At 73.8% G+C, this 56,210-nt stretch carries 49 protein-coding genes and 1 riboswitch (1 of these 50 running past the window's edge); of the genes, 26 read left to right on the forward strand and 23 right to left on the reverse strand.

Translation table 11 applies throughout. The features are described 5' to 3' along the window. Positions 1–82 precede the first annotated feature (82 nt). Both ACFV4P_RS07140 and ACFV4P_RS07145 read right to left on the reverse strand, forming a co-directional pair. Positions 83–1,261, reverse strand: coding sequence for a globin domain-containing protein (locus ACFV4P_RS07140; protein ID WP_380468190.1), 1,179 nt, complete (start codon positions 1,259–1,261; stop codon positions 83–85). Positions 1,262–1,442: 181 nt separating this feature from the next. Next, positions 1,443–1,880 (reverse strand): Rrf2 family transcriptional regulator, encoded by a 438-nt coding sequence (locus ACFV4P_RS07145; protein WP_073808751.1) that lies wholly within the window; start codon positions 1,878–1,880, stop codon positions 1,443–1,445. A gap of 287 nt (positions 1,881–2,167) precedes the next feature. On the opposite strand from ACFV4P_RS07145, the gene ACFV4P_RS07150 reads away from it, so the two are divergent. Beyond that, positions 2,168–3,634 carry a carboxyl transferase domain-containing protein gene (locus ACFV4P_RS07150; RefSeq protein WP_380468192.1) on the forward strand — a complete coding sequence of 489 codons (1,467 nt, stop codon included), beginning with the start codon at positions 2,168–2,170 and terminating at the stop codon, positions 3,632–3,634. On the opposite strand, the gene ACFV4P_RS07155 is transcribed toward ACFV4P_RS07150, so the two are convergent. Further along, positions 3,624–3,746 (reverse strand): hypothetical protein, encoded by a 123-nt coding sequence (locus ACFV4P_RS07155; protein WP_380468194.1) that lies wholly within the window; start codon positions 3,744–3,746, stop codon positions 3,624–3,626. The genes ACFV4P_RS07150 and ACFV4P_RS07155 overlap by 11 nt on opposite strands. 337 nt (positions 3,747–4,083) lie before the next feature. Here ACFV4P_RS07155 and ACFV4P_RS07160 point away from each other — a divergent pair, with 337 nt between their 5' ends. The 3 genes from ACFV4P_RS07160 to ACFV4P_RS07170 all read left to right on the forward strand — a co-directional run bounded on the left by ACFV4P_RS07160 (position 4,084) and on the right by ACFV4P_RS07170 (position 5,403). Next, positions 4,084–4,260, forward strand: a complete 177-nt coding sequence (locus ACFV4P_RS07160; RefSeq protein WP_380468196.1) for a hypothetical protein — start codon at positions 4,084–4,086, stop codon at positions 4,258–4,260. Positions 4,261–4,408: 148 nt separating this feature from the next. Next, complete coding sequence (locus ACFV4P_RS07165) at positions 4,409–4,846, forward strand: GNAT family N-acetyltransferase (RefSeq protein WP_380468198.1); 438 nt, start codon at positions 4,409–4,411, stop codon at positions 4,844–4,846. A 275-nt stretch (positions 4,847–5,121) separates the two neighbouring features. Then, positions 5,122–5,403, forward strand: a complete 282-nt coding sequence (locus ACFV4P_RS07170) for a hypothetical protein (RefSeq protein ID WP_380468200.1) — start codon at positions 5,122–5,124, stop codon at positions 5,401–5,403. Between the two features lie 69 nt (positions 5,404–5,472). On the opposite strand, the gene ACFV4P_RS07175 is transcribed toward ACFV4P_RS07170, so the two are convergent. The 3 genes from ACFV4P_RS07175 to ACFV4P_RS07185 all read right to left on the reverse strand — a co-directional run bounded on the left by ACFV4P_RS07175 (position 5,473) and on the right by ACFV4P_RS07185 (position 7,518). Next, a complete protein-coding gene (locus ACFV4P_RS07175; protein ID WP_380468202.1) occupies positions 5,473–6,519 on the reverse strand; it encodes a questin oxidase family protein in 1,047 nt (348 codons plus the stop codon). A gap of 94 nt (positions 6,520–6,613) precedes the next feature. Continuing rightward, positions 6,614–7,132, reverse strand: a complete 519-nt coding sequence (locus ACFV4P_RS07180) for a hypothetical protein (RefSeq protein WP_380468204.1) — start codon at positions 7,130–7,132, stop codon at positions 6,614–6,616. Between the two features lie 194 nt (positions 7,133–7,326). Beyond that, positions 7,327–7,518, reverse strand: a complete 192-nt coding sequence (locus ACFV4P_RS07185) for an e9imm peptide (protein ID WP_380469118.1) — start codon at positions 7,516–7,518, stop codon at positions 7,327–7,329. A gap of 262 nt (positions 7,519–7,780) precedes the next feature. Here ACFV4P_RS07185 and ACFV4P_RS07190 point away from each other — a divergent pair, with 262 nt between their 5' ends. Continuing rightward, complete coding sequence (locus ACFV4P_RS07190) at positions 7,781–8,284, forward strand: N-acetyltransferase (protein ID WP_380468206.1); 504 nt, start codon at positions 7,781–7,783, stop codon at positions 8,282–8,284. A 165-nt stretch (positions 8,285–8,449) separates the two neighbouring features. Here the strand turns inward: ACFV4P_RS07190 and ACFV4P_RS07195 are convergent, their stop codons facing one another. After that, positions 8,450–9,541 (reverse strand): alpha/beta hydrolase family protein, encoded by a 1,092-nt coding sequence (locus ACFV4P_RS07195; protein ID WP_380468208.1) that lies wholly within the window; start codon positions 9,539–9,541, stop codon positions 8,450–8,452. A gap of 202 nt (positions 9,542–9,743) precedes the next feature. Between ACFV4P_RS07195 and ACFV4P_RS07200 the strand changes: the two genes are divergently transcribed. The 4 genes from ACFV4P_RS07200 to cobM all read left to right on the forward strand — a co-directional run bounded on the left by ACFV4P_RS07200 (position 9,744) and on the right by cobM (position 13,826). After that, the gene (locus tag ACFV4P_RS07200; RefSeq protein WP_380468210.1) at positions 9,744–10,190 is read left to right on the forward strand and encodes a MarR family winged helix-turn-helix transcriptional regulator; all 447 of its coding nucleotides are present in this window, start codon (positions 9,744–9,746) and stop codon (positions 10,188–10,190) included. Between the two features lie 183 nt (positions 10,191–10,373). Further along, positions 10,374–11,636 carry an IS4 family transposase gene (locus tag ACFV4P_RS07205; protein ID WP_380468212.1) on the forward strand — a complete coding sequence of 421 codons (1,263 nt, stop codon included), beginning with the start codon at positions 10,374–10,376 and terminating at the stop codon, positions 11,634–11,636. A 175-nt stretch (positions 11,637–11,811) separates the two neighbouring features. Further along, a complete protein-coding gene (gene cbiE / locus ACFV4P_RS07210; RefSeq protein ID WP_380468214.1) occupies positions 11,812–13,089 on the forward strand; it encodes a precorrin-6y C5,15-methyltransferase (decarboxylating) subunit CbiE in 1,278 nt (425 codons plus the stop codon). Beyond that, the gene (gene cobM, locus ACFV4P_RS07215) at positions 13,086–13,826 is read left to right on the forward strand and encodes a precorrin-4 C(11)-methyltransferase (protein ID WP_073808768.1); all 741 of its coding nucleotides are present in this window, start codon (positions 13,086–13,088) and stop codon (positions 13,824–13,826) included. The genes cbiE and cobM overlap by 4 nt, the downstream gene beginning before the upstream one ends. Before the next feature lie 199 nt (positions 13,827–14,025). On the opposite strand, the gene ACFV4P_RS07220 is transcribed toward cobM, so the two are convergent. The 3 genes from ACFV4P_RS07220 to ACFV4P_RS07230 all read right to left on the reverse strand — a co-directional run bounded on the left by ACFV4P_RS07220 (position 14,026) and on the right by ACFV4P_RS07230 (position 17,803). After that, positions 14,026–14,655, reverse strand: a complete 630-nt coding sequence (locus tag ACFV4P_RS07220) for a bifunctional 4-hydroxy-2-oxoglutarate aldolase/2-dehydro-3-deoxy-phosphogluconate aldolase (protein ID WP_380468216.1) — start codon at positions 14,653–14,655, stop codon at positions 14,026–14,028. Between the two features lie 68 nt (positions 14,656–14,723). Next, complete coding sequence (locus tag ACFV4P_RS07225) at positions 14,724–16,337, reverse strand: amidohydrolase family protein (protein WP_380468218.1); 1,614 nt, start codon at positions 16,335–16,337, stop codon at positions 14,724–14,726. Further along, positions 16,337–17,803 carry an amino acid deaminase gene (locus ACFV4P_RS07230; RefSeq protein ID WP_380468220.1) on the reverse strand — a complete coding sequence of 489 codons (1,467 nt, stop codon included), beginning with the start codon at positions 17,801–17,803 and terminating at the stop codon, positions 16,337–16,339. Before ACFV4P_RS07230 ends, ACFV4P_RS07225 begins: the two co-directional genes overlap by 1 nt. Before the next feature lie 251 nt (positions 17,804–18,054). Between ACFV4P_RS07230 and ACFV4P_RS07235 the strand changes: the two genes are divergently transcribed. The 4 genes from ACFV4P_RS07235 to ACFV4P_RS07250 all read left to right on the forward strand — a co-directional run bounded on the left by ACFV4P_RS07235 (position 18,055) and on the right by ACFV4P_RS07250 (position 21,297). Next, the gene (locus ACFV4P_RS07235; RefSeq protein WP_380468222.1) at positions 18,055–19,167 is read left to right on the forward strand and encodes a sugar kinase; all 1,113 of its coding nucleotides are present in this window, start codon (positions 18,055–18,057) and stop codon (positions 19,165–19,167) included. Beyond that, on the forward strand, positions 19,164–19,922 hold the full coding sequence (locus ACFV4P_RS07240; RefSeq protein WP_380468224.1) for an IclR family transcriptional regulator: 759 nt from the start codon (positions 19,164–19,166) through the stop codon (positions 19,920–19,922). The genes ACFV4P_RS07235 and ACFV4P_RS07240 overlap by 4 nt, the downstream gene beginning before the upstream one ends. A gap of 32 nt (positions 19,923–19,954) precedes the next feature. Next, positions 19,955–20,365 (forward strand): RidA family protein, encoded by a 411-nt coding sequence (locus ACFV4P_RS07245; RefSeq protein WP_073808776.1) that lies wholly within the window; start codon positions 19,955–19,957, stop codon positions 20,363–20,365. A 179-nt stretch (positions 20,366–20,544) separates the two neighbouring features. Continuing rightward, complete coding sequence (locus tag ACFV4P_RS07250) at positions 20,545–21,297, forward strand: cobalt-precorrin-6A reductase (RefSeq protein ID WP_380468226.1); 753 nt, start codon at positions 20,545–20,547, stop codon at positions 21,295–21,297. Here ACFV4P_RS07250 and ACFV4P_RS07255 read toward each other — a convergent pair. The 3 genes from ACFV4P_RS07255 to ACFV4P_RS07265 are packed head-to-tail and all read right to left on the reverse strand — an operon-like array spanning position 21,282 to position 24,894. Continuing rightward, on the reverse strand, positions 21,282–22,841 hold the full coding sequence (locus ACFV4P_RS07255) for a precorrin-2 C(20)-methyltransferase (RefSeq protein WP_380468228.1): 1,560 nt from the start codon (positions 22,839–22,841) through the stop codon (positions 21,282–21,284). The genes ACFV4P_RS07250 and ACFV4P_RS07255 overlap by 16 nt on opposite strands. Then, a complete protein-coding gene (locus ACFV4P_RS07260) occupies positions 22,838–23,464 on the reverse strand; it encodes a precorrin-8X methylmutase (protein WP_380468230.1) in 627 nt (208 codons plus the stop codon). The genes ACFV4P_RS07255 and ACFV4P_RS07260 overlap by 4 nt, the downstream gene beginning before the upstream one ends. Continuing rightward, entirely contained in the window at positions 23,464–24,894 is a 1,431-nt protein-coding gene (locus ACFV4P_RS07265; RefSeq protein WP_380468232.1) for a hypothetical protein, read from the reverse strand. The genes ACFV4P_RS07260 and ACFV4P_RS07265 overlap by 1 nt, the downstream gene beginning before the upstream one ends. A gap of 194 nt (positions 24,895–25,088) precedes the next feature. Then, positions 25,089–25,227: riboswitch (cobalamin riboswitch) on the forward strand. Between the two features lie 169 nt (positions 25,228–25,396). On the opposite strand from ACFV4P_RS07265, the gene cobN reads away from it, so the two are divergent. Together cobN and lnt are read left to right on the forward strand one after the other, a co-directional pair. Beyond that, positions 25,397–29,008 carry a cobaltochelatase subunit CobN gene (gene cobN, locus ACFV4P_RS07270; RefSeq protein WP_380468234.1) on the forward strand — a complete coding sequence of 1,204 codons (3,612 nt, stop codon included), beginning with the start codon at positions 25,397–25,399 and terminating at the stop codon, positions 29,006–29,008. Positions 29,009–29,096: 88 nt separating this feature from the next. Continuing rightward, complete coding sequence (gene lnt / locus ACFV4P_RS07275) at positions 29,097–30,653, forward strand: apolipoprotein N-acyltransferase (RefSeq protein WP_380468236.1); 1,557 nt, start codon at positions 29,097–29,099, stop codon at positions 30,651–30,653. Positions 30,654–30,726: 73 nt separating this feature from the next. Here the strand turns inward: lnt and ACFV4P_RS07280 are convergent, their stop codons facing one another. The 5 genes from ACFV4P_RS07280 to ACFV4P_RS07300 form a co-directional block, all read right to left on the reverse strand. Continuing rightward, positions 30,727–31,491: a VOC family protein gene (locus ACFV4P_RS07280; protein ID WP_380468238.1), complete on the reverse strand. Its 765-nt coding sequence runs from the start codon at positions 31,489–31,491 to the stop codon at positions 30,727–30,729. Next, positions 31,488–32,402: an NADP-dependent oxidoreductase gene (locus ACFV4P_RS07285; RefSeq protein ID WP_380468240.1), complete on the reverse strand. Its 915-nt coding sequence runs from the start codon at positions 32,400–32,402 to the stop codon at positions 31,488–31,490. The genes ACFV4P_RS07280 and ACFV4P_RS07285 overlap by 4 nt, the downstream gene beginning before the upstream one ends. A 170-nt stretch (positions 32,403–32,572) precedes the next feature. Continuing rightward, complete coding sequence (locus ACFV4P_RS07290; protein ID WP_380468242.1) at positions 32,573–34,891, reverse strand: putative bifunctional diguanylate cyclase/phosphodiesterase; 2,319 nt, start codon at positions 34,889–34,891, stop codon at positions 32,573–32,575. Next, a complete protein-coding gene (locus ACFV4P_RS07295) occupies positions 34,888–35,694 on the reverse strand; it encodes an SAM-dependent methyltransferase (RefSeq protein ID WP_380468244.1) in 807 nt (268 codons plus the stop codon). Before ACFV4P_RS07295 ends, ACFV4P_RS07290 begins: the two co-directional genes overlap by 4 nt. 271 nt (positions 35,695–35,965) lie before the next feature. Beyond that, entirely contained in the window at positions 35,966–37,936 is a 1,971-nt protein-coding gene (locus tag ACFV4P_RS07300; RefSeq protein ID WP_380468246.1) for a glycoside hydrolase family 6 protein, read from the reverse strand. 363 nt (positions 37,937–38,299) lie between these two features. On the opposite strand from ACFV4P_RS07300, the gene ACFV4P_RS07305 reads away from it, so the two are divergent. The 8 genes from ACFV4P_RS07305 to ACFV4P_RS07340 all read left to right on the forward strand — a co-directional run bounded on the left by ACFV4P_RS07305 (position 38,300) and on the right by ACFV4P_RS07340 (position 47,315). Then, positions 38,300–39,481, forward strand: a complete 1,182-nt coding sequence (locus ACFV4P_RS07305) for a winged helix DNA-binding domain-containing protein (RefSeq protein WP_380468248.1) — start codon at positions 38,300–38,302, stop codon at positions 39,479–39,481. 129 nt (positions 39,482–39,610) lie between these two features. After that, positions 39,611–40,675 carry an S-adenosylmethionine:tRNA ribosyltransferase-isomerase gene (locus tag ACFV4P_RS07310; RefSeq protein ID WP_380468250.1) on the forward strand — a complete coding sequence of 355 codons (1,065 nt, stop codon included), beginning with the start codon at positions 39,611–39,613 and terminating at the stop codon, positions 40,673–40,675. A 158-nt stretch (positions 40,676–40,833) separates the two neighbouring features. Continuing rightward, positions 40,834–41,409, forward strand: coding sequence for a HEAT repeat domain-containing protein (locus tag ACFV4P_RS07315; RefSeq protein ID WP_380468252.1), 576 nt, complete (start codon positions 40,834–40,836; stop codon positions 41,407–41,409). 260 nt (positions 41,410–41,669) lie between these two features. Beyond that, positions 41,670–42,944, forward strand: coding sequence for an ergothioneine biosynthesis glutamate--cysteine ligase EgtA (egtA, locus tag ACFV4P_RS07320; RefSeq protein ID WP_380468254.1), 1,275 nt, complete (start codon positions 41,670–41,672; stop codon positions 42,942–42,944). Further along, a complete protein-coding gene (egtB, locus tag ACFV4P_RS07325; RefSeq protein ID WP_380468256.1) occupies positions 42,938–44,266 on the forward strand; it encodes an ergothioneine biosynthesis protein EgtB in 1,329 nt (442 codons plus the stop codon). Before egtA ends, egtB begins: the two co-directional genes overlap by 7 nt. Continuing rightward, positions 44,266–45,042: an ergothioneine biosynthesis protein EgtC gene (gene egtC / locus ACFV4P_RS07330; protein WP_380468258.1), complete on the forward strand. Its 777-nt coding sequence runs from the start codon at positions 44,266–44,268 to the stop codon at positions 45,040–45,042. Before egtB ends, egtC begins: the two co-directional genes overlap by 1 nt. Continuing rightward, entirely contained in the window at positions 45,039–46,028 is a 990-nt protein-coding gene (gene egtD / locus ACFV4P_RS07335) for an L-histidine N(alpha)-methyltransferase (protein ID WP_380468260.1), read from the forward strand. The genes egtC and egtD overlap by 4 nt, the downstream gene beginning before the upstream one ends. Positions 46,029–46,100: 72 nt before the next feature. Continuing rightward, positions 46,101–47,315, forward strand: coding sequence for a phosphotransferase (locus ACFV4P_RS07340; RefSeq protein ID WP_380468262.1), 1,215 nt, complete (start codon positions 46,101–46,103; stop codon positions 47,313–47,315). 120 nt (positions 47,316–47,435) lie between these two features. Here the strand turns inward: ACFV4P_RS07340 and ACFV4P_RS07345 are convergent, their stop codons facing one another. From ACFV4P_RS07345 to ACFV4P_RS07355, 3 genes are all read right to left on the reverse strand, one after another. Next, positions 47,436–47,942: a DUF3592 domain-containing protein gene (locus ACFV4P_RS07345; RefSeq protein ID WP_380468264.1), complete on the reverse strand. Its 507-nt coding sequence runs from the start codon at positions 47,940–47,942 to the stop codon at positions 47,436–47,438. Between the two features lie 278 nt (positions 47,943–48,220). After that, positions 48,221–48,964 carry a hypothetical protein gene (locus ACFV4P_RS07350; protein WP_380468266.1) on the reverse strand — a complete coding sequence of 248 codons (744 nt, stop codon included), beginning with the start codon at positions 48,962–48,964 and terminating at the stop codon, positions 48,221–48,223. A gap of 54 nt (positions 48,965–49,018) precedes the next feature. Further along, on the reverse strand, positions 49,019–49,657 hold the full coding sequence (locus ACFV4P_RS07355; protein ID WP_073808799.1) for a TetR/AcrR family transcriptional regulator: 639 nt from the start codon (positions 49,655–49,657) through the stop codon (positions 49,019–49,021). Positions 49,658–49,809: 152 nt separating this feature from the next. Between ACFV4P_RS07355 and ACFV4P_RS07360 the strand changes: the two genes are divergently transcribed. The 3 genes from ACFV4P_RS07360 to fabG all read left to right on the forward strand — a co-directional run bounded on the left by ACFV4P_RS07360 (position 49,810) and on the right by fabG (position 53,046). Next, positions 49,810–50,958 (forward strand): acyl-CoA dehydrogenase family protein, encoded by a 1,149-nt coding sequence (locus ACFV4P_RS07360; protein WP_380468268.1) that lies wholly within the window; start codon positions 49,810–49,812, stop codon positions 50,956–50,958. Between the two features lie 80 nt (positions 50,959–51,038). Next, on the forward strand, positions 51,039–52,226 hold the full coding sequence (locus tag ACFV4P_RS07365) for a thiolase family protein (protein WP_380468270.1): 1,188 nt from the start codon (positions 51,039–51,041) through the stop codon (positions 52,224–52,226). Positions 52,227–52,287: 61 nt separating this feature from the next. Next, a complete protein-coding gene (gene fabG, locus ACFV4P_RS07370) occupies positions 52,288–53,046 on the forward strand; it encodes a 3-oxoacyl-ACP reductase FabG (RefSeq protein ID WP_380468272.1) in 759 nt (252 codons plus the stop codon). Positions 53,047–53,119: 73 nt separating this feature from the next. Here the strand turns inward: fabG and ACFV4P_RS07375 are convergent, their stop codons facing one another. Together ACFV4P_RS07375 and ACFV4P_RS07380 are read right to left on the reverse strand one after the other, a co-directional pair. After that, the gene (locus tag ACFV4P_RS07375) at positions 53,120–54,820 is read right to left on the reverse strand and encodes an ABC-F family ATP-binding cassette domain-containing protein (protein WP_380468274.1); all 1,701 of its coding nucleotides are present in this window, start codon (positions 54,818–54,820) and stop codon (positions 53,120–53,122) included. A gap of 355 nt (positions 54,821–55,175) precedes the next feature. Continuing rightward, positions 55,176–56,210: the 3' portion of an ABC-F family ATP-binding cassette domain-containing protein gene (locus ACFV4P_RS07380; RefSeq protein WP_380468276.1), read on the reverse strand. Its footprint extends 603 nt past the window's final position; 1,035 of the gene's 1,638 nt are visible here — the last part of the coding sequence; its start codon lies beyond the right edge, outside the window; its stop codon occupies positions 55,176–55,178.

The raw sequence follows: 56,210 nt of genomic DNA on the forward strand, positions 1-56,210 counted from the left end.
CGCCCGCACCCGGGGCGGGTGCGGGCGTCGGCGAGGCCGCCTCTCAACTGCCCTGCACAGCAGTACTGTTGATGTCGCTTCCTTACTTGCCGAGCCACATGTCGGGGCCGAACACCTCGTAGTGGATGTCGGCGGCGGGGATGCCGGCCTCCAGCAGCTGGGTGCGGACGGCGCGCATGAACGGCAGCGGGCCGCAGAGGTAGGCGACGGCGTCGGCGGGCACGTCCAGGCCGGTCAGGTCGACGCGGCCGGTGCGGTCGGCGGGGCACTCGCCCTCGGGGCGCTCGTACCAGACGTGCGCCTCGGCGTTCGGGAGCTTCTCGACCAGGCCGACGAAGTCCTCGCGGAAGGCGTGGGTGGACTCCTGCTGGTCGCCGTGGACGGCGATCACCCGGCGGGCGGCGCCGGTCTCGGCGAGGTGGTGAAGCATCCCGATGATCGGGGTGCAGCCGATTCCGGCGGAGGCCAGCACGACCGGGCGGTCCTCGTCGGCCAGCTGCACGTCGCCGAACGGGTGGCTGACCAGCAGGGTGGCGCCCTCGTCGACGTGCTGGTGCAGGTGGTTGGAGACCTCGCCGGCCGGGTCGCCGGCGACGCGCTTGACGGTGATCTGCAGGCCGCCCTCGGGCTGCCCGGACAGGCTGTACTGGCGGATCTGCTTGGCGCCGTCCGCGAGTTCGACCTGCACGGAGACGTACTGGCCGGGCTTGTGGGCCGGTACGGGGCCGCCGTCGGCCGGGCGCAGCAGGAAGGTCGCGACGTCGGCGGTCTCGGCGGTGCGGGACACCACCGTGTAGGGGCGGCGCTCGCCGCGGGTGCCGCTCTGCTCGTACAGGCGCTGCTCGATGGCGATCAGCGCGTTGGCCATCAGCCAGTAGACCTCTTCCCAGGCCTCGGCGACCTCGGGGGTGACGGCCTCGCCGAGCACCTCGACGATGGCGGCGAACAGGTGGTCGTGGACCACCTGGTACTGCGGGCCGGTGACGCCGAGGGAGACGTGCTTGTGGGCGATCCGGGCGAGCATGGCGTCGGGGCGCTCGTCGGGGTTGTTCACCAGGACGGTCGCGAAGGCGGCTATCGAGCCGGCCAGCGCCGACTTCTGGCTGCCGTCGGCCTGGTTGCCCCGGTTGAACAGGTCGCGCAGCAGCTCGGGGTGGGCGGCGAAGAGCCGGTGGTAGAACGAGCCGGTGATCTGCTCGATGGCCGCCCCCACCACGGGGAGGGTGGCACGCACGGTCTGCGCGGACTTCTCGGAGAGCATCCGGAGCTCCAAACTCGCATCTGAGATGCGTATTTTAAGGTGTGGGAATACCTACTGGTGACCGCTGATGACTGCCAGTGAGCACTGGCGACTGCTGTTGAGCTGCTACTGACCGCTTTCGGCAACCGGAAAGCGCTTTCCGAACATGTTCGGTCGACCTCCCCGAACAACCCCGCCGCCGCTACCCGCGCACGGGCAGTCCGAGCAGGACCGGGCCGGTCGGCGGACCGACCAGGTCGTCCACGGTCAGCGGATCGAGCGTCGCGAAGAACGCTTCCTGCGCCTGGCGCAGCACGCCGCGCAATCGGCAGGAGTGCCGCAGCGGACACGGCGGCTGGTCCTCGCAGCCGACCACGTCCCCGGCGCCCTCCAGCTCCCGAACGATCCGGCCGAGCGATCCGGTGCGGCCGGCGGCCGTGAGGGCAAGCCCTCCGCCGCGCCCGCGCCGGGCCTCGACCACGCCCAGGTGCTGGAGACGACTGACCACCTTCGCCGCGTGGTTGTAGGGGACGTCGACCGCCTCGGCCACCTCGCGGGTGGTCGGGGTCTGGTCCTCGTCCAGCACCGCCAGGCGCATGGCGATGCGCAGTGCGATGTCGGTGCTCTTGGTCAGCCTCACGGCGATGACTCTAGTGAATTCCGTATCTGAGATACCAATTCACCGCGTGTCTGGTGCGTCACGTTCCCCGCCCCCGCCGCGCCCCCGCCCGCCGCCGCCGCCACCGACCTCCCCGTTCGCGGCGCCCGGCCCGCCGCCGGTGATCCCCGTCACCCCTGTGCGCCGCACCCGCCGACGGCCCGCGCCCGCCCGTAGGCTCGGCACTTCCTGCTCGGTCCTGCTCGGTCCTGCTCGGTCCCGCTCGAAACGCTCCCCCTGTTCCCACTCCCCCGCGACGGAGGCCCACGGTGACGGCACGTCAGCTCCTCGATCTGCTGGTCGATCCCGGCAGCTTCACCTCCTGGGACGAGCCGATCACCGCAGAGCCGGCCGACCCCGACTACCGGGACGCGCTGGCCCGGGCCCGGGCCCACACCGGGCTGGACGAGGCGGTACTGACCGGCCGGGCCCTGCTGGACGGCCGGCCGCTGGCGCTGATCGCCTGCGAGTTCGGCTTCCTGGGCGGCTCGATCGGCGTCGCCACGGCGGAACGGATCACCCGTGCCGTGGAGCGCGCCACCGCCGAGCGCCTCCCGCTGCTCGCGCTGCCGGTCTCCGGCGGCACCCGCATGCAGGAGGGCTCCGCCGCGTTCCTATGCATGGTCCGGGTCACCGCCGCGATCCACGCCCACCGCGCCGCCGGCCTGCCGTACCTGTCCTACCTGCGCAACCCCACCATGGGCGGTGTGTTCGCGTCCTGGGGCACCCTCGGCCACCTGGTCCTCGCCGAACCGGGCGCCCGCCTGGGCTTCCTCGGCCCGCGCGTCTACGAGGAACTGCGCGGCGAACCCCTGCCGCCCACCGTCCAGCGCGCCGAGACCCTCGCCGCCAACGGCCGCCTGGACGCCATCGTCCCGCCGGACCGCCTGCACGCGTTCCTGTCCCGCACCCTCGCCGTCCTCACCGCCCGTCCGCCCCAGCCGGGTTCGCCGTCGCCCGCCGCCCGCGAAGCACCTCTGCCCGCCGGGGACGCCTGGGAATCGGTGCTCCGCAGCCGCCGCCCCGACCGCCTCTCCGCGCTCCAACTCCTCGACCACACCGCCGAGTTGTTCCTCCCCCTGGACGGCGACAGTGCGCTCGTCCGGGCCCTCGCCCTGATCGGCGGTCGCCCGGTGATGGTGGTCGCCCAGCAGCGCTCCGGCCCCGACCTCCCCGAACTTCCGTTCACAGCGGCGGACTTGCGGGCGGTGCGCCGACAGGCCGAACTGGCCGAGGAGTTGGGCATGCCGCTGCTCACCATGGTCGACACGTTCGGCGCCGAACTCTCCGTGGAGGCCGAACTCGACGGCGTGGCACTGGAGATCGCCCACTGCCTGACCACCCTGGTGGGTCTGCGCACGCCCGTCCTCGCCGTCCTGCTCGGCCAGGGCAGCGGCGGCGGAGCGCTCGCCCTGCTGCCCGCCGACCGGGTCATCGCCGCCCAGCACGCCTGGCTCGCCCCGTTGCCGCCCGAGGGCGCCTCCGCCATCGTCCACCGCGACGGCGAGCACGCTCCTCAACTCGCCCGCGCCCAGGGCATCACCGCCGCCGCCCTCGCCGCCACCGGCCTGGTCGACCAGGTCGTCCCCGAGACCGAAGACCCCGCCCACCTGCGCGACCACCTCGCCACCGCCATCACCCGCACCCTCGCCGAACTCGCCCAACTCCCCACCGCCGACCGCCTCGCCGCCCGCCGCACCCGCAACCGCCGCCTCGGCGGCCCGCTCACGGATTGAACGGCTTGAACGGCTTGAACAGCCGGTACCGGTCGGGCCGGACCACCCGCACGGTCCGGCCCTGCCCGAGGAGGTCCACCGCTTCCCGGACCCGGCCGAGTTCGACCAGCACGGCAACGACGCGTCCGCCGGGGTCGCCGTCCCGTGCGGCACCGCGAACGTGAACAAGACGCAGACTGTGACCGCCGTCCAGGTGGGCATGGGCGGCACCCAGGAGATCACCGTGGTCGCCGGCCTGACCGACGGTCCCGTGACGGCCGTCGAAACCGCCGACACCGTCACCGGCGGCGTCTACGTGCACCTCGCCCCGTCCGCGACCTTCCCGGGCAACGGCACCGTCACCCGGACCGGGCTACGACGACTGCGCCACCGGCACCCCGACCCCGGCCTCGGCGATCACCGCCCTCGACCAGGTCGACCCCGGCAACATCGCGGCCTCCGGAGAGGGCGTGGTCACCGTCCTCACTTGCAACGGCGCCAACCAGACCTTCAGCATCAACATCACCAGCTGCACCGGCAACGGCTTTATGAGCGGCGGCCCCCTTGCGAGCCAGGCCACGATTCCTACGCTCGGCGGGGGCTTCACCGGCCGCAGCACCGTCGACTACTCGCTCCTCCTCGGCTGACCGAGGACGTCCGGGCACGCCGACCGGACACCGACCCCCGGGGCCCGGGCCGCCGCACGACCCGTGCCCCGGGCATCGACGCGCGCAGGGCACCGGCCTCATCACGGCTCAGCGAGCTCACCGGACCGGCTTGGTATGGTCCATGCGCATGAGCGTTGATGTCGAGGTTGTTCGCGAGACAACTGACGAGTTGGTCGATGCCTTTGCCGGCCTGCTTCCGCAGCTGTCGGCAACCGCCCAGCCAATTGATCACGATGCGGGCGCCCGGATGGTGGGCAGCAACTCGAACAGTCTGCTGGTCGCCCGACTTGACGGAACGATCGTCGGGATGCTGACGCTGGTGATGTTCCCCCTTCCGTCCGGCCTACGGGCCCGCATCGAGGACGTCGTTGTCGATGGCGGAGCACGCGGACACGGCATCGGCAGGGCCCTGACCGATGAGGCAGTCCGCCTGGCCAAGGCCGCCGGCGCTCGGACCGTCGACCTGACCTCCCGTTCGTCCCGCGAGGCCGCGAACCGGCTCTACGAGCGGGTCGGCTTCGAAGCCAGGGACTCGAAGGTCTACCGGCTCACAATTTCCGAATGACACCTCAGGCCCTCGCACGCCGAGCCTGCGGAAAGCAGGCCGGCGAAGCGGTCTTCGGTCCGGATGGTGTCGTCCGGGGCTCCCGCCTCGGGGCTGCCGGCGCGCCATCCGTTGCCTCGGGGAGTCCGGGCCGCCGGTCACCACCTCCGTCTGTCTGCGCGCTCGCCGGTTCGAGGGATTGATCGCGGTGTCCCGTGGCGGGCGGGCCGCAACGGGAATCCCCCGTCCGAAGAGGTGCCCGTTCCCAGCCGGGCACCCTCGGAAGGGAGAACGTCATGCGTCGTCGTCTCATCGGGGTCGGCCTGCTGGCCGTCGCCGGCGTCCTCGCCATCTCCGTCCCCGCCCAGGCGGCAACCGGCCTCCTGGTGGTGAACGGGGTGCCCCACCAGGACCCCGCGCGCGGCTGCTACAGCGCCACGTCGCCGATCACCGTCCAGAACTTCACCAACTCGGTGGTGTTGCTGCACGCCGCAGCCAACTGCCAGGGCCCGGTGACGGCGGAGGTGAACCCCGGGAGGACCGCCACGGCCGTCGGTTCGAGCTACTTCGTCTTCTGAGCCCGCACACCACGGCGCACCGACGCGGGAGGCCGACAGACTCCGGCCTCCCGCGCCGCGTCACGCCGCTCAGCCGGCCGGCGGGGTCAGCTCCATCGCCCGTACGGCTGCTGCCAGCGCCGGTTCGTCGCCCACGTCCAGCGCCGTGTCCGCCAGCTTGATGACGTGCTCGTCACCGTGCGCCAGGGCCCGGTCGAAGACCTCCTCGGCGCTGAGGCCGCCGAGCGGGACGGGCGGCACGGCCGTGACCGGCGCGTACATCGCGGTGACCGCCGCAGCGGCCGTCCAGGCGGCGTGCAGGCTCGACGCCCACAGGGCCTGCGGGAGTGCGGGCAGGGTGCGCAGCACGGCGTTGGGCGCGGTGGCCGCGTGCACGAGCATCGTCTCCTCACCGTGGCCGTGGGTGGCGTACCGGTGGGTTGCCGCCCTTACCAGCTCGACGAGTTGACGGTGCGCCTCGGCGGGCTCGCACGTACCGGCGGCCCATCGCGGCAGCGCCTCGACATGGCCGATCCGGACCGGGAAGCCGCCGTCCTGGACGGTGATGCGCGGCACCAGTGCGAGCGTGGCGGACGCGCTCTCGGCGCCGGACAGCGAGACCGGCACCGTGACGGGACGGTGGCGGGCGGCCCAGTAGCCCAGGCCGTGGGCGAGTTCGGCGAGCCGGGGTTCGGTGACCGCACCCGTGCCCGTGCCCGTGCCCGTGCCCGTGCCCGTGCCCGACACGAGGGTGCGTACCGCGTGCCCCACCCGAATCACCGGGTGGGTCGAGCCGCCACAGATCCCCGGCAGCAGCCGCGGCCACCACTCGGCGAGCACCTCCCGCCAGGGACGTTCCGCGACCTCGCGCTCGAAGAACCCGATCCAGTCCGCCGCCCGTCCCGAATCCCCCAGCGCCGCACGCCAGTTGGCGGCCGTAATCCGTTCGACGCCGGCCGGGAAGTCCTCCAGCTTGTCGGCGTACAGGTCGAGCCACCGGTGCACCGACTGGGCCCGCCCGCGGGCGGCCAGCGCCTCGACGGCCATCGGCGCGTGGTTGGTGAGCCGCCCGAGCCGCTCGGGCCCGCAGCGGTGCAGTCGTTCGAGCGCCTCGTCCAGCGTTCCTGTCGCATCCATGCCGCCGACGGTAGGCGCAGCCGCAGGGCGGACGGAACGGGCTGGAGGCGTAGGCCGGACTCCCCACATCGGCCCAGGCCCTCCGGTCCGTGCGCTATCGGTCGGGGTTGCCCAGCCAGGCGGCGAGGGTGGCAAAGTCGCCTGCGCCCAGGCCGACTTCGGGATCGACCCGGTGGAGCAGCGCGGGGCCGGGGTGGTGATGGGCGACCCACTCGCGGTCGTCCTCGCCGATCTCGTCGTCGACCCAGACGAACGACGCCCCGGCCGCGTGGGCGACGAGGGCGGGCGCCTTCCAGTGCACACCGGCCGGCGCAGCGTCGATCGACAGGTCGGGCTCATCGGGCAGGACCGGCAGCGGCGGCAGACCGAGCAGCGGCGCGAGGCAGGCGTTCGCGTCGTCGAACCAGGTGGTGGCCCAGATCAACCGGCAGGGCAGCGCGGCGAGTTGAGGACCGAGCGCGGGGTCGACCCGCGACAGCAGGGGGTTGGACTCGCCGGTCAGCTCGCGGATGCGCCGCGCCGTCAGGTGGGAACGGTGGCGGGCCGGGTCACCGCCGAACGGGATCAACGGGCCGTCGACGTCGAGGTAGAGCAGGGGCAGCGGGGACTCCATGGGGCCGATGATGCCCGAGCGGGACGCCGCCCCGCACCTCTCACTGCCCCCGCAGCGGGTGCCTCACCATCGCGGCGAAGACGGGCGAGTCCGGGAACGGCTGCTGGGAACCGATCTGCCGGTAACCCCACGACGCGCAGCGGGCCTCCACCTTCCCGTCCCCGGCCCGCGGATCGACCAACCACGATGCGCACTCACAGCGCGAACGGCCGGTACTCCAAGGCCTGTTCGACCACCTCGACGGCTGTCGGCGACGGCCCCTTCGGCCAGAAGATCAAGTTGCTGACGTAACCGCTCGGGCAGCCGAGGCCGGCGCCCAACGCCGCCAACAGCCGGTCGATCTCAGCATCGTTGACATGGTCCGCGTCCATGATCCTCTGCACCATCGACACGGCAACCTCCCGAGCCATCACCACCACAGCCACCCCCTACCAAGCGAACGGGAACCTACAGATTCTGTCTCTTGATGCACTCAGGGACGCCAATCCTCGCGGTAGTCAGAGTGTTCGGCATAGATGGGGTCTGTCGATCGACCGGGAGTCTCGATCGGGTGGTCGCGGGCCCTGCCCGGCATGAGAGCAGGGCTTGGCGGTATGCGGGGGAAAATCCAGGGGAGCGGACGGCCGCGCGCTGCTACGGTCGGGCGCCATGAGCTGGCTTCCCGATGACTTCGTCCACCCCGTCCTGGTACCGCTGCCGGGCGGCGGCCATCACCTGCGGCCGATCCGGGAGGCGGACACCCCGCTCGACTATCCGGCTGTGATGGGTTCGCGCGAGCGGCTGTGGACCATCTTCGGCCCGGCCTGGGGCTGGCCAGCGGCCACCATGACCTACGAGGCCGACCAGGCCGACCTGTTGCGGCACGAGAAGGAGATCGCCGCACATCAGTCCTTCAACTACGCGCTGTTCGACGCGGCGGAGACAGCTCTGCTCGGCTGTGTCTACATCGACCCGCCGGAGAGGGCCGGCGCGGACGGCGAGATCTCCTGGTGGGTGGTGGACGAGCTGGTGGGCAGCCAGGTCGAGCAGGCCCTCGACGCGCTGGTGCCGAAGTGGATCGCCGCCGACTGGCCGTTCGAGCAGCCGCGCTTCCTCGGCCGCGAGATCTCCTGGTCGGACTGGCTCGCCCTGCCGGAGCATCCCGGCACGTAAGCGGCTGTTGCCCGTACCCGGACCGGTCTCGAAGGCTGCCGATCGAACGGGAGTCCCGATCGAATGACTGCGGCGGTTTCCGCGCACAGGCCGTCGGGCCGTCACGCCGTCAGGCCGTCAGGCCGTCAGGCCGTCAGGCCGTCAGGCCGTCAGGCCGTCAGGCCGTCAGGCCGTCAGGAGGGCGTCGGCCAGCCAGTCGGCGGTGTCCGGGAGCCAGTCCGACGGGGCGTTGCCGAGCAGGTGGTTGCCGTGGGGGACGTGCAGGACCTCGGCGTGCGGGAGGTCGGCGGCGAGGGCTTCCGCGTTGGTGACGCCGGGGATCCGGTCTTCGCCGCCCTCGACCAGCAGCAGCGGGCAGTGGAGTCGTGGGGCGAGCGCGGCCAGGTCCACGCTGTCGGCGAACGCGCGGGCGGCGGCCGGGCTGCCGCAGCGCTGGGTGAGGGTGGCGGTGACGAACGGGACGAACGCCTCCCACTCCAGGTGGTACGGGCCGCTGATCAGAGCGGCTGCCCGGATGCGCGGGTCGTGGGCGGCCGCTGCCGCGGCGAGGTAGCCGCCCATGCTGAGGCCGACCACGGCGATCTGTCCGAGGTCGAGGTCGAGCTCCCACGTGCCGGCGGTCTCCGCGAGCACGTCGAGGGCTCGGGAGACGGCCCGCCGGTGGTCCGCCGCGATCAGTGCCGACGTGGTGGCCAGCACGCCCTGGCCGGGCCCGTCGATCGCCAGGACGGCAAGGTCGCGAGCGAGCAGCGCGTCCGCGAGGGCGTGGAACTCCTCCTTGGCAGAGTCCATGCCGGGGATCACCACCGCAACGGGAAAGCGCTTACCCTCCGCATTCACGCCCGTCGGGGTGCGCAGCCAGCCGGTGAAGCCGTCGCCGGACAGACGGCGGGCGCGTGGTTCGAGCAGGGCCAGCGCCTGCTCCATCGAACGGTCCGACTCCCGCTCGTTGCCCTCGGCCCGCGCCCGGTCGGGGTCGGGGATCAGGGCGGCCAGGTGGAACCAGCGGGCGGCCACGCGGTGGCGTTCGCCGGCGGTCCGGGTACGGCCGCGCGCGGCGGCCTGTTCGGCGGCGGCGCGGTGTCGGAGCGCGGCCGCCCGGCACGCGTCGGGCCACTGGAGCAGGGACTCCAGCGAGGCGGTGACGCGGTCGTACTCGTAGAGGTCGATGCCGGCGCCGTGGGCCCTCGGGCGGGTCTCCGCGGTGAAGCCGGCGGCCATGCCGGGGGCGGAGAGGAAGGAGAGGTGGTCGGTCATCAGTGTGCGGTCCTCCGGAACGGGTGCCGACCAGCCAGGCCGACAGATCGACAAATCAACACCACGGCACGGGATCGCTTCAGGACGACGGCAGCACAGCGCCCCACTCCCCACTCCCCCGCGCTCTCAATACAGCGATCATCATCAATCAATTGATGTCTGTCAATGTCTGAACAATGAGCAGCCCTTGTAGCATCGGCGCATGGGAATGCCTGCCAGCGACCGCCTCGGTTTCGATCTGCACCTCGCCGACCAGGAACTGCTGGCCGCCAAGCGCACCGCCGTCGAGCCCGCCGGGCTGACGGTGCCTCAGTACGCGGCCCTGTTCGTGCTGGCCGAGAACGCGGGCATCAGCGGCGCCGCACTCGCCCGGGCCTGCCACGTCACCCCGCAGGCGATGGCCGTCCAACTCCGCCACCTGACCGACCGCGGCCTGGTGGAACGCGCCCCGCACCGCTGGCACCGCAACGTCCTGGAGACCCGCCTCACCGACAGCGGCCGCGCCGCGCTGGAACTCGCCGACGACCGGGCCGGCTTCATCGAAGAGGCCTTGCAGGCCGAGTTCACCCCCGCCGAGCGCGACCAGCTCCGCCACCTCCTGGCCCGCGCCACCGCCGCACTCCGCGCGGCCGCCGACGACCTCGGCTGACAGCCGCCGCCGTACCGCCGGCACCCGCTCCAACACCCGCTCCGACACCCGCTCCCGGACACCCTCGCCCGGTCGCCGAACCCGGCGCCTCGCACCGCCGGCACCCGAACCCGGTGCCCACGTCAACACAGACCGCTCTCGGCCACACGGTGACTTCACCGGGCGCGGCTCGTTGAACGGGTCGTGCCAGCGCCAGGGCAGATCAACGCAGCGACGGACGTCCGGCCCGCAGAGCGAGCCACGCTCGGGATACTGACGCGCGCCTTCCCGCCCGAACTCGTCGACCAGGTGCTGATCGACTGCGGACGGGTCGAGCAGCGCAACCGCCTGCTGCCGGCCCGGGTGGTGGTCTACTTCGTCCTCGCGATGGCGCTGTTCGGCGGCCACGGATACCCGGACGTCGGCCGGCTGCTGGTCCGCGACCTGGAGCGGGAACCCTGGTGGCCGCAGGGTCGTCAACTGCCCACCGCCGCCGCGATCGGACGGGCCCGGCTGCGGCTCGGGGCGGAGCCGCTGCGCCGCCTGTTCGAACAGACCTGCCCACCGCCGGCCGCCCGCGCCACCGCCGATGCGTGGTACCGCGGCCGCCGGCTGGTCGCCCTGGACGGCGCGATCCTCGACATCCCGGACACCCAGCCGAACGCCGATCACTTCGGCCACTCCGTCCGCACCACCGCCCGAGCAGACCGAGCCGCCCGCACCACCGCCCGAGCCGCCACGAGGCCGCCGGCCCGGCCCGCCGACGAGGAGTCCGTCAGCTACCCGCAGGCCCGCGTCAGCGCCCTGGTCGAGTGCGGCACCGGCACCGCGCTCACCGCCGACGTCGGGCCGCTGTCGACCCACGAGCGCGCCCTCGCCGAGGCCATCTACCCGACGCTGACCCGCGACATGATCGTCCTCGCCGATCGCGGCACCACCGACCCCGCGACCTGGCAGGCAGCCCTCGCAGGCGGCGCGGACCTGCTCTGGCAGGTGCCGTCCCGCCTCCAACTCCCCTTCACCACGCGGCTGGACGACGGCTCCCACCTGACCGCCCCGTCCGGCGAACCTGTCGGCACCGGCGGCCCCGCCCACCGCGCACAGGTCCGCGTCATCGACTTCACCCTCGACACCGACCGCCGCAACGACCCGCCCCACCGGCTGCTCACCTCCCTGCTCGACCCCGCCGACGCCCCGGCCGCCGACCTCGCCGCCCGCTACGCCCACCAGTCCCGCAGCGGGACGGCGCTCGACCGCCTGACGCCGCCTCAACCGGCCCGCACGCTACGCTCCCGCCACCCCGACGGCATCGAGCAGGAGATCTTCGCCCTGCTGCTCCTCGACCGCGCCTTCCCCACCGCCGGACCCTCCGCCGGACCCTCCGCCGGGCCCGCCACCGCGCCCACCGCCGCCGTCCCTGCCCAGGCAGCGCCGCCCACCGTGCAGGTAGTGTCCGCGCCCCACTGACGCACCCGCTGACGACCCCACCGACGCACCCACCGACGCACCCGGGGTCGCACCCAGGGGACGGCGCGGTGTGGCCAATGTCGCACAGCGGATCTCCGCAGCTCGTGGGGGGTATGACGGTCGGCTGCAGGTAGGCTGCGGGCTGCCCGTCCCCCGAGCTGTGAGGAGTTTGCGCGTGTCTGCGATCACCGTGGTGGGGATCGGTGCGGACGGCTGGCCGGGGCTGTCCCCGGCCGCCCGGGAGGCGCTGTGCGCGGCGGACGCGGTGCTGGGCGGGGCCCGGCAGTTGGCGCTGCTGCCGGACGAGGTGACGGCGGAACGGGTGTCGTGGCCGTCGCCGTTGCGCCCGGCGGTGCCGGGGTTGCCGGACCGGTTCGCGGGACGGCGGCTGGTGGTGCTGGCGAGCGGCGATCCGATGTTCTACGGGATCGGGCGGACGCTGGTCGAGTGCGGCATACCGGCGTCCACGCTGCGGGTGCTGCCGCATCCGTCCTCGGTGTCGCTGGCGTGCGCCCGGCTGGGCTGGGCGGTGGAGGAGACCGAGGTGGTGACGCTGGTCGGCCGCGCCCCGGAGACCCTGCACGCGGCGCTCTACCCGGGCCGCCGCATCCTGGTGCTGAGCGCGAACGCCTCGACTCCGGCGCTGGTGGCGAAGCTGCTGACGGAACGCGGCTTCGGCCCGAGCCGGATCCGGGTGCTGGAGCAACTCGGCGGCTCCGCCGAGGCATTGCACGAAGGCGTGGCGGACGGCTGGTCGCTGCCGCCGAGCGATCCGCTGAACGTGCTGGCGATCGACTGCGCGGCCGCCGACCCGAACGCGCCACGCCAGCAGCTGACTTCCGGCCTGCGTGACGAACTCTTCGAATCCGACGGACAGTTGACGAAGCGTCACATTCGCGCGGCGACGCTCGCGGCGCTCGGTCCGGCCCCGGGCGAGCTGCTCTGGGACATCGGCGGCGGCTCCGGCTCGATCGGCATCGAGTGGCTGCGGGCGCACCGCAGTTGCCGGGCGGTCAGTGTGGAGCGCGACCCGGTGCGGGTGGAGCGGATCATCCGCAACGCGGCCGCCCTGGGGGTGCCGCGGCTGCGGGTGGTGCACGGAGCGGCGCCGGCGGCGCTGGCCGAACTGGACGTCCCCGACGCGGTGTTCGTCGGCGGCGGGCTGACCGTGCCGGGCGTGCTGGAGGCCTGCTGGGCCGCGCTGCGGCCGGGTGGGCGGCTGGTGGCGAACACGGTGACGCTGGAGTCGGAGGCACTGCTGACGCAGTGGTACCGGCGCTGCGGCGGCGAGTTGGTGAAGCTGAGCGTCGCGCACGCGGTGCCGGTGGGCGGGTTCACGGGGTGGCGGCAGGCGATGCCGGTGACGCAGTGGAGCGTCGTCAAGGACGGCGGCAAGGGCGACGGTGCCGGGACAGCCGGTGCGGTCGAGGAAGTCGGAGGAGCAGCGAAGTGACGGTCTTTTTCATCGGTGCCGGTCCGGGTGCGGCCGATCTGATCACGGTGCGCGGTCAGCGCACGCTGGCGAGCTGCGGGGTGTGCCTGTACGCGGGGAGTCTGGTGCCGCAGGAGTTGCTGGCGGACTGCCCGCCGGGGGCGCGTCTGGTGGACACCGCGAACCTCGACCTCGACCAGATCATGGCGGAGATCGTCCGGGCGCACGGCGAGGGCCAGGACGTGGCGCGGCTGCACTCGGGCGATCCGTCGGTGTTCTCGGCGATGGCGGAGCAGATGCGTCGCCTGGACGCGGCGGACATCCCGTACGAGGTGGTGCCGGGCGTTCCGGCGTTCGCGGCGGCCGCGGCGGCGCTGAAGCGGGAGTTGACGGTCCCGACGGTCGGGCAGACGGTGATCCTGACCCGGGTGGCCCGGCAGGCGACGCCGATGCCGCCCGGCGAGGATCTGTCCGTCCTCGGCAAGAGTGGCGCCCTCCTCGTTCTGCACCTGGCGGCCCGTTACGTGGACAGCATCGTCGAGGAACTCCTCCCCCACTACGGCCCGGACTGCCCGGCCGCGGTGGTGGCGATGGCCAGCCGCCCCGACGAGCTGGTCCTGCGCGGCACCCTCGGCGACATCGCCGTCCAGGTGAAGGCCGCGGGCGTGCTCCGCACCGCGGTCATCATCGTCGGCCGCACCCTGGCGGCGACGGAGTTCCGCGACAGCCACCTGTACTCCACCACCCGCAGCCGGTAGGCCGGCCGCAGCGGGTAAGCGCTTTCCCGTTCCGCCCCGCCAGCAGGCCCGCGCAACGGGAAACCGCTTACCCGCTCCACCCCGCCAGCAGGCCCAGGCAACGGGAAACCGCTTACCCGCTCCACCCCGCCAAGCAGGCCCGGGCAAGGGGTAAGCGCTTTCCCGCTCCCGGCGGGCGGCCCAGCACTCAGCCCGGCGCTCAGCCCAGTGAGGCGACGAAGGCCTTGGCCCGGCGGGTGATTTCGGCCCAGTCGCCGGCGGCGACGGTCTGCGGGGGGACGACGTCGGTGCCGGCGCAGACGGCGAGGGCGCCGTTGTCGAGGAAGGCCTTGGCGTTGGTGGCGTTGACGCCGCCGGAGGCGACCAGGGGGACGTCGGGGTAGGGGCCGCGGAGGTCCTTGAAGTAGCCGGGGCCGAAGGTCTTGGCGGGGAAGATCTTGACGGCGGCGGCGCCGAGGTCGAGGGCTTCGGCGACCTCGCTGGGGGTCAGGGCGCCCATGACGACGGGGATCTCGGCGGCGCGGGCAGTGGCGGCGACGGCGGGCCGCAGGCCGGGGGTGACGAGGAACTGGGCGCCGGCGTCGATGCCTTCGCGGGCCTGTTCGGCGGTGAGGACGGTGCCGACGCCGATCCGGCAGCCGGCCTTCGCGGCGGCGGCGACGTGGCGGGTCACGTCCGGTGTGGTGAAGGTGAGCTCGGTCCACTCGATGCCGCCTGCGGCGAGTGCTTCACAGAGGGCGACCGAGTCGGGGATCTCCGGTGCGCGTACCACGGCTATCACGGGCTGTGCGGCCAACGCGGCACGCAGATCGGTCACTTCGGTTCCCATGTCTCCAACTCCTGGTGTTTCACAAACCTGTGGCACCCACTCGGGGCACCGATTGCGCAAAGGCGCGCTCATTCCCCGGCGGCCCGCACCAGCCCGTCGGCGTCGCGTCGCAGGGCGCGGCCGGCCAGGTCGCCGGTGGGTTTGCCGTCGGTGAGGGCGGCGATGCCGCCGAGCAGGACGTGGGCGATGCCTTCGGCGGGGCGGCGGGGGTGGTCGAAGGTGGCGGTGTCGCGGACGGTCTCCGGGTCGAAGAGGACCAGGTCGGCGTGGTGGCCGGGGCGGATCAGTCCGCGTCGGTCGAGGCGCAGCCGGCGGGCGGGTCGGCCGGTCATCCGGGCGATGGCCTGTTCGAGGGTGAGGACGCCCAAGTCCCGGCTGTAGTGGGCGAGGTAGCGCGGGAAGGTTCCCCAGGCGCGGGGGTGGGGTCGGGCGCCGACGAGCAGGCCGTCGCTGCCGACGGTGTGCGCGGGGTGCCGCATGATGGCGCGGACGTTCCCCTCGTGGCCGACGTGCTGGAGGATGGTGGTGCCCAACTGGTCGGCGAGCAGCAGGCCGAAGAACACTTCGGTGCCGGTGCGGCCCTGTTCGGCCGCGAGTTCGGAGATCTTCCGGCCGACGACGGCGGTGAGGGCGGTGTTGCGGACGCCGGAGATCTGGATGGTGCCCCAGTCGGTGACGACGCCGTGGCAGCCGTCGCTGCCGTGTTCTTCGACGTCGGTGCGGATGCGGTCCCGCGCGGCGGGGTCGGCGAGCCGGCCGAGGGTGGCTTCGGGTCCGCCTTCGGTGGCCCAACTGGGCAGCAGGGCGGCCAGGGTGGTGGAGCCGGGCAGGTAGGGGTAGCTGTCGAGGGTGACGTCGATGCCGTCGGCGAGGGCGCTGTCGACCAGGGCGAGGAATTCGCCGGCGCGGCCTTCGTTGACTCCGAAGTTCATGGTGGCGTGGGTGAGGTGCAGCGGGCAGCCGGATCGCCGGGAGATCTCCACCATCTCCGCGTAGCCTTCCAACGCGCCTGCCCCGTAGGAGCGTTGGTGGGGTGCGTGGTAGCCGCCGCGGGCGGCGACGAGGCGGCAGAGTTCGACGAGTTCGGCGGTGTCGGCGTACATGCCGGGGGTGTAGGTGAGGCCGGTGGACATGCCGACCGCGCCGTCGGCGAGCGCCTGGTCCAACAGGGCCCGCATCCGGTCGAGTTCGTCCTCGGTCGGCGGTCGGTTGTCCCACCCCATGGCGAGGGTCCGGATGGTGCCGTGCGGGGCGAGGTAGCAGGCGTGGGCGCCGATGCCGCCGTCGAGGCGGTCGAGGTACTGGGCGACGGTGCGCCAGTTCCAGTCGAAGTCGTCGGGGTCGCCGTTCCAGCCTGCGAGTTGGCGGCGCAGTGCGACGAGGGCGATGTCGTCGACGGGGGCGTAGGACAGGCCGTCCTGGCCGAGGACGTCGAGGGTGACGCCCTGGGTGATGCGGGAGGGGTGGTCGGGTTCGACGAGCAGGTTGAGGTCGGAGTGGGCGTGCAGGTCGATGAAGCCGGGGGCGAGGACGAGGCCGTCGGCGTCGATGGTGCGGCGGGCGGTGAGGCCGTGGCCGATCTCGTCGATGCGGCCGTCGGCGTCGATGGTGACGTCGGCGCGGTAGCGGTCGGCGCCGGTGCCGTCGATGACGGTGGCGGCGCGCAGCAGCAGGTCGGGCATCAGAAGTACGTCCTCACCAGGTCGACCACGCGCGGGTGTTGGGCGTCGGCGTGGTCGAGGACGGGGATGAGGTTCCACTTGTCGAAGGCGGTGCAGGGGTGGGAGAGGCCGAGTCGGACGACGGCGCCGATCGGGGCGTGTTCGCCAGCGCCGCGCAGGAAGGTGTGCTGGTCGTTCAGTGCGGTGACTTCGGCGTCCTTCAATGCGCCCGTGCCGCGGACGAGTTGGGGTTCGGGGAGGCCTTCGTCGAACGGCAGGTCGCGCTTTCCGGCGTCCAGCAGGGCGAGTTGGGGTTCGGGGTGGGAGACCACGCGGGCCCAGCCGTGCATGGCGGAGTGCAGGGGGGTGGCGCCGGTGGTGCGGGCGAGGGGGGAGATGCCGCGGTAGAAGCCGTCGTCGTGGGCGAGGTAGGCGCCGGCCCGGACGATGACCGTGGTGCCGGGGAACTCGCTTGCGAGGGGGGTGAGTTCTTCGGCGACGGTGTCGAAGTAGGCGCTGCCGCCGGCGGTGACGACGGGGGTGGCGGTGGGGTAGTCGGGGGCGAGGCGGCGGTGCAGTTCGGCGAGGTCGCGCAGGTAGTCGCGGACGGCGGCGAGTGCGGTGTCGGAGGCGTCGTGGGCGAGGGCGCCTTCGTAGCCGCCGACGCCGGCCAGGCGGAGGGTGGGGGCGGCGTGCACGGCGGCGGCGACGTCGAGGGCGGCGGGGATGCCGCGGGCGCCGGTGCGGCCGCCGGGGCCGCCGAGTTCGACCAGGACCTCGACGGGTCGGCGGGCGCCGGCGGCGCGCAGGGCGGCGTCCATCTGCCGGACGCTGTCGGCGGAGTCGACCCAGGAGACGAAGGCGAAGTCGGGGTCGTGGTCGAGTTCGGCGGCGAGCCAGGCGAGGCCGGCGGGGTCGAGCAGGGTGTTGGCGAGCAGCAGGCGCTGGACGCCGAAGGCGCGGGCGACGCGCAGCTGGGGCAGGTTGGCGAGGGTGATGGCGTGGGCGCCGGCGGCGAGTTGGGCCTGCCAGAGGGCGGGGGCCATGGTGGTCTTGCCGTGCGGGGCGAGCAGCACGCCGGTCTCGCGGCACCAGGCGGCCATGGTGTGCAGGTTGTGGTCGAGGGCGGCGGCGTCGAGGGTGAGCAGCGGGGTGCCGAGGCCGTCGAGGGTGGGGCCGGTGGCGAGCCAGTCGCGGACGGTGCGGCCCGAGGCGTCGGCGGGGGCGGCCTTGAAGCGCCAGTCGAGCACTTCGTCGGCGAGGGCGGCGACGGCGGCGGTGTCGATGCCGGGCCCGTGGGCGGGGTCGGCGAAGAAGACGGGTTCCGCGGAGGGAACGGTTTCCGCGGCGGAGGCGGGCCCGGCAGGAACGGGCCCGGCGGAGGAGGCGGGCTCCCCGGTGGAGGAGGCGGGCCCGGCGGAGGAGGCGGGCTCCCCGGCGGAGCGGTGTCCGGTGTGCTGGTGCTGGTGTGCTGCCGTGTCACCCATGGCTGTCCCTGCCTCCGTTCCGGTCCCGGCTCGCCCGACGAGCTGGGATGTTGCAACATGCGCAACCTCTATTGCGCATGTTGGTGTTACGGTTCTAGCATTCACGCCGGATGGCGGTCAACGGACCGCGACGCGGCCCGTCCACCCTCCCACCTGGTACGCAGCGCCCGGACTCACCGCCGAGCACCGGCCGCGCGGGCCGTCGTGGCGGGAGCGGGGGGCGCGGGCCCGAGGGTGAGGGAGCGGGATTGATGGCGGATCAGGACGGCGGGGCGGCGACCGCCCGGGCGGTGTGCCTGGGCGAGTCGATGGCGGTGCTGCTGCCCGACCGGCCGGGACCGTTCGAGGCCGTCGGCGCGTTCCGGCCCTCGGTGGGCGGCGCGGAGTCCAATGTCGCTTCGGCGCTCGCGGCGCTGGGGGTGCCGACCGCGTGGATCAGCCGGGTCGGCGCGGACGGCTTCGGGCGCCGGCTGACCGGCGACCTGGCGGCGGCGGGCGTGGACGTCTCCGCGGTCGCGGTGGACCCGCACCGGCCGACCGGCGTCTACCTGAAGGAGACCGGCGGCTCCGGCCTTCCGCACGACCTCGGCGCGGGCCGCTCCCGCCTGCACTACTACCGCACCGGTTCGGCGGCCTCCGCGCTCTCCCCCGCCCTGCTGGACGACCCGGCGGCGGCCGCGCTGCTCGACCGGGCCCCGCTGCTGCACCTGACGGGCATCACGCCCGCCCTGTCGGACGACTGCCTGGCCCTGGTGCGCGCGCTGCTGGCCCGCCGTCGGCCGGGCCGGCTGGTCTCCTTCGACCTCAACTGGCGTCCGGCGCTGTGGCGCCGGCGCGACCCGTCGGTGCTGCCGGCCCTGCTGGACGCCGCCGACGTGCTGCTGCTCGGCGCGGACGAGGCCGAGGACGCGTTCGGCACCGGCGATCCGACCGCACTGAGAAAGCGCTTTCCCTCTCCCTCCGTGCTGGTCGTCAAGGACGCCGGACACCTCGTCACCGCGCTCGACCGGGACGGCGGTGCGGTCACCGAGGCCGCGCTCGCCGTGGAGGTGGTCGAGCCGACCGGCGCGGGCGACGCCTTCGCGGCCGGCTACCTGGCCGGCACTCTGCGCGGACTCGACCAGCGTTCCCGGCTGCGGCTCGGCCACCTGTCGGCGGCCAGTGCGCTGACCGCGCCCGCCGACCACGGCACGCTGCCGGACGCCCGTACGGTGGCCGCGCTGCTCGCCGCCGACGAGCGGGCCTGGGCGGCGACCCGGGTCCGCGCGTCCGGCATCACCTCCCCCGCGCTCGACTCGGCGGTCGTCGGGCCGCGTAACCTCCCCGAAGCCCTCGAAACCCTCGGAACATCGGGACACCCATGAGCCAGACCGTCACCCGCGCCCTGCGCCTGCTCGCCGAACTCGGCGAGGGCGAACGCTCCCTGGACCAGCTGGCCGACCTGATCGGCGTGCACAAGACCACCGTGCTGCGGCTGTTGCAGACCCTGGAGGAGGAGCGGTTCGTCCACCGCGACGCCCAGTACCGCTACCACCTGGGCGCGGGCCTGTTCGCGCTGTCCAGCCTCGCACTGGAGCAGCGCGGCATCCGGCGCACCGCGGCCCCGCACCTGGCGGAGCTGAACGCGGCGACCGGCCAGACCGTGCATCTGGCCGCGTACGAGGGCGGCGAGGTGGTCTACATCGACAAGTACGACTCCCGGCATCCGGTGCGGATGTACTCGCGGATCGGGCTGCGGGCGGCGCTGCACAACACGGCCGTGGCGAAGGTCCTGCTGGCCGACCTGCCGCCCGCGGAGCGCCGCCGGGTGGTGGCCACCATAGAGTTCACCGTCCACACGCCGAACACCATCACCAGTCCGCACGCGCTGCTCGCCGAACTGGAGCAGGTCGCCGCGCAGGGCTGGGCGCAGGACCACGCCGAGCACGAGGCGTTCATCAACTGTGTGGCCGCGCCGATCCGGGACGTCTCCGGCCGGGTGGTCGCCGCCGCCTCCATCTCGGTGCCGGACGTCGTCCTGCCCTACGAGCAGGTGCTCGACCTGCTCCCCCAGCTGCTCGCCTGCACCCGGGCGATCTCCGCCGACGCGGGCCTCCCCGCCCGCGGCAGTTTTTCCTGACCCATCGTCAATTCTCCTCTGGAGCACCGCACATGAGCGACAAGATCGAGATCCGCACCGACGGCGCGCCCGCTCCGGCCTGGATGTTCTCGCAGGGCGTCCGCAAGGGCCCGATCCTGCAGGTCTCCGGTCAGGGCCCGCAGGACCCGGCCACCGGCGAGTACCTGTACCACGGCGACGTGAAGGCCCAGACCCGCCGCACCCTGGAGAACGTCAAGGCCATCGTGGAGGCCGGCGGCGCGACCATCGAGGACGTCGTGATGTTCCGCGTCTACCTCACCAAGCGCGCCGACTTCCCGCTGATGAACGAGGTCTACGCCGAGTTCATCGACGAGAACGTCAAGCCGGGCGGGGTGAAGCCCTGCCGCACCACCATCTTCGTCGAACTCCCCCAGGAGCCCATGCTGGTGGAGATCGACGCCCAGGCCGTCGTCACCGACTGACACCGCCACGACGCCACCACCACGCCGCCATGACGCCATGACGCCATGACGACGCCGCGACGTCACCGCGCGGAGGGGCCTCGACGGATGCCGCCGGGGCCCCTCCGGCGTCCCCGGTGTCCCCGGCGGGCCGGTTAGGCTGGTGTGTCCGAACCGCGTCGGCCTCCGGGAGTCCGCCCATGCACGTCCTGATCCTCGGCGGTACCAGTGAGGGCCGCCGGTTGGCGGAGGTGCTGGCGGCCGATCCGGCGTTGCGGGTGACGAGTTCGCTGGCGGGCCGGGTGGCGCAGCCGCGGTTGCCGGCCGGGGAGGTGCGGGTCGGCGGGTTCGGCGGGGCGGCGGGGCTCGCGGGGTGGTTGCGCGGGCACCGGGTGGACGCGCTGATCGACGCGACGCATCCGTTCGCGGAGACGATGAGCCGCAATGCGGCGGTGGCCGCCGCCGAGACGGGTGTTCCGCTGTTGGCGCTGCGGCGGCCGAGTTGGCTGCCCGAGGACGGCGACCGGTGGCATCCGGTGCCGAGTCTGGCCGCGGCGGCGGACGCGCTGCCCGGGCTCGGTGCGCGGGTGTTCCTGACCACCGGACGTCAGGGCATCGCCGCGTTCGCGCATCTGGACGCGCTCTGGTTCCTGGCGCGTTCGGTCGAGCCGCCGGTGGCGCCGATGCCCGCGTCGGTCGAAGTCCTCTTGGAGCGTGGGCCGTTCGCGCTCGACGGGGAGCGCGAGCTGCTGCGGGCGCACCGGATCGACGTGCTGGTCACCAAGGACAGCGGCAGCGCCGCCACCGCCCCGAAGCTGACCGCCGCCCGCGAGCTCGGGCTGCCGGTGGTGGTCGTCCGGCGCCCGGCCGCCCCGCAGGGCGTGCGGACCGCCCCGGACGTCGCCGGGGCGGTCAACTGGCTTCAGGAGCTGAGGAGTCAGGCCTCCGGGTAGCGGCGCGGCGTCCACACCACGTCGCGTTCTTCGCCGCGCTGCACCCACTGGGTCTGGGTGGAGCCGATCAGCAGCAGGGTGCGCATGTCGACGTCGGCGGGGTCGAGGTCGGCGAGGGCGACGGTGCGGACGCGTTCGGTGGGGCCGCCGACGTCCCGGGCCAGCACCACGGGGGTCGCCGGGTCGCGGTACTCCAGCAGCAGGTCCCGGGCCGAACCGACCTGCGTGGTGCGGGACTTGGAGCCGGGGTTGTACAGCGCGAGGACCAGGTCGGCCTCGGCGGCGGCGCGCAGCCGGCGGGCGATCACCTCCCACGGCTTGAGCCGGTCGGAGAGCGAGATCACCGCGTAGTCGTGGCCGAGCGGCGCGCCGGCCCGGGACGCGGCGGCGTGCGCGGCGGTCATGCCGGGCAGCACGCGCACGGCGACGTCCCGGTACGGGTCCTCGCAGGCGGCTTCCAGCACGGCGGTGGCCATCGCGAAGACGCCGGGGTCGCCCGAGGAGACGACCGCGACGCGGCGGCCGCGACGTGCCAACTCCAGGGCGAATTCCGCGCGTACGCCTTCGACCTTGTTGTCGGAGCCGTGCCGGACCTGCCCGGCGCGGACCGGCACCCGGTCCAGGTAGGTGGTGTAGCCGACCAGGTCGGTCGCATTGGCGAGCGCGCCGCGGGCCTCGGGCGTCAGCCACAGCGGCCCGGCCGGTCCGGTGCCGACCACCACCACCTCGCCCAACGGCGGTTCGCCGTCGGTGAGTTCGGGGGCGGCCAGCGCCTCGAACGGCTGCCCTTCGGAGTCGAGGGCGGCGACCCGGCTGGGCACCACGGCGACCGAGAAGTACGGCACGCTGTCGGCGTCGATCTCGGCGAGCCGGCCGGTGCGTTCGCCGTCCATGGTGGCGCGTTCGACGTAGCGGGCCTCGGCCAGCCGCCCGGAGCGTTCCAGGGCGCGGCGCACGGTGGGGAAGGTGCGGCCGAGCTTCATGACGACGGCGGAGTCGGTGGCGGCGAGGCGGGCCGTCAGCTCTTCCTCGGGCAGGGTGCCGGGGATGATCGTCAGCACTTCCTCGGCCTCCACCAGCGGGGTGCCCAGGCGGGCGGCGGCGGCGCTGATCGAGGTGACGCCGGGCACCACCTCGGTGGGGTAGCGGTGGGCGAGGCGCTTGTGCATGTGCTGGTAGGAGCCGTAGAACAGCGGGTCGCCCTCGGCGAGGACGACGACGGTGCGCCCGGCGTCGAGGTGCGCGGCGAGCCGCTCGGACGCTTCCTGGTAGAAGTCGTCGAGCGCGCCGCGGTAGCCGCCGGGGTGGTCGGTGGACTCCACGGTGACGGGGTACATCAGGCGCTCTTCGATCTGACGGCCCGTCAGGTACCGTTCGGCGATGGCCCGGGCGTGCGAGCGGCCGTGCCGGGCACTGTGGTAGGCGATGACGTCGGCCTGACCGATGAGTTCGGCGGCGCGCACCGTGATCAGCGAAGGGTCGCCCGGTCCGACGCCGACGCCGTACAGCCGGCCGACCGCAGCGTTGTTCTGACGTTCCGTCATTCCTGTTCGCTCGCAATCGCGTTGATCGCGGCAGCGGCTATCGCGCTGCCGCCCCGGCGGCCCCGGACCACCAAGTGCTCCAGGGCGGCGGGGTGTTCGGCCAGGGCCTGCTTGGACTCGGCGGCGCCGATGAAGCCGACGGGAACGCCGATCACGGCGGCGGGCCGGGGCGCGCCGGCCTCGATCAGCTCCAGCAGGCGGAACAGCGAGGTGGGGGCGTTGCCGACGGCGACCACCGCGCCTTCCAGGCGGGGCAGCCAGAGTTCCATGGCGGCGGCGCTGCGGGTGGTGCCCATGGCGCGGGCGAGTTCGGGCACCGACGGGTCGGTGAGGGTGCAGATCACCTCGTTGTCGGCGGGCAGCCGCTTGCGGGTGACGCCGCTGGCGACCATGTTGACGTCGCAGAGGATCGGCGCGCCCGCGCGCAGGGCGCGGCGGGCGTCGGCGACCACATCGGGCGACCAGAGCAGGTCCTCGACCAGGTCGGTCATGCCGCAGGCGTGGATCATCCGGACGGCGACCTGCGCGACGTCGGCGGGCAGCGCGGCGAGGTCGGCCTCGGCGCGGATGGTGGCGAAGGACTGGCGGTAGATGGCCGCGCCGTCCTTCTCGTAGTCGATCATCAGGTCCTCCGCCATTCGGCATTGCGCGCCTCGGCGACTGCTTCGGCGGTCTCGTACTCGGTCGGGTCGTGCTCGGTGCGGTCGTTCTCGGTGCGGTCGCACTCAGTGCGGCCAGTACGGCCAGTACGGCCGGTGCCGCCGGTGCGGCCGTTCTCGGTGGAGTCGTTCGGGGTCGCCGGGCCGGTCTCGCGGGTCCGGCCTTCCACGGTGACGCGGTGTCCGGTGCCGGTGGCCAGCACGTCGACCCAGCGTCCGGCGGGGTGTCCGCAGCGGCGTTCGCAGCCGGACCAGTGCACGGGCAGGCCTTCGACGGGGACGGCCGCGATCGCACGGGCGGCCTGTGCGCGGACGTCGGCAAGCGCTTTCCCGCAGCCGGGCAGGCCGGTGCAGGCGGTGACGCCCTCCCAGGGGCCGCCGGACTCGACCCGGAAGCCCGCGTCGGCGAGGCGCGGCAGCCATTCGGCCCCGGCACTGGGCACCACGACGCCGCGCCACGGGGTGAGCCGCACGCTGTCGCCGCCGTCGCCCGGCCCGAGCGCGTCCGCAAGCAGTCGCCACTGCGCGCTGTTGGCCCGCCCGAACCGCAGCCCGACCGACACACCACCCCCGACCGGTACGGCACCCCCGACCGGCACGGCACCGTCGACCGCCACACCACCCCCGACCGACACCGCACCGCCGACCGACACAGCGTCGCCGACCGCGCCCAGCAGGGGCCGCTCCCCGGTGAACCGGGGCAGCGGCGTCTCCCCCTCCGGCAGTTCGCCCTGCACCTCGCGCAGGTGCCAGGCCCGGCCGGCGGCCAGCTCCAGGAAGCGGCGGGCGGCGTTGAGCGCGGCGGGCACGGGGTCGTCGACGAGGGTGGCGCGGCGGGCGCGGCCGAGGCGCAGCAGGGCGCGACCGTCGCCGACTGCGATCAAGGTCACATCGGCGTCGAGGGCGGCGATGTCGCCGCGGCCGTCGTCGAGGGCGAACAGGAACTTCCCGGAGAGCCGGGCGGCCCACGGCGCGGCGCACAGGGCGGCGTCCAACTCCCGTACCCAACGGGGGAGTTCCACCGAGGCGGCACCGCGTCCGTCGAGGCCGGCGAGCGGCGAGGCGACGATGTTGCGGACGCGTTCATGGGTGTCGGAGGGCAACAGGCCGACGGCGCGCAGTCGTTCGGCGAGGTCGGCGGCGCACTGTGCGGTCAGGCCGCGCAGCTGGGCGTTGCCGCGGGAGGTGATCTCGATCTCGCCGTCGCCGAGCGCGTCCGCCGCGTCGGCGATCGCGAGAATCTGACGGTACGTCAAGTAGCCGCCGGGGAGGCGGAGTCGGGCGAGGTGTCCGTCCTCGGCGGGGTGCAGGCGGAGCGCGCCGGGGCAGGCGTCGGCGCGGCCTCGGTCGGGCCCGACGGAGGGTGCCGCGAGGGCGTCGGGTGTGGGTGGCATGGCGGCGAGCATACCCATGGCCGCGCGTCGCGCCAGTGCGCCGGCTCCCGCTCCCGGGGTTCGAGTGCCCGGCGTCTGCCCAGCTCAGCGGGGTGTTCGGGGGCGGGCACCGCCCCGGATCGGGGGCGCGTCGCAGGTCACACTCCCGGGATGCGCGATCTACCCGTACGATGCTGGCGGGTGCCTCTCGGGGCGTCCCGGTCACCTTTCGGGGTGTCCGCTGCCAGTGACGGCACAGCGGAGGAAGTCCGGTGCGAATCCGGTGCGGTCCCGCCACTGTGACCGCGGCTCAGTGAGTCGTGGGAGCCAGGAACTCCGGCCGTCCTCCACTGCCCGGGGCGAGGACCCCGAGGAAGGCCTGTGCCATGCGCTGTCGCATGCCCGCGTTCCGGCGGGTGTCCGTGGGGTTCGTTCCCGCCGGGCCGTTCCGCGTCCTCGACCGCATCTGTGCTTCCACGACCGGGTTGTCCGCGCTGTTCGAGACGCCCGGGAGGGCTTTCGCATGATCCTGCTGCTGTCCACGTCCGACACGGACCTGTTGAGTGCCCGGGCGTCGAGCGGTCCGGTGCGGTTCCGGTGGGGCAATCCGGCGCGTCTGGACCCGGCCGAGCTGCCCGAACTGCTGGACGGCGTCGAGCTGGTGGTGGTGCGGCTGCTGGGTGGTCGGCGGGCCTGGCAGGAGGGGCTGGACGTGCTGCTCGCGGGGCCGCGTCCGGTGGTGGTGCTGACGGGTGAGCAGGCGCCGGACGCGCAGCTGATGGAGTTGTCGACGGTGCCGGCGGGCATCGCGGCGGAGGCGCACGCGTACCTGGCGCACGGCGGTCCGGAGAACCTGGCGGAGCTGGGCGCGTTCCTGTCGGACACGGTGCTGTTGACCGGTCACGGTTTCGCGCCGCCGGCCTCGGCCCCGTCCTGGGGTCCGCTGGAGCGGGTCGCGACCGCGCCGCAGGAGGGTCCGCGGGTGGCGGTGCTGTACTACCGGGCGCACCACATGAGCGGCAACACGGCGTTCGTGGAGACGCTCTGCCGGGCGGTCGAGGAGCAGGGCGCGCAGGTCCGCGCGTATTTCTGCGCGTCGTTGCGCGGCGCGGAGCCGGAGCTGCTCGCGGAGTTGGGCGCGGCCGACGTGATCGTGACGACGGTGCTGGCGGCGGGCGGCACCCGGCCGGCCGACGCGCAGGCCGGCGGTGACGAGGAGGCGTGGGACGCGGGGGCGTTGGCGGCGTTGGACCGGCCGATCCTGCAGGCGCTCTGCCTGACCTGGTCGCGGGCGCAGTGGGAGGGCAGCGACGACGGGCTGTCGCCGCTGGACACGGCGACGCAGGTCGCGGTGCCGGAGTTCGACGGCCGGCTGATCACCGTTCCGTTCTCGTTCAAGGAGGTCGACGAGGACGGGCTGACGGTGTACGCGGCGGATGCGGAACGTGCGGCGCGGGTGGCGGGCATCGCGGTGCGGCACGCCCGGCTGCGGCACACGCCGGCGTCCGAGCGCCGCCTCGCCCTGGTGCTGTCGGCGTACCCGACGAAGCATGCGCGGGTCGGCAACGCGGTCGGTCTGGACACTCCGGCGTCGGCGGTCCGGCTGTTGGAGCGGCTGCGCGCGGAGGGCATGGACCTGGGCGACGCCCTGCCGGGCCTGGACACGGACACCGACCGCGGTCACGAGGGCGATGCGCTGATCCATGCGCTGATCGAGGCCGGCGGCTACGACCAGGCGTGGCTGACGGAGGACCAGCTGGCCCGCAACCCGGTGCGGATCCCGGCGGCCGACTACCGGCGCTGGTACGCGACGCTGCCGGCCGGGCTGCGCGAGCGGGTCGAGGAGCACTGGGGCCCGGCGCCGGGCGAGTTGTACGTGGACCGTTCGCAGAACCCGGACGGCGACATCGTCCTGGCGGGGCTGCGCTCGGGCAATCTGCTGGTGCTGATCCAGCCGCCGCGCGGGTTCGGCGAGAACCCGGTGGCGATCTACCACGACCCGGACCTGCCGCCGAGCCACCACTATCTGGCGGCGTACCGCTGGATCGCGGCGGCGCGGGAGGACGGCGGTTTCGGCGCGCACGCGGTGGTGCACCTGGGCAAGCACGGCAACCTGGAGTGGCTGCCGGGCAAGACGGCGGCGCTGTCGGCGGAGTGCGGCCCGGACGCGGCGCTGGGCGATCTGCCGCTGGTCTACCCGTTCCTGGTGAACGACCCGGGCGAGGGCACCCAGGCCAAGCGCCGGGCGCACGCCACGCTGGTCGACCACCTGGTGCCGCCGATGGCGCGCGCCGACTCCTACGGCGACATCGCCCGCCTGGAGCAGCTGCTGGACGAGCACTCGAACATCGCGGCGATGGACCCGGCGAAGCTGCCGGCGATCCGTGCGCAGATCTGGACGCTGATCCAGGCCGCCAAGCTGGACCACGACCTGGGCCTGGCCGAGCGGCCGGAGGACGACGGCTTCGACGACTTCCTGCTGCACGTCGACGGCTGGCTGTGCGAGGTGAAGGACGCGCAGATCCGCGACGGCCTGCACGTGCTCGGCCAGGCCCCGGCGGGCACGGACCGGGTGAACATCGTGCTGGCCATCCTGCGGGCGCGGCAGATCTGGGGCGGTGTCAGTGCGCTGCCGGGTCTGCGGGAGGCACTCGGCCTGGACGAGGCGGCGCTGACGCTGGGTGCGACGGACGCCGCCGAGGCGCAGGCGCGGGCGCTGGTGGAGGCGATGGAGGCGGAGGGCTGGAACCCGGCCGCCGTCGAGAAGGTCGCCGCCGGTCTGCCGGCCGCCGTGGCGGAGGTGCTGTCCTTCGCGGCCGCCCAGGTGGTGCCCCGACTTGCGTCCACCACGGACGAGTTGGACGCGGTGCTGCACGCCCTGCAGGGCGGGTTCGTCCCGGCGGGCCCGTCGGGTTCGCCGCTGCGCGGGCTGGTCAACGTGCTGCCGACGGGCCGCAACTTCTACTCGGTGGACCCGAAGGCGGTGCCGTCGCGGCTCGCCTGGGAGACCGGGCAAGCGCTTTCCGCGTCCCTGATCGAGCGCTACCGGGCCGACAACGACGGGCAGTTCCCGCCGTCGGTGGGCCTGTCGCTGTGGGGCACTTCGGCGATGCGCACCGCCGGCGACGACATCGCCGAGGCCCTCGCCCTGCTGGGTGTGCGCCCGGTCTGGGACGACGCCTCGCGCCGGGTGACGGGTCTGGAGGCGATCCCGCTCGACGAGCTGGGCCGTCCCCGGATCGACGTGACGCTGCGCATCTCCGGTTTCTTCCGGGACGCGTTCCCGCACGTGGTGGCGCTGCTGGACGACGCGGTCCGGCTGGCGGCCCGCCAGGAGGAGCCCGCCGAGCAGAACTTCGTCCGGGCGCACGTGCAGGCCGACCTGGCCGAGCACGGCGACGAACGCCGGGCCACCGTCCGGGTGTTCGGCTCCCGTCCGGGGACGTACGGCGCGGGTCTGTTGCAGCTGATCGACAGCCGGGACTGGCGCACGGACGCCGACCTGGCCGAGGTGTACACGGTGTGGGGCGGCTACGCGTACGGCCGCGACCTGGACGGACGGCCCGCCCGGGAGGAGATGGAAACCGCTTACCGGCGGATCACGGTGGCGGCGAAGAACACCGACACGCGCGAGCACGACATCGCCGACTCGGACGACTACTTCCAGTACCACGGCGGCATGGTGGCCACCGTGCGCGCGCTGACGGGCAGCAGCCCGGCGGCGTACATCGGCGACTCGACCCGCCCGGAGACGGTCCGCACCCGGACTCTCACCGAGGAGGCGGCCCGGGTGTTCCGGGCCCGGGTGGTGAACCCGCGCTGGCTGGAGGCGATGCGCCGGCACGGCTACAAGGGCGCGTTCGAGATGGCCGCGACGGTGGACTACCTGTTCGGCTACGACGCCACCACCGGCGTGGTCGCGGACTGGATGTACGAGAAGCTCACCGAGGAGTACGTCCTCGACCCGGTCAACCGGGAGTTCTTCGCCGAGGCCAACCCGTGGGCGCTGCACGGCATTTCGGAGCGCCTGCTGGAGGCCGCCGAGCGCGGGCTGTGGGCGGAGCCGGACCCGCGGCTGCTCGCGGAGCTGCGGCAGGTGTTCCTGGAGACCGAGGGCGACCTGGAAGGCGAGTGACCGCCGGGAGGTGAACGCCGGACGACACTTGACGGCGCGATGATCGCCAAGGGGTGTCTTCCGGCCCGCCCGGGCGGACAATCTCCGCATGAGCCTGCGAACCGCCCTGACCCGCCCGGCGCGCTACGGCGCGCTGGCCGCGGGCGCGTTGCCCGTCCTGACGTTCCCGGGCGCCGGCCTGGCCGTGCTGGCCTGGGCGGCGCTGGTGCCGGGCCTGTTGCTGATGCGGGCGGCGGGCACGGCGCGCGAGGCGGCGGTGCGCGGCTGGTGGTTCGGCGCGGGATTCATCCTGACCGGCATGTACTGGCTGATCCCGTCGATCGGCCCGGCGCTGCCGCTGCTGGCGGCGGTGTTCGGGGTGTTGCAGGCGCCGGTGGGGCTGGCCGCGTGGTGGCTGCTGCGCGGCGAGTTGACGCTCCGCCGGTCGGCGGCGGCGCTGGTGGTCGTCCCGGCGGTGTGGGTGAGCGCCGAGTTCGCCCGGTCCTGGCATGCGCTGGGCGGGCCGTGGGCGCTGCTGGGCGCGTCCCAGTGGGAGCATCCGGCGGTGCTCGGCCTGGCCTCGGTCGGCGGGGTGTGGCTGGTGAGCGGGGCCCTCGTCGCGGTCAACACGGCATTGACGATCGTGGTGCTGGCACGCGAACTGCGGCTGCGGCTGCTGGCGAGTGCGACGGCGCTCGCGGCGGTGCTGGCGGGCCCGTTGGCGTTCGCCGCGCAGGCCGCGCCGGCGTCGCACGGCTCGGCGTCGGTGGCGCTGGTGCAGGCCGGCCAGACGCCGGACGAGCGGGCCCGGCTGGAGGCGAACGTCCGGATCACCCGCTCGTTGGCGGGCGATCCGGTGGACCTGGTGGTGTGGGGCGAGAGTTCGACCACCGCCGACCTGGACCGCGACACCGCGACGCTGGACCGGCTGGCGGCGCTGTCGCGGTCGACGGGCGCGCAGCTGCTGGTCGGCGAGGACGCCCGGAAGGCGGACGGCCGGATCTCCAAGGACGCGGTGCTGGTCGACCCGTCGGGCATCGTGGCGCGCTACCGCAAGATCCGGCTGGTGCCGTTCGGCGAGTACATTCCGCTGCGTTCGCTGCTGGGCTGGGTCGCGGGGGTGAGCGCGGCGGCGGGCGAGAACCGGGCGCCGGGCCGGTCCGTGCACCTGCTGCCGGTGGTCGGCCGGGACGGCCGTCCGCTGCCGGTGGGCACGCTGATCTGCTTCGAGTCGGCGTTCCCGGACATGTCGCGGACCGCGGCCCGGCAGGGCGCGGGCCTGATCGTCTACCAGTCGGCGACCTCGACCTTCCAGTCGACGTGGGCGCCGGCGCAGCACGCCTCGCTGGGGGCGATCCGCGCGGCGGAGACCGGCCGGCCGGTGGTGCAGGCGGCGTTGACGGGCGAGTCGGTGGCGTACGACGCGCGGGGCCGTCGGCTGGCGCGGCTGACCACGGGCGAGGCGGGTGCGCTGACGGTCCGGCTCGCCCCGGCCGACCCGGCGGCCCGGACGTGGTACGTGCGGTGGGGCGACTGGGTGCCGCTGTCGGCGCTGGCGGTGACGGCGGCGGCCGGGGCGACGGCGCTGGCGCCCCGGCTGCGCGGGCGTCGCCGGCCCGGCGCCCCGGCCGCACCGCCCTCCGACCTGCCGTCGGCGCGGGTCTGAACTCCCTGCCGACGACCGCAGGGCCGAACTCCCGTGCCGACGACCGCGGGGCCGAACTCCCGCGCCCCGGCGTTCAGTTCTCGGGGTAGGCGACGTGGATGCCGAACACCGCGCCCTGCGGGTCGCGCAGCACGGCGAGGCGCGGGCCGTCGGGGACGTCGGTGGGCGGCAGGGTGACGGTGGCGCCGAGCAGCGCGGCGCGTTCGGAGCTCAGGTCGACGTCGGCGACCGCGAAGTACGGCATCCAGTAGGGCGGCACTTCGGCGGGGAACTGGTCGGCCATGTCCATCATGCCGCCGAAGTCTCTTCCGTCCAGGCCGAATTGGGTGTACATCTCGCCGGTGGCGACGCTCCAGCCGAACACCCGGGTGTAGAACGCGGCGGCGGCCTTCGGGTCGCGGGTGGCGAGTTCCACCCAGCCGAGCGCGCCGGGCTCGTTGATCAGGTCGCAGCCGCGCAGGGTGCCGGGCTGCCAGGCGGAGAACACCGCGCCGCCGGGGTCGCGGGCGACGGTGAAGCGGCCCCAGCCGAGGGCGTCCATCGGGGGGACGATCAGGGTGCCGCCGGCGTCGGCGATGGCGGCGGCGGTGGCGTCCAGGTCGGGCGCGTGGAAGCTGATGTTCCACGCGGTGGGCTGGTCGGGCTGCATCAGCCCGACGAGTCCGGCGACGAGTTCCTCGCCGACGTACAGCCGGGTGTAGCCCATGGCCTTCTCGTCGGGGACGGCCTCGGTGCGCCAGCCGAACAGTTCGTGGTAGAAGGTCTTGGCCGCCAGCGGGTCCTTGGTGGACAGTTCGGTCCAGCAGGGCGCGCCGGGCCCGAATCCGGTGGTCTTCACGGGCGGTTCATCTCCAGGATCAGCTTGCCGCGGGCGTGTCCGGACTCGACCTCGGCGATCGCCTCGGCGGCGTGTTCCAGCGGGTAGCGGGCGCTGATGTGCGCGTCGAGCGTCCCATTGGCGACCAGGTCGGCGAGGGCGGTGAGCACGGCGGCGGTGCCGTCGCGTTTCACGTACGCGCCGCCGAGTTCCTCGACGGTGGCCCGGTCGGCGGTGGACACCAGCCGTCCGGGCCGGCGCAGCGCCCCGGCGACGTCGCGGACGGCGCCGCCGCCGACCAGGTCGAGGATCGCGTCGACGCCGTCGGGGGCGGCCTCGCGCAGCCGGTCGGCGACGCCGTCGCCGTAGCGGACGGGGGTGGCGCCGAGGGCGCGGACGTGGTCGGCGCTGGACGCGCCGGCGGTGCCGAGGACGGTGATGCCGCGGGCGCGGGCCATCTGGGTGGCGGCGCTGCCGACGCCGCCGGCGATGCCGACGATCAACAGGCTTTCGCCGCTTTGGAGTTGGAGCTGCTGGAGGGCGTCGTAGGCGGTGGCGGCGGCGACCGGCAGCGCGGCGGCCTGGTCGAAGCCGATGGTGGCGGGCTTGCGGGCGGTGGCGCGCGCGGCGAGCAGCGTCTGTTCGGCGAACGCCCCGGCGGGTGCGATGCCGAACACCTCGTCGCCGACGGCGAACCCGTCCGCGTCCTCCCCCACGGCGGTCACCACGCCGGCGGCCTCGCTGCCCATCACCAGCGGCGGCTCGGCGACCGTCCCGAACCAGCCCTCGCGCTTCTTCCAGTCGGCGGGGTTGACGCCGGCCGCCCTGACCTCGATCCGCAGCCCGCCCGGGCCGGGCTCGGGCAGCGGCCGGTCCAGGAACTGCTGCTGCTCCGGTCCGCCGTAGGCGACGAACCCGAATGCCTTCACCATCTCTTCCCGCCTCTTCCCGTCGTCCTCGCCGGTAGCGACCCGGTGGCCTCCCCCAGCTTGCCGGGGTACCGGCGGGTAGCCGGGGACGGGTGGGCCGAACGGAAGCACGAGGCCCTACGACCGCTACGGTCCGTGAGGGGCCTTGAAGCGCCGCGAAGGGCCGTGAGGGCTCAGGCCTCGCGGTCGGCGCCCGGCGCGCCGTCCGGGCCGGTGCCCGGCGCGCCCTCCGGGTCGGCGCCCGGCCCACTCTCCGGGCCTGCGCTCGGCGCGATCTCCGGCTCGTCCGCGAACTCCTGCCCGGGAACGGGCAGTTGGCGGGCGGCGGGCGCGGCGTCGAGCGGTGCGTGGCGGCGTTCGACGCCGCCGGGGCCGGTCTCGGCCGGGAGTTCGGCGGTGCGGTCCGGGTCGCCCTCGGCGATCCGGCGGGCGATCTCGGCGGGCCGCACCGGCCGTCCGAAGTGCCAGCCCTGGGCGAGGTCGCAGCCCATCAGCCGCAGGCGTTCGGCGTCGGCGCGGCTCTCCACGCCCTCGGCGGTGACGGACAGGCCGAGGGTGTGGGCGAGCGAGACCAGGCCGCTGACGATCCGCCAGCCGAGGTGGGTGTCCTTGGCGGGGTCGTGCAGGTCGCCGACGAACGAGCCGGCGATCTTCAGGTTGGACACCGGCAGGTCGCGCAGGTAGGCGAGGTTGGACCAGCCGGTGCCGAAGTCGTCGACGGCCAGCGAGACGCCCATGTCGACCAGGGCGTGCAGCGCCTTGAGGGCCTCGTCCTCGGGGCCGACCACGGTCGATTCGGTGATCTCCAGCTGCAGCATGGACGGGTCGAGGCCGGTGCTGCGCAGGATCCGGTCGATGTCGCCGACGAGTCCGGCGTTGCGGGCCTGCCGGACGGCGAGGTTGACGCTGACCTTCGGCGCCCGGTCGCCGAACCGGGCGACCCAGTCGGCGGCCTGCTCGCAGGCCTGTTCGAGCACCCAGCGGCCGAGCGGCATGATCAGCCCGGTCTCCTCGGCGACGCCGACGAACTCCTCGGGGCTGAGCACGCCCAACTGCGGGTCGCGCCAGCGCACCAGTGCCTCGACGCCGGTCATCGCGCCGCTGGAGAGGTCGATCATCGGCTGGTAGTCGATGAAGAACTCGCCGCGGTCGAGGGCGGCGGGCATCCGCACGGAGACCGCGTAGCGGCTGACGGCGCGGGCGTTCTCCTTGGGGTCGAACAGCGTCCAGCGGCCGCGGCCGGCCTCCTTGGCGCGGTACAGCGTCAGGTCGGCGGCGCGGACGGCCGCGCCGGGCGTGGTGCTGGAGATCCGGCGTTCCAGCACGCCGACGCTGGCGCCGACGGCGAGCCGGTGGTCGCCGATCACCACGGGTCTGGTGAGCGCCGCGAGCACGGTCTTGGCGGCGGCGACGGCCTCCTGTTCGCCGCGGCAGTTCTCCAGCAGGACGACGAACTCGTCGCCGCCGAGCCGGGCCACCATGTGCCCGAGCGGGCTGAGCGCGGACTCCAGCCGGCGGGCGACCACGGTCAGCAGCTGGTCGCCCATGTCGTGGCCGAGGCTGTCGTTGACGACCTTGAAGCCGTCCAGGTCGACGTAGCACAGGCCGAACCGGGCGTCGGGCTCCGGCGATTCGAAGAGCCGCTCCAGCCGTTCGAAGAACGCGGCCCGGTTGGGCAGGCCGGTCAGCGGGTCGTGGGTGGCCTGGTGGCGCAGGCGTTCCTGGAGCCGGTAGCGGTCGGTGACGTCCTCCAGCATGGCGACCTGGTACAGCGGGGAGCCGTCGTCGTCGCGGATCAGCGAGACGGTCAGGTGCGTCCAGACCACTTCGCCGTCGCGCCGGTAGTACGGCTTGTCGAACTGGAAGTACTCGCGTGTGCCGCCGATCAGCTCCTCGTAGGCCTCCCACACGCCGGGGGTGTCCTCGGGGTGCATGAGGTCGTTGACGCGGACGCCCTGCATGTCCTCGGGGCCGCCGCCGAAGATCTCGCCGAGGGCCCGGTTGACGGCGAGGATGTTGCCGTCGGTGTCGCCGATGCCGATGCCGATCGCCGAGGACTCGAACAGGGCGCGGAAGCGGGCCTCGGAGACCCGAAGCGCCCGTTCGACCTCCTGGCGGGCGGTGTCGGCGGCCAGCCGGATCGCCTCCTGCTCGCGCAGGGTGCGTTCGCGCAGCGCGGCGGCCCAGCCGGCCGCGAACGCGCCGGACAGCGCCGGTCCGCGCCCGTCGGGGACCGGCCGGGTCTGGATCAACTGGACGGCGTCGGACAGCAGTTGGGGGTCGGTGAAGTGGTTGTCGATGAGCAGGGCGCCGACCTGCCCGGCGAGTTCGGGGCGGAACGGGTGCTCCTCGGCGGCGCGGTGCAGCAGGTCGGCGGTCCGCGCGATCAGCGGGTTGAGGACGCCGGGGCGCACCGCCGCGCCGTGTCCGGTGCGGAGCATGGCGGCCCAGGCGGTGCGGAACCCGTGGTCCGGGGCAGCCGCCCCGGTCATGACAGGCGTCCGACGCCGGCCATTCCGGTCATCCGCTCGGGGTGCGGGTCGACTGTGTCGGCGTCGTCGGGGCGCCATTGGGGGAGGTAGACCACGCCGGGTTCGACCAGGTCGAAGCCCTCGAACATGGCGGTGATCTGTTCGCGGCTGCGCATGGTGAGCGGGGTGGGGGTGGCGCGGTAGAGGTCCTGGTGGGAGCCGGCCTGGTCGGGGCGGCCCTCCAGCGAGGCGTGCGAGAGGATCAGGGCGCTGCCGCTGGGGAGGGCTTCGCGGAGCCTGGCGAGGATCTTCGCGGATTCGTCGTCGTCGGTGACGAAGTGCATCACGGCGTTGAGGATGACGGCGACGGGTTCGCCGGGGGCGAGCAGGTCCTCGACCTCGGGGCGGGAGAGCAGGTCGTCGGTGTTGCGCAGGTCGGCGTCGACGACCTGGCAGAGGTCGTCGTCGGCCAGGATCAGGCGGCTGTGGGCGACGGCGACGGGGTCCAGGTCGACGTAGACGACGCGGGCGTCGGGCCGGTACTCGCGGGCGACCTCGTGGACGGCCCCGAAGGTGGGGATGCCGGAGCCGATGTCGAGGTAGCGGCTGATGCCGTCGGCGGCGACGTATTGGGTGGCGCGGCGCAGGAACGCCCGGTTGGCCCGCATGATCTTCGGCAGGTCGGGCCAGAGCTCCATCGCCTTGCGTGCCATCCGCCGGTCGACCTCGAAGTTGTGCGAGCCGCCGAGGTAATAGTCGTAGACCCGGGCCGCGTTGGGCTTGTCGAGGTCGGTCCCTGCGGGCACCCAGTTCGGACGCGCCATGACGGCACCCCTTCCGGCGGGCAATCGATCGAAAAATGGCAACAGGACATAAAGATCTTCCTATACTTCCGATCCCCTCGGCAAGCCGCGTCGTCCGAGGGCCGTACGGGCCTGCGCCGGTCGGGTGACGACACGGACGAAGTCGGGCGACGACGCGGGCGGAGTCGGGCGACGACGCGGGCGGAGTCGCGCGACATCGCGGGGAAGTGGGGCCGCCGCCCGCCCGCAGGGTCTGCGGAGGGGCGGCGGCCGTGGTGGGGCGGGTGCGGCGTCAGCCGGTGGCGCTGCAGCTGAGGGTGGGCAGGGCGTTGGTGCCGGAGTAGTTGGCGCCGAAGCCGAAGGCGGTGGCGGCGCCGGCGCCCAGGGCGCCGTTGTAGGCGGCGTTGGTGACGGTCACGGCCTGGCCGGACTGGCCGAGCTGGCCGTTCCACAGGTTGGTGATCTGCTGGTTGCCGCCGAAGTTCCAGGTGACCTTCCAGGTCTTGATCGCCGCGTTGCCGGCGGTGACGGTGACGTCGGCGTTGAAGCCCGCGCCCCAGTCGCTGCTGACCTTGTAGGTGGCGGTGCAGCCGGCGCTGCCGCCACCGCCGGACGCCTGGGTGGTGGCGACCAGGGCCGCGGACGCCGCGGAGACGTTGCCCGCCGCGTCACGTGCCTTGACGGTGTACGAGTACGCCGTCGAGGCGCTCAGGCCGGTGTCGGTGTAGGAGGTGCCGGCGGTGGAGCCGACCAGGGTGGTGCCGCGGTACACGTCGTAGCCGGTGACGCCGACGTTGTCGGTGGAGGCGCTCCAGGTCAGCGCGACGCTGCCGGCGGTGGTGGTGGCGGCGAGGCCGGTGGGCGCGGTCGGCGCGGTGGTGTCGCTGCCGCCGGACGAGCCGAGCACCGGGTAGGCGTTCTTCAGCAGCTCCTGGAACTGCGAGGAGAACCAGTGGCCGGCCAGCGGGGCGTTGGCCAGCGCGCCCGACATGTTGTTGTTGTTGCGCGGGTTGCCGGTGTACGTCGGGTCGCACATCCGGTCGAAGCCCTTGCCCTCGTCGTTCGAGATGGCCGAGCTCGCGCCGTCCGACTCGCCCGGGGGCTTGATCCACACGTACGCGGCGATGCCGTCCTCGGGGGCGGCCTTCGGGCGCTCGCCGAGGCCCGCGCCGGACTGGTTGCACCAGTTGCCGGTCTGGAAGCGGCGGTCGATGCGGCCGCCGTCGACGTAGGCGTCCACGGTGGTCTTCGGGCCCGGGCCGGCCGGGCGGTTCGCGCCGCCCCAGCCGTTGCGGGAGGTGTCGATCAGCATGCCGATGTTCGAGTTGAACCCGGAGGCGATCGCCTTGGTGCGCCACGCCTTGGCGAAGGTTGCCTCGTCGACGTACTGGTTCCAGTCGACCCACTTGGACTGGCGGACCGTGGTGCCGTTCACCGTGTCGCCGACGGTGAAGTTGGGCTCGTGCAGCGCGCCGTAGTTGGCGGTGTTGACGACGAAGCCCTGAACGTTGTTGACGGTCGAGCCGGAGGCCTGGGCGGCCTGCTTGACCACGTCGATGGCCGGCTGCATGTTGGAGTCCCAGCCCAGCCAGCCGTGGTGGCCCGCGTCCACGTAGTTGTAGACGTTCGAGATCGCGCCGAGCTTGGCCAGCGCGTAGCCCACGCCGTTGACGTAGTTGCCGTTGGCCTTCATGGTGTCGCAGGCCGGGGTGGCGGTGGCGGTGCCGCCCGCGTTGGTGGTCAGGTTCGGCAGCGAGTCGAGCTCGACCGTGGTGACGATCCGCAGGTTCGCGTAGGCCGGGTCGGCCAGGATCGCGGCGATCGGGTCGATGAACTCGCTCTTGTAGCGCGGCAGATCGGTCGGGCCGAGCTCGCCGTTGGAGGCCAGCGCGGCGCAGTCGCGGCCCGGCAGGTCGTAGATGACGACCTGGAACACGTACGGCTTGCCGGCGGCCTGCTGCACCGCGGCGTTCAGGTGGTCGCGCAGGCCCATCACCCCGCCGCCGCCGGCGATGGCCGCGATGCGGTCCATCCAGACGGCGGTGGGCTGGGTGGAGACCGCCGAACCGCCCGGCTCGGCGGCGGCGTGCGCCGCCCATTCGGGGTTCACGTACACCCCGGCTCCGACGAACGGGTTGTCCACGCGGGCAGTCGCAGCGGCATGGGCGGCGGTGGTCGCCGCGGCAATCGGCAGCACGGTCGCGGCGCCGAGCGCCACGGCCGCGGCCGCCGTCCGAAGACGGCGCGTCAGGTTGGCCGACACAGTGAAGGGAGTCCTTTCGGGTGGGGGACGGACTCGACGGAAGGCACCCAACAGGTGGGAGCGCTCCCAAGTTTGGCCCCGGGCAGAGTCGAACTCGGCCTGGGAACAACCGATATGAAGCCATGACCTCTGGGGCGCGTCAAGAACTTGCACAGAACCCGTGGGAGCGCTCCCGTCACGGTGGGCGGAACCCGGCCGTCCGGCCGCGCAGTTCACGGCCCTGCCACCCGGGGCGACGCCCCTTCGGTGGTACCCCGGAAGGAGGCCGGTCACCCGGGCGAAACTTTCACACTGCGTGCGCTCCCGGCGGCCGGCGGTGCGCCGTGGCAGGCTGGGGCGTCCCTTGAGTCCGAGGAGGAACGCGTGCCCGCCCGACCGCAGTTCGACGACGACCGGCGCCGCGCCCGGCTGGCCCTCCGGCACCGTCTCGCCCCGGGCGCCCGGGCGGAGCGGGCCGAGCAGGTGGTGGACGACCTGGTGGCCGTACACGCCACCGACCCCGCCACGGTCTTCCTCGCCGTCTCGGCCCGGCTCGCCGCGCCCGGCATCGCCGACACCGAGCGGGCGCTGTACGAGGACCGCACGGTACTGCGCCGACACGGCATGCGCGGCACGCTGTTCGCGATCCCGGCCGCACTCGCCCCGACGCTGTACACCTCCACCACCGCGAAGGCCGTGGCCCGCGAACGGGCCCGCCTGCTCAAGGACTTCGCCGCCTCGGGGCGCGACGCCGGGTGGACGGCGCGGGTGGAGGACGCCGTCCGGGCCGCCCTGGCCGACCCGGGGGCCGAGCTGACCGGCAGCCGACTGAGCGAGCTGGTGCCGCAGTTGCGGGAGACGATCGACTACGGCGTCGGCACCACGTACCAGGCCACGCAGCCGGTGGGGATGCGGCTGCTGCGGCTGCTCGGCATGGAGGGCGCCATCGTGCGCCGTCGCCCGGTGGGGAGTTGGACCAGCAGCCAACACCGCTGGGCGCTCGGCCAGGTCGCCCCGATCCCACCCTCGGCCGCCGAACGGGCCGATGCGCAGCGCGAGTTGGCGCGGCGCTGGCTGGAGCGGTACGGCCCCGCGACGGAGGACGACCTGGTGTGGTGGACCGGCTGGGGCGTCCGCGAGGTCCGTGCGGCGCTGGCCGCCTGCGCCGCCGTGGAGGTCGAACTCGCGGGCGGCGCGGCGGGGTTCGTGCTGCCCAGGGATCTCGACCCGGTCGCCGCTCCGGGCCCGTGGGCGGCGCTGCTGCCGGCCCTGGACCCGACCGTGATGGGCGTGAAGCACCGCGACTGGTACCTGCCCCCCGCCCACCGCCCGCAGCTGGTCGACCGCTCCGGCAACCTCGGCCCGACCGTGTGGTGGAACGGACGCGTGGTCGGCGGCTGGGCCCAACGTCCGGACGGCGACGTGGTGTTCGAGCTGCTGGAGGACGCCGGCCGGGACGCCCGGGACGCCGTCGGGGCCGAGGCGGCGGCGCTGCGCGGCGTCCTCGCGGACGCCCGGGTCACGCCGCGGTTCCGCACCCCGTTGGAGCGCCGCCTCACGTCCTGAACGGGCCCGTGCCCGGGTCGTCCGAACGGCAGGTCCGAAGGTGCGGCGGCCCTGCCGCTCGGGTCCACTCGTCGGGACGGGGCCGTTCGGCCCTGTCGTCGACCGTCGACCGACGAGGAAGGCCACCTGATGAAGACCAGGGAATTCGAGTTCAAGCAGACCGCGAAGGACATGCCGACCGACCCCGTGGAACTGCGCGGAAAGCGCCGCGGGAACGAGCGGATGGTCGTGCTCGACCGCTCGGCGGGAACGATCGAGCACACCGCTTTCCCGTCCATTCTGGGGCATCTGCGGGCCGGTGATCTGCTGGTGCTGAACGACAGCTACATCCTGTCGAACACGCTGGCGTTCCGGTACGGCGACGAGACGGTGGACGTCACCGTGTACGGCCACGAGCCGGACGGCGCGAACATCGTGAAGATCGACACGGCGCGGCCGCCGGAACCGGGGACCACGCTGACCTCGGTCGACGACGACCGGCTCTCCTGTACCGTCGTCGAGCCGCAGCCCGATCGGCTCTGGAAGGTCTCGTTCGAGCCCGCCGAGTTGCTGATGCCGACCCTCGACCGGCACGGGCGGCGGCTCGACGAGACGATTCCGCTCAACCCGAAGAGCTGGAAGTCGAAGCCCGAGGCGTACCGCTCGGTCTACGCCAGGAAGCCCGGTTCGCTGGAGATTCCGTCGGCGGGCCTGCATTTCTCGCGCGAATTGCTGGACCGCATTGCGGAGAAGGGCGTCGAGCTGGCCTATCTGACGCTGCACGTGGGAGCCACCGAGGTGCTGGCGGTGCGCCACATCAGCGCGGAGGACGTCGAGAACCACAAGGTGCGCTCCGAGTACTTCGAGGTCGGGGCGGAGACGGCCGCGCAGATCAACCGGGCGCTGGCCGAGGGGCGGCGGATCGTCGCGGTCGGCACGACGGTGATGCGGACCCTGGAGTCGCTGATGATCGACCGGGAGCCGGGGACTCCGGTGCAGGCCCGGGCGGGGTGGACGGACCTCTACATCTACCCGGGGTTCCGGTTCAAGATCGTGGACGCGCTGGTGACCAACCTGCACCGGCCGCGCTCCAGCCACATCGTGCTCACGGCGGCGTTCGCCGGGAAGGACCTCGTCATGAAGTCCTACGGCGAGATCCTCGACCGGGGCGGGTACGAGTTCGACATGTTCGGCGACTGCATGTTCATCGTGTAGCCGCCGCCGGCGTGTTCGTCGCGCAGCTTCTGCCGGCGTGTTCGTCGCGTAGCTTCTGCCGGCGTGGTCATCGGGTAGCTTCTGCCGGCCGTCCTCCTTGCGCCGGGCGGGGCGAAATTCCTTTGCCGGGCGCTGCCGCGGGGCCCGATGCTGGAGCCATGCTCGGATTCGTCAAGACCGACAACGAAGCCCTGGTTTCGTACCTGGGCGACCCGCAGCGCGCCGTGGCGGCCTACTGGGAGCTGCTGCGACGCAAGGAGGACGCGCTGGGCGCGATCCGCGCCGGCCTGTCCCACGAGAGCGCAGCCGTCCGTGAGGGCTGCTGCCGTCTGCTGGACCACCTCGTCGACACCGACTCGATGGACCAGCTCGTCGCCATGGCCGACGACCCCGACGCCAAGGTGCGGGTCGCCGCGTTCCACGCCCTGGCCTGCGACCGCTGCAAGGGCGACGCCTGTGCGCCCGGCGCCGGCCGGGTGCTCGGGCCCGCGCTGCGCCACCTGGCCTCCGACCCGGACCCGCAGGTCCGGATGCGGGCCGTCGAACTCGTCGGCAAGTTCGTCCACACCGATGCCCGCGCCGTCGCCGCCCTGGAGGCGGCGCACGCCCAGGACCCGAGCCCCGCCGTCCGCAAGACGGCCGGCTGGTTCGTGCCCGGCGGGGCCGTCCACCGGCGGACGGCGCCGCGTCCGGCGCGGCGACGGGCGGCCGTCCGGGCCACTCACCGAGCGTAAGATCGAACTGGTGCACGAATCGGCTTTCGGTCCGGCCGGATCCGGCCGCCCGCGGCCGGATTTCGCCCTGCCGCCGGGCCGTCCCCGGGCCGCTCTCACCCACTTGACCTGTGTCGCTGCGGGCCGGGCGGCGTCAAGGTTTGCCCGGGGGCAGACTGAGCAGGAACAACCGGGCCCTAGTCGCGTACCGAGGGATGGTGAGTCCGGTGACATCTTTACGTCCACAGCAGGCCGATCGACCGGCCGATTCGACACTGAGCGTGACCTCGCCGACCGAGTTGTCCGAGGCGTCGGCGGAACGGCACCTGGGTGCCATCTGCTTCAAGATCGGGCCGCCGGCGCTGGTCGGGGTGGAGGCGGAGTGGTTCGTCCATGACGGGCGATGTCCGACCGCCCCGGTGGATCCCGCCCGGGTGGCGGCCGCGTTGGCGGTGCTGCCCGGGTCGGCCGACGGCCCGGTGTTCCCGGCCGGGTCGCGGCTGACGTACGAACCCGGCGGACAGGTCGAGCTGAGCTCCCCGCCCGCCGCCGACCCGGCCGCCTGCGCGGAGGGTCTGAGCGCCGACCAGGCGGTACTGCGGGCGGCACTGGCCGCCGAGGGCCTGCGGCTGACCGGCAGCGGCACCGATCCGCTGGACCGGGAGCGCCGGATGCAGGCCACCCACCCGCGCTACCGGGCGATGGAACGCCACTTCGGCCGCGGCGGCCCGTGGGGCCGGATCATGATGACGGGCACCGCCTCGGTGCAGGTCTGCGTCGACGCGGGCACCGAGGCGACGTTCCGCGACCGCTGGCAGCTGGCGCACCTGCTGGGGCCGGTGCTGGTCGGCGCGTTCGCCAACTCGCCGCTGCTGGAAGGCCGTCCGACCGGTTGGAAGTCGACCCGGCAGCTGGTCTGGTCCCGGATGGACCCCACCCGCACGCTCGCCCCGCCGCCGCTGGGCGACCCGCGCGAGGCGTGGACCCACTACGTGCTGGACGCGACGGTGCTGTGCGTGCGCCGCCCGGAGGGCCTGCCGTGGGACGCGCCCGCCGGGCTGACGTTCCGCGACTGGCTGCGCGGCGGCGGCGAGCGCGGCGCCGCGCTCGCCGACCTCGACTACCACCGCACCACGCTGTTCCCGCCGGTCCGCCCGCGCGGCCACCTGGAGCTGCGGATGATGGACGCCCAGCCGGGCGAGGGCTGGCGGGTGCCGCTGGCGCTGGTCTCCGGGCTGATGGACGACCCGATCGCCGCCGAGGAGGCCCGGGACGCGCTGGAGCGCCTCGGTCACGCGGGCACCCGCGCGCCCCGTTCGGGCCTGTGGCGGCGCGCCGCCGCGCTCGGCATGGCGGACGCCGAACTGCGCCGGGCCGCGCTGGCCTGCTTCTCCGCCGCCGAACGGGCCCTCGCCCGCCGCGACGGCAGGCTCCGGCCCGCCCTGTTGGAGTTCGCCGAACGCTACCCGGCCCGGGGCCGCTGCCCCGCCGACGACCAGTTGGCCGCGCTGCGCACCGGCGCCGCGCCCGCGTTGCAGGAGGACGCCCCGTGCTGAACGCCGACCGCACCGACCCCGCCGTGCTGCGCGAGCTGATCGCCGCCGAGCTGCTGGCCGCCCGGGAGCGCACCGGGCTGCTGACCGGCGCCGTGGACGACGCCGAACTCGCCGCCCAGCACTCGCCGTTGATGTCGCCGCTGGTGTGGGACCTGGCGCACATCGGCAACCAGGAGGAGCTGTGGCTGCTGCGCAACGTCGGCGGCCGCGACCCGATGCATCCGGAGATCGACCCGCTCTACGACGCGTTCGAGCACCCGCGGGCCGAGCGCCCCAGCCTGCCGCTGCTGCCGCCGGCCGAGGCCCGCGCGTACGCGCACGAGGTGCGCGGGCGGGTGCTGGACCTGCTGGCCGCCTCGCCGCTGGAGGGCGCGCCGCTGCTGGACGCCGGGTTCGCGTTCGGGATGATCGCGCAGCACGAGCAGCAGCACGACGAGACGATGCTGATCACCCACCAGCTGCGCAAGGGCCCGGCGGTGCTGGACGCCCCTCCCCCGCCCGCCGCCGAGGGCGTCCTCGCGCCCGAAGTGCTCGTCCCGGCCGGGCCGTTCACCATGGGCACCGACACCGAGCCGTGGGCGCTGGACAACGAGCGCCCCGCCCACCGGGTGGACCTGCCGGCGTTCCGGCTGGACACCGCGCCGGTCTCCAACGCCGCCTATCAGGCGTTCATCGCCGACGGCGGCTACCGCGAGCCGCGCTGGTGGACGCCGGCCGGCTGGCGGCACCGGATGGACGCCGACCTGACGGCGCCGCTGTTCTGGACCCAGGAGGGCGGGCAGTGGCTGCGCCGCCGCTTCGGCCACGTCGAGCCGGTTCCGCCGAACGAGCCGGTGCTGCACGTCAGTTGGTACGAGGCGGACGCGTACGCCCGGTGGGCGGGGCGGCGGCTGCCGACCGAGGCGGAGTGGGAGAAGGCGGCCCGGCACGACCCGGCGACCGGCCGCTCCCGGCGCTTCCCGTGGGGCGACGGCCCGCCCGGCCCGGAGCACGCCAACCTCGGCCAGCGGCACCTGCGCCCGGCCCCGGTCGGCGCCTACCCGGAGGGCGAATCACCTTACGGGGCACGGCAGTTGATCGGTGACGTGTGGGAGTGGACGTCCTCCGACTTCACCGCCTACCCGGGCTTCCGGGCGTGGCCGTACCGGGAGTACTCGGAGGTGTTCTTCGGGCCCGAGTACAAGGTGCTGCGCGGCGGCTCGTTCGCGGTCGCGCCGGTCGCCTGCCGGGGCACGTTCCGCAACTGGGACTACCCGATCCGGCGGCAGATCTTCTCCGGTTTCCGCACCGCCCGCGACGCCGAGGGCGAGGCCGGTGCCTGATGTGCCGTCACTTCGCTTATCTGGGACGGTCGGTGGCGTTGCGCTCGGTGCTGCTTGATCCGCCGTTCGGCCCGCTGCGGCAGTCCTGGGCGCCGCGTCTGCAGCGGCACGGCACGGTCAACGTGGACGGCTACGGGGTGGGCTGGTACGCCGAGGGCGACGAGCGGCCGGCCCGCTACCGGCGCGAGGGGCCGATCTGGGCGGACGGCGACCTGGCGGACCTGGCCCGGGTGGTGCGCTCGCACGCCGTCCTGGGCGCCGTCCGCTCGGCGACCCCGGGCTGTGCGCCGGGCCCGCAGGCGGCGGCGCCGTTCGCGGCCGGGCGCTGGCTGTTCAGCCACAACGGCATCCTGCCGGGCTGGCCGGGCGCCTTCGAGCCGCTGGCCGAACTCGTGCCCACCAGTGAGCTGTTGGAGCTGGAGGCGCGCACCGATTCGGCGCTGCTGTGGGCGGTGGTGCTGAACCGGCTGCGCGCGGGCGTCGAGTTGGGCAAGGCGCTCGCCGAAGTCTGCCTGGCGGCGTCCGAGTTGGCCGATTCGCGGATCAACCTGCTGGCCACCGACGGGCGTTGCGTGGCGGCGACCGCGTGGGGCGACACGCTGTTCCAGCGGCGCGACGCGGACGGTTCGCTGCTGGTGGCCTCCGAGCCGTTCGACGACGGGCCGGACTGGTCCGAAGTCCCCGACCGTACCCTGCTGGTGGCCGATGCGGCCGGCAGCGCGCTCACCCCGCTGGCCCCGATCGGGCCGCGCACCCGAGAGGACGCCCCGCTGTGACCGGATACCGGCTGACCCGGCTGCTGCCCGCCGACCACCTGCACCACGCGCTGCGCGCGGACGCCCGCTCCGGTCTGACCGGGCAGCCGAAACGGCTGCCGCCGAAGTGGTTCTACGACGCCCGGGGCTCCGAGCTGTTCGAGGAGATCACCCGGCTGCCCGAGTACTACCCGACCCGGGCCGAGCGGGAGATCCTGACCGCCCGGGCCGGGGAGATCGCGGCCGCGACCGGGGCCCGCACCCTGGTCGAACTCGGCTCGGGCTCCTCGGAGAAGACCCGGCTGCTGCTGGACGCGCTGCGCGCGCACGGCACGCTGGAGCGGTACGTGCCGGTCGACGTCAGCGAGAGCGCGCTGGAGTCGGCGGCGAAGGCGCTGATCGCCGAGTACCCGGGCCTGGAGGTCTCGGCGGTGCTGTCGGACTTCACCACCGGCCCGGTCCTGCCGGAGGAGGGCGGCGGCCCCCGGCTGGTGGTGTTCCTCGGCGGCACGCTGGGCAACCTGGTGCCGGCCGAGCGGGCGGCGTTCCTGTCCGGCCTGCGGGACCAACTGCTGCCCGGTGACGCCCTGTTGCTGGGAACGGACCTGGTGAAGGACCCGGCGGTGCTGGTCGCCGCGTACGACGACGCGGCGGGGGTGACGGCGGCGTTCAACCGGAACCTGCTGTCGGTGCTGAACCGGGAGCTGGACGCGGACTTCGACCCCGCGCAGTTCGCGCACGTCGCGCTCTGGGATCCGGAGCAGGAGTGGATCGAGATGCGGCTGCGTTCGCTGCGGGCGCAGAGCGTGAAGGTCGGGGAGCTGGGCCTCGCGGTCAACTTCGAGGAGGGCGAGGAGCTGTACACGGAGGTGTCGGCGAAGTTCCGCCGGGAGCGGGTGGAGCGTGAACTGTTCGCCGTCGGGCTCCGGTTGAGCGACTGGTGGACCGACCGGGAGGACCGGTTCGGGCTGTCGCTGTCCCGTCCGATGTCGGACGCCTCGGACTGATCCGCGCACCCCGGCCCGCCCGCCGGCGGAAATTCGCTGGCGGGCGGGCCTTCGCGTCCGGAGAATGCCCGGGTGCAGAACACTGAACAACGGACGGCAACCGTCCTGATCGCATGGCAGAGCGAACTCCTCGGCGCGGTGGGCCCTTTCACCCCCCCGTCGCCGTACTGGGCGCAGATCGCGGAGGTGGTGCGCGCCGCATCGGAGGCCGCGGGGGCGCCGGTGGCGCTGCTGCGGATGCTCTCCGTCGACGGCGGCGAGACCGGCAGCGGCGGCGACGTGGTGTACCTGGCGCAGGCCCTGGAGCGCCCGACCCGGCCGCTGGCCGAGGCGCCGGACGTTGCACCGGGCGTCGCCCTGGACGGGCACCCGTTGCGGCTGGCGTGGGCGTCGGAGGACGGGCTGCGGGCCGAATGGGATTGGGCGGAAGGTGAGTTGGCGGCGTTGGGGCGGCCGCTTACCGGCCCGGCGGAGCAGGTGCGCAGCTGGAACCTGTCGGCGCTGACCAGGTTCCCGACCGGCGCGGGCGCGGCCTGGCTGAAGAGCACCCCGCCGTTCGCGGTGGCCGAGGCCGAGGTGATCGCCCGGGTGGCGAAGGCCGATCCGGAGCTGGTGCCGCAGGTGCTGGCCGCGGACGGGCGGCGGATGCTGCTGGACGACGTGCCGGGCGTGGACTGCTGGGGGCTGCCGGAGGACGGCATGCTGGGCGTCGTCGACCGCTGGGCGGCCGTGCAGGCGGCCGTCGCCGCGGACGGGCCGGACGGGTTGACGGACCGTTCGCCGGCGGCGTTGGCGGCGCTGTACCCGGCGCTGCTGGAGCGCCTGCGGCCCGAGCTGACCGCCGAGGAGCAGGAGCAGGCCGTCGCGCTGGGCGGGCTGCTGCCCGCGCTGGTGGACGAACTCGCGGACTGCGGGCTGCCGTTGACGCTGGTGCACGGCGACTGCCACCCGGGCAACTGGCGCTGGGACGGTGAGCGCGGGGTGCTGCTGGACTTCTCCGACGCGGTCTGGAGCCACCCGGCCCTGGACGGCCTGCGTCCCGACCCGTTCCTCTCTCCCGAGCGCGCCGCCACCGTCCGGGCCCGCTGGGCCGCGGCCTGGCAGGCCCTCGTCCCGGGCAGCGACCCGCTGCGCGCGCTGGCCCCGGCCGCCACGCTGATGCACCTCCACTACGCGGTGCGCTACCAGGAGTTCCTGGACGGCATCGAGCCCAGCGAGCGCCCGTACCACGAGGGCGACCCGGTCGCCTCGCTGCGCCGCGCGCTGCGCAAGGTGCCGGTGCGGTAGGCGAGTTGGCGGTAGGCGGGTCGGCAGTCCGCGGGTCGGCGGTGTGCGGGTCGGCGGTGTGCCCGGACGCCGCCCCGGACGCCGCGCGCAGCGATGCGCGGGGCGGCCGGCGGCGGGGCGTCAGGGCTGTTCGTCGGTCGGCATGTGCTGGGCGACGACGGCGAAGCCGATGCCCACGGCGGCGAAGCCCAGGCCGGTCAGCGCGAAGACCGTGAAGAACGCGACGGCGAGGCCGATCACGATGCGGCGGCCGGGGCTGTCCACCGCGTCGGTGGGCAGCGCCTCGCGCGGGTGGGCGGGCAGGTAGCGGACGGTGACGCGGTCGCCCACGAACCGGGGGTTGCCGGAGGTGTCGCGGATGCGGACGTCCTGGCCGTCGGCGGTGCGGAAGCCGAGGACGGCGTTGCGGGGGGCGCGGACGCCTGCCGCGTCCCTGGTGAGTTGGGCGCCCAGCACCTCGGCCTCGGCGACGAGCCCGGAGGTGCGGACGCGCCTGCGGCGGGTGGCGCGCTTGAGGACGATCACGACGACGCCCGCGCCGAGGGCGGCGAACAGCAGGCCGATCAGTGCGAAGACGATGCCGAATATGGTGCCGAAAGTGCCGAAAGTCTGTCCGGCGTCGTTCATGGGCCCCCTGGTGCCGTGCGGTGCGCCGCATCATAGGGCAGCCGAACACGCGGCCACCAGCCTGTATCTCGGCTGGTCAGGACCGTGATGCCGGCCCGGTCGGCCCGCAGCGCGCGGTCGTCGCGGACCAGGGTGGTGACGGTGCCCGGTCGGCGTGCGATGGCGGTGGCGCCGGGTCAGCGGGCGGTGACGGTGCCGGGTCGGCGGGCGATGGCGGTGGCGCCGGGTCAGCGGGCGGTGGCGGTGCCGGGTCGGCGGGCGATGGCGGTGGCGCCGGGTCAGCGGGCGGTGGCGGGCCTGCGGTGCTTGTGCCAGCGGGACTTGTGGAAGATCGGGTCGACGGCGACGACGCAGAGCGCGTGCATCGGGTGTTCGGTGTAGCGCGGCTCGAAGAGGCCGACCAGGTCGGTGAAGTAGGACTCGCCGCGGCGGTGGATCTCCCGGTCCGTGGCGACGGCCCGGCCGGCGGCGGTGAGCAGGTCGCCGATCCAGAAGAGGAGTTCGGCGCGGGCGGTGACGACCACCGTGCCGGCGTGCTCGGTGAACCGGGCGGGGCGGTGGGCGCAGCGGCGGTGGACGTCCTCGGGGCGTTCGTGCGGGCGGGGTGCGGGGGCGGTCGCCGTGAGGGGGGTGGCGGTGCGGTGCATGCGTCGGCGGAGGGCGGGCCAGTCGGAGGGGCGCAGGCCGGTGTCCTCGCGGGCGATCAGCAGGGGCAGCGCCGGGTTGTCGGGGCCGTCGGAGAGCCGCGGCGGGGTGCTCGGTGGGGCGTCCGGCGGGGTGCTCGGTGGGGCCGGGACGTGCACGGCGGTGTGCGGGCCGGTGGCGGCGATCCGGAACAGTGCGCCGAGGCGGAGCAGGTCGGCGCGGGGGGCGAGCAGGTACCCGACGTGCACCCTGGGCGGGTGGAGGAAGGTGTTGCGGAGCATGGGGCCGCTGCTCAGCACCCGGTTGAGCCGGTGCCCCTCGTCGCCGACCCGGTGGCTGGTCAGGCGCAGCCGCATCCGGCCGTCGTTGTCGCTCATCGGGCAAGTACAGCACGGGTGTTGCGGTGCGCGAACGGGTTTTTCGCGGGCCGGTCAGTCTTCCCGGCGCAGCTGCCGGTAGCGGAGTTCGAGGCCGTCGAGGAGGGCTTCGAGGCCGGTGTCGAATGCGCCTTGGTCGATGGTGCGGCGGTGTTCGGCGAGGCGGTGGGCGTCGCCGAGGTGGGGGTAGTCGGCGGTGTAGAGGGCGGCGTCCTCGGGGAAGCCGGCGGCGAAGGAGCCGAGGGCGGAGCCGGTGATGAAGTAGCGCATCAGGGCGCCGATCCGGGTGGCCTGGCCGCGGGGCCAGCCGGCGGCGACCAGGCAGCCGAAGACGGCGTCGGCGAGGCGCAGCGCGTGGGGGCGCCGGCCGGGGCCCTGGGCGAGGACGGGGACGAGGTGGGGGTGGGCGACGAGGGCGGCGCGGTAGGAGCGGGCCCAGTCGTGCAGGGCGGTGCGCCAGTCGTCCGGCGCGTCGAACATGGCGAGGTCGACCTCGCCCATCACACTGTCGACCACGGCGTCCAGGAGTTCGTCCTTGGTGGCGAAGTGGTTGTAGAGGGACGGTCCGCTGACGGAGAGTTCGGCGGCCAGGCGGCGGGTGGAGAGGGCGGGCAGGCCCTCGGTGTCGACCAGGGCGAGTGCGGCGGTGACGATCCGGTCCCGGTTGAGCAGGGGGGTGCGGGGTCGGGCGATCTCCGCCTCCTGGGGTCGTGGGCCGGTGGGTGGTGCGGGCGGCCCATTCTCGCAGGCGGCCTCTTCCGTGCGGGGCGGGGGCGGGCTACAGTCGCCGTAAAACTTGCACCGCTAGTTTATTCGAGTCGTCCGAGTGGTCGAGGGGTCGTCGCGTGGACTTGGAGCTGACCGAGGAGCAGGCCGCCGTCCGGGAGTTGGCGGCGGGGTTCGCCGATCGGGAGATCGTGCCGTTCGCCGCCGAGTGGGACCGGGCGGAGTCGATCGACCTGGGGATCGTGAAGAAGCTCGGCGACCTGGGTTTCCTGGGCCTGACCCTGCCGGAGGAGTACGGCGGCAGCGGCGGTGACCACCTGGCGTACTGCCTGGTGCTGGAGGAGCTCGGGCGCGGCGACTCCTCGGTGCGCGGGGTGGTGTCGGTCTCGCTGGGGCTGGTCGGCAAGTCGATCCACGCGTTCGGCACGGCGGAGCAGAAGCGGCGCTGGCTGCCGCGGCTGTGTGCGGGTGAGGCGTTGGCGTGTTTCGCGCTGACCGAGCCCGGCACGGGTTCGGACGCGGCGAACCTGACCACCCGGGCGGTGCGGGACGGCGGGGACTGGCTGATCTCGGGCACGAAGATGTTCATCACCAACGGGACGTGGGCGGATGTGGCGCTGGTGTTCGCCCGGACGGGTGAGCCCGGACACCGGGGGGTAAGCGCTTTCCTGGTGCCCACCGACACACCCGGCTTCACCCGCACGCTCGTTCACGGCAAGTTGGGCCTGCGCGGCCAGGCCACGGCCGAGTTGTCCTTCGACTCCGTGCGGGTGCCGGACTCGGCGCGGCTCGGCGCGGAGGGCAAGGGCTTCACGGTGGCGATGGCGGCGCTCGCCAAGGGCCGGATGTCGGTGGCGGCGGGCTGCGTCGGCATCGCCCGGGCCGCGTTGGAGGCGGCGGTGCGGTACGCCGGCGAGCGCGAGCAGTTCGGAAAGCCCATCGCGCAGCACCAGTTGGTGCAGGAGCTGCTGGCGGACATCGCGGTGGACGTGGACGCGGCCCGGCTGCTGACCTGGCGGGTGGCCGACCTGATCGACCGCGGGCTGCCGTTCGCCACCGAGTCCTCGGTGGCGAAGCTGTTCGCGAGCGAGGCGGCGGTGCGGTCGGCGAACAATGCGCTGCAGGTGTTCGGCGGGTACGGCTTCATCGACGAGTACCCGGTCGGCAAGTATCTGCGCGACGCCCGCGTGATGACGCTGTACGAGGGCACCAGCCAGATCCACAAGCTGCTCATCGGGCGTTCCCTGACCGGGGTCAACGCCTTCTGACGCCGTCCGCCCACGAGGCGACGGGTCTTGGGAACCATCACTGGGCACCATCACTGATCACTGAACAGGAGCTCGACGAAGTGCTTCCGGTCTTCATCGCCGCCGCCCGCCGCACCCCGATCGGGAAGCTGCGCGGCGCGCTGTCCACCGTCCGGCCCGACGACCTGTCGGCGGCGGTGCTGCGCGGACTGCTCGACCAGGTGCCGGGGTTGGACCCGGCGCGGATCGACGACGTGTACTGGGGCGCCGCCAACCAGGCCGGCGAGGACAACCGCAACCTGGCCCGGATGGCGGTGCTGCTGGCCGGGCTGCCCGACTCGGTGCCGGGCGTGACCCTCAACCGGCTGTGCGCGTCCGGCATGGAGGCCGTCACCGCGGCGGCCCGGGCGATCGGCTCCGGCGAGGCGGACGTGGTGGTGGCGGGCGGCTGCGAGTCGATGAGCCGCGCCCCGTTCGTGCTGCCCCGCCCCGACGAGGCGCTGCCGCACCGGATGGAGACCTTCGACACCCGGCTGGGCTGGCGGCTGACCAACCCGCGGATGCGCGAGCTGCACGGCGTGCTGTCGATGGGCGAGACCGCGGAGGAGGTCGCGGCGCGGTACGGCGTCTCCCGGGAGGCGCAGGACGCGTTCGCCCTGCGCAGCCACCGACTGGCCGCCGAGGCACGGGAGTCGGGCCATTTCGACGCCGAGCTGCTGGCGGTGGAGCGCCCGGACGGGGTGCTGGTGGAGCGCGACGAGTCGATCCGTCCGGACACCACGGCGGCGAAGCTGGCCGCGCTGAAGCCGGTGTTCCGGGCGGGCGGCAGCGTCACCGCGGGCAACGCCTCGCCGATGAACGACGGCGCGGCGGCGCTGCTGCTGTGCAGCGAACGGGCGTTGGCGGAGCTGGGGTTGGAACCGCTGGGCCGGTACGTGGCGGGCGCGTCGATGGGCGTGCACCCGGACGTGATGGGCATCGGTCCGGTGCCGGCGACCCGGCGGGTGCTGGAGCGCGGCGGCTGGAAGCTCCAGGACGTGGAGACCGCCGAGTTCAACGAGGCGTTCGCGGCCCAGGCGCTGGCGTCCGTCGGCGAGTTGGGCATCGACCCGGAGCTGGTGAACCCCTCCGGCGGGGCGATCGCCCTGGGCCACCCGCTGGGCTGCTCGGGCGCCCGGATCCTCACCACGCTGCTGCACCGGATGCGCCGCACCGGCGCCCGGCGCGGCCTGGCGACGATGTGCGTGGGCGTCGGACAGGGTTCCGCGGTACTGGTCGAGCGCGATTGATCTCCAGCAGTACGGATTGAGATCAATCAATGTGTTGATGATGCATCGGAAAGGTGTGGCTGTGGGCAGGTTCGACGGCAAGGTAGCGGTGGTCACGGGCGCCGCGCAGGGCATCGGGGCGGCGACGGCGCGGCGGCTGGCAGAGGAGGGCGCGGCGGTGGCCGTGGTCGACCTGACGGCGGAGCGGGCGGAGAGCACCGTCAAGGAGATCGTCGCGGCGGGCGGCACCGCGCGCGCCTTCGGCCGCGACGTGGCGGACTACGAGGCGGTGGAGGCCGTGTTCGCGTCCGTGGTCGAGGAGTTGGGCGGGGTGCACATCCTGGTGAACAACGCCGGGATCACCCGCGACAACCTGTTCTTCAAGATGCCGAAGAGCGACTGGGACATGGTGCTGTCGGTCAACCTGACCAGCGCCTACAACTGTTCGCACGTGGCGCAGCGGTACTTCGTGGCGCAGAAGTACGGCAAGATCGTGTCGCTGAGTTCGCGGTCCGCGCTGGGCAACCGCGGGCAGGCGAACTACGCGGCGGCGAAGGCCGGCATCCAGGGCCTGACGGCGACGTTGGCGATCGAGCTGGGCCCGTTCAACGTGAACGTGAACGCGGTGGCGCCGGGTTACATCGCGACGTCGATGACGGCGACGACTGCCGAGCGGGTCGGGGCGACGCCGGAGGCGCACCAGGCGGAGGTCGCGCAGCGCACCCCGCTGCGGCGGGTGGGCCTGCCGGAGGAGGTCGCCTCGGTGGTGGCGTTCCTGGCGAGCGAGGACGCGTCGTACGTCAGCGGGCAGACGCTGTACGTCAACGGCGGTGCCCGGTAGGCCGGTTGTGCGCTTCGACCGGCCCGGGGCCGGGCTCGTGGGAGCCCGGGCCCGGGCCGGTCGGCGTTGCGGGTCAGGTGCCAAGGCAGATCTCCCTGCCCTGCCAGCGGCGGCGCAGCCAGCGGTCGTGGCCGGCCAGCACGATCGCGCCGGGACCGGTGCCGCCGATGGCCTCCTCGAGTTCGTCGCAGAGCGCCGGCGAGAGGTGGTTGGTGGGCTCGTCGAGCAGCAGCAGGTGCGGCGGGCGGGCCACCAGCAGGGCGAGGGCGAGGCGGCGACGCTGGCCGACGGAGAGGTCGCCGACGGGGCGGTCGAGGTCGGCGGCGGCGAGCAGTCCGAGCGATGCCAGCGGGACGCGTTCGGCGAGGTCCGGTCCGAGGGCCAGCAGGTAGGTGTCGCGGGCGGTGCGGTCGGGCCGGTCGAACGCGGTGTCCTGGGTGAGCAGGCCGACCGTCGCCCCCGGTCGCCGGTGCACCTGTCCGCTCGGGGTGAGGCGGCCGGCCAGGACGGCGAGCAGGGTGGACTTGCCGGTTCCGTTGCCGCCGGTGATCAGCAGGCGCTCGTCCGGCGCCACCTCCAGTTCGTCGAGCGCGAGGCGGCCGGGCACCCGGATGCGGTGCAGCGTGACCAGCGGGCCGGGGGTCCGTTCGGCCGCGCCGGGGGTCTCGTCGGCCGGGGCGCGGGTCTCGTCGGCCGCGCCGGGGGTCTCGTCGGCCGGGGCGGTGGCGCGTCCGGTGGCGAAGGCGTCCGGTGCGAAGCGCAGCGGTGCGGGCGGTTCGGGCACCTGGCGGCGTTCGAGGTCGGCGAGTCGGCCGGCGGCGTCGCGCACCCGGCGGGAGATCTGCTGCTGGACGCGGCCGGCGCGGTGGCCGTAGCCCATCTTCTCGTTGTCGGTGGGGCCGCGATCGGGGGCGACGCGGTGCGCGGTGACGGTGGCCGATCGCCGCAGGTCGGCCAGTTCCTTCTGTTCGTCGGCGTACTGGCGCTCCCAGCGCTGCCGGCGGGCGTGCTTGGCGGACAGGTAGGCGCGGTAGCCGCCGCCGAAGCGGACCGGGCCGCCGACGGCCGGGTCGAGGTCGACCAGGTCGGTGCAGACCGCGTCGAGGAACGCCCGGTCGTGGCTGGCGACGACCACCGTGCCGGGCAGCGCGCGGAGTTGCTCCTCCAGGAAGGCGGCGGCCTCGTCGTCGAGGTGGTTGGTGGGTTCGTCGAGCAGCACGGCGGCCGGGCGGCGCACCAGCAGTGCGGCGAGTGCGAGACGGCCGCGCTGCCCGCCGGACAGCGACCCGAGGGTGCGCTGCGCTTCGACCGCGGCGAGCCCGAGGCCGTCGAGCAGTCGGGCGGCATGGCGGTCGGCGTCCCAGGCTTCGCGGTCCTGGGCCTGTTCGAACCGGGTGCCGTAGGCGGCCAGCAGGTCGGGTTGGCGCGGGTCGCCGTCCGGGAGCTCGGCGAGTTCGACGCCGAGACGGTCGAGTTCGGCGAGATCGGCGCGGGCCTCCCGTAGGGCTTCGTCGATCACGTCGGCCACGGTGGCGGCGGCGTCGAACGGCATCTCCTGCCACAGGAAGCCGAGTTCGGCGGGCCGGGTGACGCTCCCCCGGTCGGGCTCGTCCACTCCGGCCAGCACCCGCAGCAGCGTGGACTTCCCGGAGCCGTTCTCGCCGATCAGCCCGAGCCGCCGCCCGGGCGCGACGGTCAGCGACAACCCGTCGAGAATCCGACGGCCGCCGAGGACGCGCACCACGTCATGGGCGAGCAGGGCGGGTTGGGACATGAGGAACCTCCGGTACGGTCGGGACGGACTGCAGCAACCCGGGCGGACGGCAGCGCGCCACCCGCGCTTGCGGGCCAAGAGATCGACGGACAGGGCGGGCTGGGGCGACAGGACTTTCCCTGTGGTCCGGGCGGCCGGCCCGCCGGGCATGCCGACGCGGGCGTGCCGACCCGTCGACGGGCAGGGCACGGTGACGTATGGCCGAGCTCCGGCACGGCCCCACGCGGACCCGCCGAACTCGGCCGCCGCCAACCGCCGTCGCGGCACGTAGCCGCCGACCCGCCCGGCCCCTCCGACCGTTACGACCCGCGTGGCCGGCGGGCAGCGCGGGTCGGCGGCAGCTTCGGACGGCGTGTCAGAGCGCCGGGGCCACCGAGGTCTCCGTGAGGACGCCGTCGGAGAGGAGCAGGCGGCGGTCGACGCCGATCTCGGTGAGGAAGCGTTCGTCGTGGCTGACGACGAGGAACGCGCCGTGGTAGGCGTTGAGGGCGCTCTCCAGTTGGGCGACGCCGACGAGGTCGAGGTTGTTGGTGGGCTCGTCGAGCAGCAGCAGGTGCGGGGCGGGTTCGGCGCACAGGATGCAGGCGAGGGTGGCGCGGAGGCGTTCGCCGCCGGAGAGGACGCCGACGGGGAGGTGCGCGCGCTGGCCGCGGAACAGGAAGCGGGCGAGCAGGTTCATCCGCTCGGCCTCCGGGCGTTCGGGGGCGAACGCGGTGAAGTTCTCCGCGACCGTGCGGCTCTCGTCCAGCAGGTCGAGGCGCTGCGACAGGTAGGCGATCCGGCCTTCGCCGCGCCGCAGTTCGCCGCTGTCGGGGGTGAGCGCGCCGGTGATCAGCCGCATCAGGGTGGTCTTCCCGGCGCCGTTGGGGCCGGTCAGTGCGATCCGTTCGGGGCCGCGGACCATCAGGTCGACGCCGCCGGGGGCGAACACCTCGTGGTCGTCGAGCCGTGCTTGCAGGCCGGTGCCGTGGAACAGGGTGCGGCCGGCGGGAACGCGGGTGTCGGGCAGTTCGAGGCTGAGGCGCTGCTCCTCGCGCACGGCCCGCCCGGCTTCGTCGAGGCGGGCCCTGGCCTCGTCGACGCGGGCGGCGTGCACCTGCCCGGAGCGGCCGGCGGCCTCCTGCGCGCCGCGCTTCATGTTTCCGGCGAAGATCTTCGGCAGGCCGGCGTTCTTCAGGTTCTTCGCGGCGTTGCCGGCCCGCCGGTCGGCGCGTTCGCGGGCCTGCTGGGCCTCGCGCTTCTCGCGCTTCAGGGTCTGCTCGGCGTTGCGGACGTTGCGTTCGGCGACCTCCCGTTCGGCCCGGACGGCCTCCTCGTAGGAGGTGAAGTCGCCTCCGTACAGGCGCAGTTCGCCGTCGTCGAGTTCGGCGGTCCGCTCCATGCGGTCGAG

It is taken from the genome of Kitasatospora sp. NPDC059795 (genome assembly GCF_042732175.1).
Classification (GTDB): Bacteria; Actinomycetota; Actinomycetes; order Streptomycetales; family Streptomycetaceae; genus Kitasatospora.

Excerpts from the sequence above, each read along its gene's own strand:
- ACFV4P_RS07140 (WP_380468190.1), bottom strand. The coding sequence starts at position 1,261 with ATGCTCTCCGAGAAGTCCGCGCAGACCGTGCGTGCCACCCTCCCCGTG.
- ACFV4P_RS07165 (WP_380468198.1), top strand. The coding sequence starts at position 4,409 with ATGAGCGTTGATGTCGAGGTTGTTCGCGAGACAACTGACGAGTTGGTC.
- ACFV4P_RS07170 (WP_380468200.1), top strand. The coding sequence starts at position 5,122 with ATGCGTCGTCGTCTCATCGGGGTCGGCCTGCTGGCCGTCGCCGGCGTC.
- ACFV4P_RS07175 (WP_380468202.1), bottom strand. The coding sequence starts at position 6,519 with ATGGATGCGACAGGAACGCTGGACGAGGCGCTCGAACGACTGCACCGC.
- ACFV4P_RS07180 (WP_380468204.1), bottom strand. The coding sequence starts at position 7,132 with ATGGAGTCCCCGCTGCCCCTGCTCTACCTCGACGTCGACGGCCCGTTG.
- ACFV4P_RS07185 (WP_380469118.1), bottom strand. The coding sequence starts at position 7,518 with ATGGTGCAGAGGATCATGGACGCGGACCATGTCAACGATGCTGAGATC.
- ACFV4P_RS07190 (WP_380468206.1), top strand. The coding sequence starts at position 7,781 with ATGAGCTGGCTTCCCGATGACTTCGTCCACCCCGTCCTGGTACCGCTG.
- ACFV4P_RS07195 (WP_380468208.1), bottom strand. The coding sequence starts at position 9,541 with ATGACCGACCACCTCTCCTTCCTCTCCGCCCCCGGCATGGCCGCCGGC.
- ACFV4P_RS07200 (WP_380468210.1), top strand. The coding sequence starts at position 9,744 with ATGGGAATGCCTGCCAGCGACCGCCTCGGTTTCGATCTGCACCTCGCC.
- ACFV4P_RS07220 (WP_380468216.1), bottom strand. The coding sequence starts at position 14,655 with ATGGGAACCGAAGTGACCGATCTGCGTGCCGCGTTGGCCGCACAGCCC.
- ACFV4P_RS07225 (WP_380468218.1), bottom strand. The coding sequence starts at position 16,337 with ATGCCCGACCTGCTGCTGCGCGCCGCCACCGTCATCGACGGCACCGGC.
- ACFV4P_RS07230 (WP_380468220.1), bottom strand. The coding sequence starts at position 17,803 with ATGGGTGACACGGCAGCACACCAGCACCAGCACACCGGACACCGCTCC.
- ACFV4P_RS07235 (WP_380468222.1), top strand. The coding sequence starts at position 18,055 with ATGGCGGATCAGGACGGCGGGGCGGCGACCGCCCGGGCGGTGTGCCTG.
- ACFV4P_RS07240 (WP_380468224.1), top strand. The coding sequence starts at position 19,164 with ATGAGCCAGACCGTCACCCGCGCCCTGCGCCTGCTCGCCGAACTCGGC.
- ACFV4P_RS07245 (WP_073808776.1), top strand. The coding sequence starts at position 19,955 with ATGAGCGACAAGATCGAGATCCGCACCGACGGCGCGCCCGCTCCGGCC.
- ACFV4P_RS07250 (WP_380468226.1), top strand. The coding sequence starts at position 20,545 with ATGCACGTCCTGATCCTCGGCGGTACCAGTGAGGGCCGCCGGTTGGCG.
- ACFV4P_RS07255 (WP_380468228.1), bottom strand. The coding sequence starts at position 22,841 with ATGACGGAACGTCAGAACAACGCTGCGGTCGGCCGGCTGTACGGCGTC.
- ACFV4P_RS07260 (WP_380468230.1), bottom strand. The coding sequence starts at position 23,464 with ATGATCGACTACGAGAAGGACGGCGCGGCCATCTACCGCCAGTCCTTC.
- ACFV4P_RS07265 (WP_380468232.1), bottom strand. The coding sequence starts at position 24,894 with ATGCCACCCACACCCGACGCCCTCGCGGCACCCTCCGTCGGGCCCGAC.
- cobN (WP_380468234.1), top strand. The coding sequence starts at position 25,397 with ATGATCCTGCTGCTGTCCACGTCCGACACGGACCTGTTGAGTGCCCGG.
- lnt (WP_380468236.1), top strand. The coding sequence starts at position 29,097 with ATGAGCCTGCGAACCGCCCTGACCCGCCCGGCGCGCTACGGCGCGCTG.
- ACFV4P_RS07285 (WP_380468240.1), bottom strand. The coding sequence starts at position 32,402 with ATGGTGAAGGCATTCGGGTTCGTCGCCTACGGCGGACCGGAGCAGCAG.
- ACFV4P_RS07290 (WP_380468242.1), bottom strand. The coding sequence starts at position 34,891 with ATGACCGGGGCGGCTGCCCCGGACCACGGGTTCCGCACCGCCTGGGCC.
- ACFV4P_RS07295 (WP_380468244.1), bottom strand. The coding sequence starts at position 35,694 with ATGGCGCGTCCGAACTGGGTGCCCGCAGGGACCGACCTCGACAAGCCC.
- ACFV4P_RS07310 (WP_380468250.1), top strand. The coding sequence starts at position 39,611 with ATGAAGACCAGGGAATTCGAGTTCAAGCAGACCGCGAAGGACATGCCG.
- ACFV4P_RS07315 (WP_380468252.1), top strand. The coding sequence starts at position 40,834 with ATGCTCGGATTCGTCAAGACCGACAACGAAGCCCTGGTTTCGTACCTG.
- egtC (WP_380468258.1), top strand. The coding sequence starts at position 44,266 with ATGTGCCGTCACTTCGCTTATCTGGGACGGTCGGTGGCGTTGCGCTCG.
- ACFV4P_RS07345 (WP_380468264.1), bottom strand. The coding sequence starts at position 47,942 with ATGAACGACGCCGGACAGACTTTCGGCACTTTCGGCACCATATTCGGC.
- ACFV4P_RS07350 (WP_380468266.1), bottom strand. The coding sequence starts at position 48,964 with ATGAGCGACAACGACGGCCGGATGCGGCTGCGCCTGACCAGCCACCGG.
- ACFV4P_RS07375 (WP_380468274.1), bottom strand. The coding sequence starts at position 54,820 with ATGTCCCAACCCGCCCTGCTCGCCCATGACGTGGTGCGCGTCCTCGGC.